At 71.8% G+C, this 57671-nt stretch carries 47 protein-coding genes (2 of these 47 running past the window's edge); 21 read left to right on the top strand and 26 right to left on the bottom strand.

Annotated elements, in window-relative coordinates; translation table 11 throughout:
• The 4 genes from ACFQ46_RS05205 to ACFQ46_RS05190 form a co-directional block, all read right to left on the bottom strand.
• Positions 1-860, bottom strand: partial view of a phosphotransferase gene (locus tag ACFQ46_RS05205; RefSeq protein ID WP_380257848.1) — the 5' portion only. It extends 181 nt beyond the left edge of the window; 860 of the gene's 1041 nt are visible here — the first part of the coding sequence; the start codon lies at positions 858-860; its stop codon lies off the left edge, out of view.
• On the bottom strand, positions 857-2083 hold the full coding sequence (locus tag ACFQ46_RS05200) for a glycosyltransferase family 4 protein (RefSeq protein ID WP_380257846.1): 1227 nt from the start codon (positions 2081-2083) through the stop codon (positions 857-859). The genes ACFQ46_RS05205 and ACFQ46_RS05200 overlap by 4 nt, the downstream gene beginning before the upstream one ends.
• A 55-nt stretch (positions 2084-2138) precedes the next feature.
• A complete protein-coding gene (locus ACFQ46_RS05195) occupies positions 2139-3068 on the bottom strand; it encodes an ROK family protein (RefSeq protein ID WP_380257844.1) in 930 nt (309 codons plus the stop codon).
• Between the two features lie 275 nt (positions 3069-3343).
• On the bottom strand, positions 3344-4345 hold the full coding sequence (locus ACFQ46_RS05190; protein ID WP_380257842.1) for an ADP-ribosylglycohydrolase family protein: 1002 nt from the start codon (positions 4343-4345) through the stop codon (positions 3344-3346).
• Between the two features lie 116 nt (positions 4346-4461).
• Here ACFQ46_RS05190 and ACFQ46_RS05185 point away from each other — a divergent pair, with 116 nt between their 5' ends.
• A complete protein-coding gene (locus ACFQ46_RS05185; RefSeq protein ID WP_380257840.1) occupies positions 4462-5085 on the top strand; it encodes a DUF4241 domain-containing protein in 624 nt (207 codons plus the stop codon).
• Here the strand turns inward: ACFQ46_RS05185 and ACFQ46_RS05180 are convergent.
• Positions 5067-5672, bottom strand: coding sequence for a TetR/AcrR family transcriptional regulator (locus ACFQ46_RS05180; protein WP_380257838.1), 606 nt, complete (start codon positions 5670-5672; stop codon positions 5067-5069). The two genes, ACFQ46_RS05185 and ACFQ46_RS05180, sit on opposite strands and share 19 nt — an antisense overlap.
• A 64-nt stretch (positions 5673-5736) precedes the next feature.
• On the opposite strand from ACFQ46_RS05180, the gene ACFQ46_RS05175 reads away from it, so the two are divergent.
• Positions 5737-6126 carry a DUF1304 domain-containing protein gene (locus ACFQ46_RS05175; protein WP_380257836.1) on the top strand — a complete coding sequence of 130 codons (390 nt, stop codon included), beginning with the start codon at positions 5737-5739 and terminating at the stop codon, positions 6124-6126.
• A gap of 14 nt (positions 6127-6140) precedes the next feature.
• A complete protein-coding gene (locus ACFQ46_RS05170) occupies positions 6141-7145 on the top strand; it encodes an NADP-dependent oxidoreductase (protein WP_380257834.1) in 1005 nt (334 codons plus the stop codon).
• A gap of 62 nt (positions 7146-7207) precedes the next feature.
• Here ACFQ46_RS05170 and ACFQ46_RS05165 read toward each other — a convergent pair whose 3' ends face one another.
• The 5 genes from ACFQ46_RS05165 to ACFQ46_RS05145 form a co-directional block, all read right to left on the bottom strand.
• A complete protein-coding gene (locus ACFQ46_RS05165) occupies positions 7208-7906 on the bottom strand; it encodes a fasciclin domain-containing protein (protein ID WP_380258439.1) in 699 nt (232 codons plus the stop codon).
• A gap of 182 nt (positions 7907-8088) precedes the next feature.
• On the bottom strand, positions 8089-8787 hold the full coding sequence (locus ACFQ46_RS05160; protein ID WP_380257832.1) for a fasciclin domain-containing protein: 699 nt from the start codon (positions 8785-8787) through the stop codon (positions 8089-8091).
• Positions 8788-8982: 195 nt separating this feature from the next.
• Positions 8983-10473, bottom strand: a complete 1491-nt coding sequence (locus ACFQ46_RS05155; RefSeq protein WP_380258437.1) for a molybdopterin-dependent oxidoreductase — start codon at positions 10471-10473, stop codon at positions 8983-8985.
• A gap of 153 nt (positions 10474-10626) precedes the next feature.
• A complete protein-coding gene (locus tag ACFQ46_RS05150; protein ID WP_380257830.1) occupies positions 10627-11511 on the bottom strand; it encodes a CPBP family intramembrane glutamic endopeptidase in 885 nt (294 codons plus the stop codon).
• Positions 11508-11696, bottom strand: coding sequence for a hypothetical protein (locus ACFQ46_RS05145; RefSeq protein WP_380257828.1), 189 nt, complete (start codon positions 11694-11696; stop codon positions 11508-11510). The genes ACFQ46_RS05150 and ACFQ46_RS05145 overlap by 4 nt, the downstream gene beginning before the upstream one ends.
• A gap of 178 nt (positions 11697-11874) precedes the next feature.
• Here ACFQ46_RS05145 and ACFQ46_RS05140 point away from each other — a divergent pair, with 178 nt between their 5' ends.
• The 3 genes from ACFQ46_RS05140 (at position 11875) to ACFQ46_RS05130 (ending at position 14736) form a co-directional block, all read left to right on the top strand.
• The gene (locus ACFQ46_RS05140) at positions 11875-13140 is read left to right on the top strand and encodes a sensor histidine kinase (protein WP_380257826.1); all 1266 of its coding nucleotides are present in this window, start codon (positions 11875-11877) and stop codon (positions 13138-13140) included.
• A complete protein-coding gene (locus ACFQ46_RS05135) occupies positions 13128-13784 on the top strand; it encodes a response regulator (RefSeq protein WP_380257824.1) in 657 nt (218 codons plus the stop codon). The genes ACFQ46_RS05140 and ACFQ46_RS05135 overlap by 13 nt, the downstream gene beginning before the upstream one ends.
• Positions 13785-13854: 70 nt before the next feature.
• Positions 13855-14736, top strand: a complete 882-nt coding sequence (locus tag ACFQ46_RS05130; RefSeq protein ID WP_380257822.1) for a CPBP family intramembrane glutamic endopeptidase — start codon at positions 13855-13857, stop codon at positions 14734-14736.
• Between the two features lie 15 nt (positions 14737-14751).
• On the opposite strand, the gene ACFQ46_RS05125 is transcribed toward ACFQ46_RS05130, so the two are convergent.
• Complete coding sequence (locus ACFQ46_RS05125) at positions 14752-17358, bottom strand: cell wall-binding repeat-containing protein (protein ID WP_380257820.1); 2607 nt, start codon at positions 17356-17358, stop codon at positions 14752-14754.
• Positions 17359-17559: 201 nt separating this feature from the next.
• Here ACFQ46_RS05125 and ACFQ46_RS05120 point away from each other — a divergent pair, with 201 nt between their 5' ends.
• A complete protein-coding gene (locus tag ACFQ46_RS05120) occupies positions 17560-19197 on the top strand; it encodes a methyl-accepting chemotaxis protein (RefSeq protein WP_380257818.1) in 1638 nt (545 codons plus the stop codon).
• A gap of 25 nt (positions 19198-19222) precedes the next feature.
• Positions 19223-20323, top strand: a complete 1101-nt coding sequence (locus ACFQ46_RS05115) for a substrate-binding domain-containing protein (protein ID WP_380257816.1) — start codon at positions 19223-19225, stop codon at positions 20321-20323.
• Between the two features lie 76 nt (positions 20324-20399).
• On the opposite strand, the gene ACFQ46_RS05110 is transcribed toward ACFQ46_RS05115, so the two are convergent.
• Entirely contained in the window at positions 20400-20705 is a 306-nt protein-coding gene (locus ACFQ46_RS05110) for a hypothetical protein (protein ID WP_328294315.1), read from the bottom strand.
• 136 nt (positions 20706-20841) lie between these two features.
• Here ACFQ46_RS05110 and ACFQ46_RS05105 point away from each other — a divergent pair, with 136 nt between their 5' ends.
• Complete coding sequence (locus ACFQ46_RS05105; RefSeq protein WP_380257814.1) at positions 20842-22638, top strand: putative bifunctional diguanylate cyclase/phosphodiesterase; 1797 nt, start codon at positions 20842-20844, stop codon at positions 22636-22638.
• Between the two features lie 182 nt (positions 22639-22820).
• On the top strand, positions 22821-23798 hold the full coding sequence (locus ACFQ46_RS05100; RefSeq protein ID WP_380257812.1) for a ferritin-like domain-containing protein: 978 nt from the start codon (positions 22821-22823) through the stop codon (positions 23796-23798).
• A 64-nt stretch (positions 23799-23862) separates the two neighbouring features.
• Here ACFQ46_RS05100 and ACFQ46_RS05095 read toward each other — a convergent pair whose 3' ends face one another.
• Positions 23863-24507 (bottom strand): TetR/AcrR family transcriptional regulator, encoded by a 645-nt coding sequence (locus tag ACFQ46_RS05095; protein WP_380257810.1) that lies wholly within the window; start codon positions 24505-24507, stop codon positions 23863-23865.
• Between the two features lie 90 nt (positions 24508-24597).
• On the opposite strand from ACFQ46_RS05095, the gene ACFQ46_RS05090 reads away from it, so the two are divergent.
• From ACFQ46_RS05090 to ACFQ46_RS05075, 4 genes are all read left to right on the top strand, one after another.
• On the top strand, positions 24598-26067 hold the full coding sequence (locus ACFQ46_RS05090) for a flavin-containing monooxygenase (protein WP_380257808.1): 1470 nt from the start codon (positions 24598-24600) through the stop codon (positions 26065-26067).
• The gene (locus tag ACFQ46_RS05085; protein WP_380257805.1) at positions 26064-26936 is read left to right on the top strand and encodes an alpha/beta fold hydrolase; all 873 of its coding nucleotides are present in this window, start codon (positions 26064-26066) and stop codon (positions 26934-26936) included. The genes ACFQ46_RS05090 and ACFQ46_RS05085 overlap by 4 nt, the downstream gene beginning before the upstream one ends.
• 5 nt (positions 26937-26941) lie before the next feature.
• A complete protein-coding gene (locus ACFQ46_RS05080) occupies positions 26942-27991 on the top strand; it encodes a zinc-binding dehydrogenase (RefSeq protein ID WP_380258435.1) in 1050 nt (349 codons plus the stop codon).
• 84 nt (positions 27992-28075) lie between these two features.
• Positions 28076-28315 carry a DUF6458 family protein gene (locus tag ACFQ46_RS05075; RefSeq protein ID WP_380257803.1) on the top strand — a complete coding sequence of 80 codons (240 nt, stop codon included), beginning with the start codon at positions 28076-28078 and terminating at the stop codon, positions 28313-28315.
• 9 nt (positions 28316-28324) lie between these two features.
• Here ACFQ46_RS05075 and ACFQ46_RS05070 read toward each other — a convergent pair whose 3' ends face one another.
• Positions 28325-29365: a glutathione S-transferase family protein gene (locus ACFQ46_RS05070; protein WP_380257801.1), complete on the bottom strand. Its 1041-nt coding sequence runs from the start codon at positions 29363-29365 to the stop codon at positions 28325-28327.
• A 164-nt stretch (positions 29366-29529) separates the two neighbouring features.
• Here ACFQ46_RS05070 and ACFQ46_RS05065 point away from each other — a divergent pair, with 164 nt between their 5' ends.
• Together ACFQ46_RS05065 and ACFQ46_RS05060 are read left to right on the top strand one after the other, a co-directional pair.
• Positions 29530-30615: a CDP-glycerol glycerophosphotransferase family protein gene (locus tag ACFQ46_RS05065; protein ID WP_380257799.1), complete on the top strand. Its 1086-nt coding sequence runs from the start codon at positions 29530-29532 to the stop codon at positions 30613-30615.
• Positions 30612-31349: a phosphocholine cytidylyltransferase family protein gene (locus ACFQ46_RS05060; RefSeq protein WP_328294305.1), complete on the top strand. Its 738-nt coding sequence runs from the start codon at positions 30612-30614 to the stop codon at positions 31347-31349. The genes ACFQ46_RS05065 and ACFQ46_RS05060 overlap by 4 nt, the downstream gene beginning before the upstream one ends.
• 69 nt (positions 31350-31418) lie before the next feature.
• On the opposite strand, the gene ACFQ46_RS05055 is transcribed toward ACFQ46_RS05060, so the two are convergent.
• The 5 genes from ACFQ46_RS05055 to ACFQ46_RS05035 all read right to left on the bottom strand — a co-directional run bounded on the left by ACFQ46_RS05055 (position 31419) and on the right by ACFQ46_RS05035 (position 36874).
• Positions 31419-33230 (bottom strand): EAL domain-containing protein, encoded by a 1812-nt coding sequence (locus tag ACFQ46_RS05055; RefSeq protein WP_380257797.1) that lies wholly within the window; start codon positions 33228-33230, stop codon positions 31419-31421.
• Positions 33227-33772 (bottom strand): heme NO-binding domain-containing protein, encoded by a 546-nt coding sequence (locus tag ACFQ46_RS05050; RefSeq protein ID WP_380257795.1) that lies wholly within the window; start codon positions 33770-33772, stop codon positions 33227-33229. The genes ACFQ46_RS05055 and ACFQ46_RS05050 overlap by 4 nt, the downstream gene beginning before the upstream one ends.
• Before the next feature lie 110 nt (positions 33773-33882).
• A complete protein-coding gene (locus ACFQ46_RS05045) occupies positions 33883-35553 on the bottom strand; it encodes a methyl-accepting chemotaxis protein (RefSeq protein WP_380257793.1) in 1671 nt (556 codons plus the stop codon).
• A gap of 437 nt (positions 35554-35990) precedes the next feature.
• Positions 35991-36215 (bottom strand): hypothetical protein, encoded by a 225-nt coding sequence (locus ACFQ46_RS05040; RefSeq protein WP_380257791.1) that lies wholly within the window; start codon positions 36213-36215, stop codon positions 35991-35993.
• Entirely contained in the window at positions 36212-36874 is a 663-nt protein-coding gene (locus tag ACFQ46_RS05035; RefSeq protein WP_380257789.1) for a type IV toxin-antitoxin system AbiEi family antitoxin, read from the bottom strand. Before ACFQ46_RS05035 ends, ACFQ46_RS05040 begins: the two co-directional genes overlap by 4 nt.
• Positions 36875-37323: 449 nt before the next feature.
• On the opposite strand from ACFQ46_RS05035, the gene ACFQ46_RS05030 reads away from it, so the two are divergent.
• Positions 37324-40926, top strand: a complete 3603-nt coding sequence (locus ACFQ46_RS05030) for a cell wall-binding repeat-containing protein (RefSeq protein ID WP_380257787.1) — start codon at positions 37324-37326, stop codon at positions 40924-40926.
• A gap of 46 nt (positions 40927-40972) precedes the next feature.
• On the opposite strand, the gene ACFQ46_RS05025 is transcribed toward ACFQ46_RS05030, so the two are convergent.
• From ACFQ46_RS05025 to ACFQ46_RS05000, 6 genes are all read right to left on the bottom strand, one after another.
• Entirely contained in the window at positions 40973-42277 is a 1305-nt protein-coding gene (locus tag ACFQ46_RS05025; protein ID WP_380257785.1) for a hypothetical protein, read from the bottom strand.
• On the bottom strand, positions 42274-43281 hold the full coding sequence (locus tag ACFQ46_RS05020) for a glycosyltransferase (RefSeq protein WP_380257783.1): 1008 nt from the start codon (positions 43279-43281) through the stop codon (positions 42274-42276). Before ACFQ46_RS05020 ends, ACFQ46_RS05025 begins: the two co-directional genes overlap by 4 nt.
• Before the next feature lie 165 nt (positions 43282-43446).
• Complete coding sequence (locus tag ACFQ46_RS05015; protein WP_380257781.1) at positions 43447-43869, bottom strand: hypothetical protein; 423 nt, start codon at positions 43867-43869, stop codon at positions 43447-43449.
• A 30-nt stretch (positions 43870-43899) separates the two neighbouring features.
• Positions 43900-44400, bottom strand: coding sequence for a hypothetical protein (locus tag ACFQ46_RS05010; protein WP_380257779.1), 501 nt, complete (start codon positions 44398-44400; stop codon positions 43900-43902).
• 729 nt (positions 44401-45129) lie between these two features.
• Positions 45130-47817 (bottom strand): cell wall-binding repeat-containing protein, encoded by a 2688-nt coding sequence (locus tag ACFQ46_RS05005; RefSeq protein WP_380257777.1) that lies wholly within the window; start codon positions 47815-47817, stop codon positions 45130-45132.
• Between the two features lie 123 nt (positions 47818-47940).
• On the bottom strand, positions 47941-50607 hold the full coding sequence (locus ACFQ46_RS05000; protein ID WP_380257774.1) for a beta strand repeat-containing protein: 2667 nt from the start codon (positions 50605-50607) through the stop codon (positions 47941-47943).
• A 597-nt stretch (positions 50608-51204) separates the two neighbouring features.
• Between ACFQ46_RS05000 and ACFQ46_RS04995 the strand changes: the two genes are divergently transcribed.
• On the top strand, positions 51205-53433 hold the full coding sequence (locus ACFQ46_RS04995) for an EAL domain-containing protein (RefSeq protein WP_380257772.1): 2229 nt from the start codon (positions 51205-51207) through the stop codon (positions 53431-53433).
• A 194-nt stretch (positions 53434-53627) separates the two neighbouring features.
• Here the strand turns inward: ACFQ46_RS04995 and ACFQ46_RS04990 are convergent, their stop codons facing one another.
• Positions 53628-54065, bottom strand: coding sequence for a cold shock domain-containing protein (locus tag ACFQ46_RS04990; protein WP_328294293.1), 438 nt, complete (start codon positions 54063-54065; stop codon positions 53628-53630).
• A 173-nt stretch (positions 54066-54238) separates the two neighbouring features.
• On the opposite strand from ACFQ46_RS04990, the gene ACFQ46_RS04985 reads away from it, so the two are divergent.
• The 3 genes from ACFQ46_RS04985 to ACFQ46_RS04975 form a co-directional block, all read left to right on the top strand.
• Complete coding sequence (locus ACFQ46_RS04985; protein WP_380257770.1) at positions 54239-55273, top strand: response regulator transcription factor; 1035 nt, start codon at positions 54239-54241, stop codon at positions 55271-55273.
• A 171-nt stretch (positions 55274-55444) separates the two neighbouring features.
• A complete protein-coding gene (locus ACFQ46_RS04980) occupies positions 55445-55834 on the top strand; it encodes a peptidase inhibitor family I36 protein (RefSeq protein WP_380257768.1) in 390 nt (129 codons plus the stop codon).
• A gap of 162 nt (positions 55835-55996) precedes the next feature.
• Positions 55997-57671, top strand: the 5' portion of a protein-coding gene (locus ACFQ46_RS04975) for a putative bifunctional diguanylate cyclase/phosphodiesterase (protein ID WP_380257766.1). The gene runs 605 nt beyond the window's last position; only the first 1675 of its 2280 coding nucleotides appear in the window; its start codon is at positions 55997-55999; its stop codon lies off the right edge, out of view.

The following is a 57671-nucleotide window of genomic DNA, read 5'->3' as shown; positions in this document are numbered from 1 at the left end:
TAGTGCTCGTGGAACCGCATCTCCAGGAACGCGTGCTCCCACTCCACGTCGGCCCACATCAAGCCCTCCAGGTCGATGAGCACCGGCCGGCCCGTGGCGTCGACGAGGACGTGGTCCGGGCCGAGCTCGCCGTGGACGAGGCTGTGGGTGGACCCCTCACGGGGCCCGACGGCCGCGGCGCGTCGGTGCAGCGAGTCCTCGACCCGCTCGGCTGCTGCGGCCAGGCGCGGCTCACGGACAGCGGCGGCCACCAGGTGGCGCAGTGCCCGCTGCAGCACCACCTCGTGGAACGGGACGGTCCCAGCACCAGCCACCGGCTCTCCACCGCGCCCGTCGGCGACCTTGCCGTAGTGGCTGCTCGTGGTGGCGGCCATGCGCAGCAGGAAGCCTCTGAGTTCGCCCAGGACCGGAGTCGCCGAGGCTGAATCGTTGTCGAGCACCTTCTCCAGGGAGTGACCGGTGACGTCCTCGACGACGGCGCAGTCCGCGGGCAGGTCCGTGCCGCGGTGCTCGGCGTGCAGCACTGCAGGAACACGCACGTCGATGGCGGTCAGGTGCTCGTAGGCGCTGGTCAACAGGGTCACCCCGTTCGCCGGGGTGAACGGCTCGACGTCGGCCGCCGGGTCCGTCGAGGTGCTCCACCAGTCCTCGTCCTCGTGCCAGACGTAGAGCACGACCGAGGTCCCGGTGGTCGTGGTGACCCGGAAGACGCCCTTCTTGGTGCCACCACGGAGGCGCTCCACGTTCCCCACGTGCACCGCTCGCCCCAGGGCGGCGGCGCACAGGCGTTCCACGGTCGAACGGTCCAGCAGCTCCTGGTCCACCGGCCGCTGCCCACCGGTCGCCCTCGACCGGATCACCTCCGGCGACCCCGCCGGGCCGGCCCGGTTCCTGCGGAGCGCGCGACGCTCTCGAGCGCCGCCTCCACGAGTTCCCCGACGGCAGCGGGCGAGTAGTTCCGTTCGACGTGCGCCCGCGCCCGCGGGGCGAGTTCCGCCCGGAGTTCCAGACCCCGCAGCACCGCCGCGGCGAGGTCCACGGGTCCGGTGGACGCGGCGATCGTGCGGGGGTCCAGCGAACCCGCGACCTCCGGGTTCGCCCCGACGGGGGTCGCCACGACGGGGACCCCGCTGGCGAAGGCCTCGACGGTGACGATGCCGAAACCCTCCATCTCCAGGGTGGGCAGCACGAAGAGGTCCGCGGCCCGGTACAGCTCGGGCAGGTCCGCGTCGGCCACGAAACCGGGGAACACCACGTGGTCGGCGATCCCGAGTTCGCGGGCCCGGCGACGGAGTTCCTCGGCGAGGTACCCGGTTCCGCCGACGACGAGCTGCACCCCGGGGTGTTCGGCCCGCAACGCCGGCACGGCGGCCAGCAGGTTCTCCAGCCCCATCCGCCGGACGAGGCGACGCACGGTCAGCAGCACCGGTGAACCCGTCAACCCGAAACGGGCCCTCGCCGCGGCCGCGGAACCCGGCGCGAACCGGGGCAGGTCGACGGCGAGCGGGACGACGTCGACGCGGGCCCGGACCCCCGGGTGCACCTGCTGCAACAACCGCCGCACGTACCAGCTCGTCGCCAGCGTCCGGGCGGAACCCTCGATCGCGACGCGTTCGGCCCGGCGCGTGAGGTCGGCGACCGCTCCGGACGCGACCCGGGCGAAGGGGTACTTCCCGCCGGCCGCGTCGAGTCGGACCTCGAGCGAGGACGGCGCGTGGAAGCGGAGCACGGTGCGCTCGCCGAGTCCCGCACGGACGGCGGCCGCGGCGTGGAACGTCGAATGGACGTAGACCGCGTCGAAACCCTCGCGGGCGTCGAGCGACCGCAACCACCCCGGGACCTGCAGCGTCGTCGTCAGCGGGTGCGCGTAGTAGCCGCGGCTCCCCCGCGCGGGGGCCGGGTGGCGCAGCAGCCGGTAGTGCCCCCGGTCCTCGACGAGGGGCTGGGCCGGGTCGTGCCGGCGGACGAGGAGCGTGACCTCGTGGCCGCGGCGGGCCAGTTCGTCGACCTCGACCAGGACCGAGGACGCCACCCCGCCACGGTGCTCGGGCGGAACTCCGTCGGTGATCACGAGCAGGCGCACAGGAGCAGCCTGCCAGACCTGCGGAACCTGCCGCCGCGAGCCGGGCGCGGGAACCTCAGGGAGCGGGGAAGCGCGGCAGGAGACCGGCCCGCTCGAAGCCGATCAGGGCGGCGCCGACCCTCCCGGCGTCGGTCCCCCACCGGGCCGTCGCGAGCGGCGGCGGCGCGCGCCAGACGAAGAGTTCCGCCAGCGCCGCGGCCAGCGGCTCCAGCAGCGCCGGGCCGGCCCCGGAGACCCCACCACCCAGCACCACCTCGGCGGGGTCGAAGAGCATCGTCAGCCCGTGCAGGGCCAGCGCCAGGGCCTCGACGGCGTCGCGCCACACGGCGTCCGCGTCGGCGTCGCGCCCCAGCAACCCCACGACGTCGGCGGTGCTCACCGCGTCCCGCCCGCCGCGGGCCAGGTAGCGCCGGACGACGGCCGCCCCGGCCGCGTAGGCCTCGAGGCAGCCCCGCTGACCGCACGGGCAGAGTTCCCCGCCGGCGTGGACGACGACGTGGCCGAACTCCCCGGCCGAACCCGAGGAGCCCTCGACGACGCGGCCGCCGACGACGAGCGCCGCGGCGATCCCGGTCCCGATGGGCACGAACGCGAAACTCCCGCTCGCGCCGGAGGCGAGGTGCTCCGCCCGCCCCGCCGTCCGCGCGTCGTGCCCGACGGCGACGGGCAACCCGGTGAACTCCTCCAGCGTCGCCCGCAGCGGGTAGGAGTTCCAGCCGAGGTTCGAGGCGTAGACGATCGTGCCGCTCGACTCGTCGACCGTCCCGGGGGTCACGACCCCGACGGCCACGGGTTCCGCCCCGGCGGCCCGGGCGTCCTCGGCCAGCACCCCGAGCAGCGCGCGCAGGTTGTCCTCGGGGGCCCGCCCCGGCGAGACGGTGGGGCTGTGCCGCAAGGAGACCGTCGATCCGTGGAGGTCCACGACCGAACCCTTCAGGCCGGTTCCGCCCACGTCGACCGCCAGCACGGTCGGACCGATGTCCACCCGGCGACCCTAGCCCACCACCCCCCACCCGGCCCGCCCGCTCACCCTCGACGGCGATCGTGCAGGGACTCCCAGCGAGATCGCGGTGGGACGTCGGCGACCGCACGGGACGACGGGGGATCAGAGGGAGGAGCTGCCTGGTTCGCCGACCTGGAACTCTCCGGCGGCATCGTGCTCGACCAGGTGGTCCACGACCCCGACGCCGTGCGTTCGGGCGTCCAGCCGCAACCGGGCATCGGGGTCGGGATGCGGACGACCCGGATCGTGCCGGTGGCTCAGGAGTCCGCGCGGAGCGGGCGCAGCGTCGCCTGCTGAGTCAGCCGTTCCAGGTCGGCGAGGCGGGAACCGGGCCACCCGTGGAGGAGTTCGCGCCAGGCGGGGGGAACGGCCCCGGCACCCCAGCGGGCCCCGAGCAGCCCGCCGGCGATCGCGGCCACGGTGTCGGTGTCGTTCCCGCCGCGCACCGCGTCCTCGAGAGCGAGGCGGAAGTGCGACGCGGGGTCGGCCGTCGGGACGGGGGTCGTCACGATCGCCGACCACGCCGCCTGCAGCGCCTGGACCACCCAGCCGTTCTGCGGGAAGTCACGAGGTCGGGAGACCTCGGCGACGTCGATGCGCCCCGCCCACAGGTCCTGACGTCGCGCCGGCAGGAGGGCGAGACCACCGCGGAGGTCGAACTCCCCCGCCAGGACCGCGTGCCGCACCGCCGCGCACCACAGGACGCAGGCGTCACCGGCCTCCGGGTCGGCGTGGGTCAGGTCGCTCACGGCCCGGGCGCTCACGGCCAGCTCCTCGGGGGAACTGCTGCCGTCGAGGTGGGCGAGGACGACCGGCGCGGTCCGCATCAGCGACCCGTTCCCGGCCGTGCGTCCCGTCTCCGCGTGCAGCGCAGCGGCGGCGGTGCGGCAGTCGGCGGCGAGGCCGTCGGCGGTGCCGGACGGGGCCCGCAGCCGCCCGAGGACGGCCCGGGTCTGCGCACCCACGTCCTGGGCGTCACGCGCCCACCCGACCCAGGCGGCCACGATCCCGTCGAGGGTCGCGTCGTCGGTGAGGGGGCGACCGGCCGCGACGGCCTGCAGGACCGGCACCGCCATCGAGGTGTCGTCGGTCCACTCCCCGGGGGCCCAGTCGAACACCCCGCCACCCACCATCGCCACGGGCGTCCCGTCCGCGAGGGGCGGACCGAACTCGTACCCCGCGCCCAGCGCGTCCCCGCAGGCCGTTCCCGCGACGATCCCGGCGGCTCTCGACCCGTCCACGTCCACCTCGGAGTCCACGGGGTCATCCTCCCCCGCACGGACGAACGGTGCCGGGTGGGCCGTGCGGGTGACGTGCGGGGAGGGTTCGGGGAGGGTTCGGGGGTCGTCCCGCAGGAACGTGCTGTGATCCACCGGTGCGTCGTGTCGTCCCGCTCCTGGTGCTCCTGCTCGCCGCCTGCGGGAGTTCCCCGGCGGGTGCGCCCGCCCCCTCGTCCTCCCCGGCTCCCTCCGCCGGGACGGTCGTGGGGTTCCGGGCCTGCGAGGAGACCCCGGCGGCGCCGGGGACGACGCACCTGCAGGCCTTCGACCACGTGGAACTGCCGCCCTACTCCCCCGATCTGCCGGGCCTGTCCGGACCGGTCCTGGTGCGGCACGTGATGACCCTGCACCTGCCCACCGGATCGGTGCTCGTCACCGACGGCGGCAGCGGCGGGTTCTGGTCGCCGACCGCCGCGGCGGTGGAACCGTCCGAGGATCCGAGCGACCTCGGGCCGGCCTTCGAGGCCTGCACGGCCGCGGCCTTCCCCGAGGGCGGGCCGAGCCCGTTGTGCGTGATCCGCTCGAGCGACGGGGTCGAGGACGGGATCGTGTTCAGCACCGGGATCGGTGACGGCGGGTACCCGACCTACGCCGGCCGCGACGCGGACGGGAACGTGGTGGCGTTGCTCAACGACGGGGGCATGCCCTGGGCGACGGCGGGGGTTCCGGGGACCCCGCCGCCGGACTACGTGGAACCGGACTACGCGGAACCAGCCTGAGGGGAACGAGCGTCCTGGACCAGCCCGACCGCGGCGTCCATGGTCCGCGCGGCCTCGTCGGTGTCGACCCGGGCGAGGACCATGGCGCTGACGACGAGGGCGGCGCAGACCCGCGCCAGCCGGTCCTGGTCCTCGGCCGACGACGACGGCGCGTGCGCGGCGACCCCGCGCGCCATGGCCGCGTGCAGTTCCCGGCGGTAGCCGAGCACCACGTCGGCGATCTCGGGCTCACGTCCGATCGGGGCCGTCGCGGCGTTGAGCAGCAGGCAGCCGCTCTGCAGGGCCGGGACGCGTCCGTCGGCGAAGACCGCGCGCAGGCCGTGGAGGTAGTCGAGCAGTGCCCCGGGCTGCACACCGGGCCCGGCGAGCGGCCGCAACCGCGGCCGGATGACCTCGTCGAGGTAGCTCTGCACCGCGGCGTCGAACAGCCCGCGCTTGCTGCCGAACGCGTGGTAGAGGCTCGAACGGCGCAGTCCGGTGGCGATCTCGATCTCCGGGACCGAGACGTCCTCGAACCCCCGGTCCCAGAACAACGCGCGCACCGCGCGCACCACCTCGTCGGTGTCGAACGTCTGGACTCTTCCCACGTGGCGCCCCCTCTCGGGAGCAGTCTATAGTGGAATGACCGTTCCAAAGACTTGAGGAGTCCTCGTGCTGATCGCCGCCCTGACCGTGACCGGCATCGCGGCTCTCGTGCACGTGTACGTCTTCGTCCTGGAATCGCTGCTCTGGACCACACCGCGGGCGCGGACGATCTTCGGCCTCGACGAGCAGACGGCCCGCACGACGGCTCCGATGGCGTTCAACCAGGGTTTCTACAACCTGTTCCTCGCCCTCGAGATCGTCGCGGGGATCGTCGTGCACGCCACCGGCCGGCACACCGTCGGCGCCGTCCTCGTGCTCGTGGGGACGCTGTCCATGGTGGGAGCGGGGATCGTCCTGCTCGCCTCCGACCGCTCCAAGGTCCGCCCCGCACTGATCCAGATCCTCCCCGCGCTCATCGGCAGTCTGCTGCTGATCGCATCCCTCACCACCGACTGAAGGAGTCAGTTCCTGTGACGTCCAGCACCCAGGTCCAGCTCGTGAACCGCCCCCAGGGGTGGCCGACCGCGGACGACTTCCGCACGGTCACGATCGAGCTCCCCGACCTCGGCCCCGGCCAGGTGCGGGTCCGCAACGAGTTCGTCTCCGTCGACCCCTACATGCGCGGCCGGATGAACGACGCCCGCAGCTACGTCCCGCCGTACGCCCTGGGCGAGACGATGACCGGCGGCGCCATCGGCCACGTCGAGGAGTCCACCAGCGACGACCTCCCCGTCGGTTCGCTGGTCGTCCACGGGTTCGGCTGGCGCGACGTCGCCCAGGGCGACGCGTCGGGTTTCCGCAGGGTCGACGCGATCCCCGGCGCCCCGAACTCCCTGCACCTCGGTGTCTTCGGCATGATCGGCATGACGGCGTACGCGGGCCTCACCGCGGTCGCCGGTCTGCGCGAGGGGGACACCGTCTTCGTCTCCGGTGCCGCCGGCGCCGTCGGGACGGCCGTCGGCCAGATCGCCCGCCTGCTCGGCGCGAAGACCGTCATCGGTTCGGCGGGCACGGCCGAGAAGGTCGCCCTGCTGCAGGAGAAGTACGGCTACGACCGGGCCGTGAACTACAAGGAGGGCGCGATCCGCGAACTCCTCGCCGACGCCGCCCCCGACGGCATCGACGTGTTCTTCGACAACGTCGGCGGCGACCACCTCGAGGCCGCGCTCGACGCGTTCAACGACCACGGCCGGGCCGCGTTGTGCGGGTCGATCTCGCGCTACAACGCCACCGGACCCGCCGCCGGTCCGGACAACCTCTCGAACCTCGTCACCCGCAAGCTGACCCTGCGCGGGTTCATCGTGGGTGAGCACCAGGACCTCGCCGGGGAGTTCGGCACCCGCATGGCCGGCTGGTTCGCCGAGGGGAAGATCGCCTACGACGAGACCGTCGTCGACGGGATCGAGAACTCCGTCGAGGCGTTCCTGTCGATGATGCGTGGCGCCAACACCGGGAAGATGCTCGTCCGCGTCTGATCGCCCCCGAACGCAGGAGAGCGCCGGTGACCGTGAGGTCACCGGCGCTCTTCAGTTCACCATCACATCGGGGGCATGAGCACCGAGTCGACGAGGTAGACGGTCGCGTTCGAGGTCTGCACGTTGCCGCAGATCACGTTCGTGGAACCGTCGATGGTCAGCTTGTCCGGCGTGCCGGCGACCTTCACGGAACCACCCTGCACGGTCGGAACCGTTCCGGCGTCGAGCAGCTGCTGCGGGTCCATCTTCCCGGCCACCACGTGGTAGGTCAGGACGCTGGTCAGCGTCTTCGCACCCTCGGGCGTCTTCAGGGACGCGACGGTGTCGGCGGGCAGCTTCGCGAACGCGGAGTCGATCGGGGCGAAGACGGTGAACTCACCGCTGTTCAGGGTGTCGACCAGGTTCACGTCGGGGTTCAGCTTGCCGGAGACGGCGGCGACGAGCTGGGTCAGCAGCGGGTTGTTCGACGCGGCGGTCGTCACGTTGGCGGCAGCCATGCCGCCGACGGAACCGGCACCGCTGGGAACCTGGGCGGCGTAGTCGGCGCAGCCGGGGCCGATCGGGTCGGTCGAACCGGCCATCGCGGCGCTGGAGGTCATCGACTCGCTCGGGGAAGCCATCGCCGAGCTGCTGCTGGAGGTGGTGCTGGAACTCGTGGTCGAACCGGCGGTGTCGTCGGAACCGCCACAGGCCGAGAGGCCAAGACCCAGCGCCCCGGCCAGAGCCAGGACCGAGAACGTGCGCTTGCGAGTCGTGGTCATCATCAGTGGAACTCTCCTCTGTGGTTCGTGTCCCACCGCGTCGCGGTGGGTTCTCGCTTCCACCCTGCATTCGTCGCCGCAGGCCCGGGGGTTTGGTGCAGTTCGCCACGGATCCTGACGGGAGTGGTGGACGCAGAAGAGCGCCGGCGACCCTGGGGTCACCGGCGCTCTTCAGTTCGTCATCACATCGGGGGCATGAGCACCGAGTCGACGAGGTACACGGTCGCGTTCGAGGTCTGCACGTTGCCGCAGATCACGTTCGTGGAACCGTCGATGGTCAGCTTGTCCGGCGTGCCGGCGACCTTCACCGAACCACCCTGCACGGTCGGAACCGTGCCGGCGTCGAGCAGCTGCTGCGGGTCCATCTTCCCGGCCACCACGTGGTAGGTCAGAACGCTGGTCAGCGTCTTCGCACCCTCGGGCGTCTTCAGGGTGGCCACGGTGTCGGCGGGCAGCTTCGCGAACGCGGAGTCGATCGGGGCGAACACGGTGAACTCACCGCTGTTCAGGGTGTCGACCAGGTTCACGTCGGGGTTCAGCTTGCCGGAGACGGCGGCGACGAGCTGGGTCAGCAGCGGGTTGTTCGACGCGGCGGTCGTCACGTTGGCAGCGGCCATGCCGCCGACGGAACCGGCACCGCTGGGAACCTGGGCGGCGTAGTCGGCGCAGCCGGGTCCGATCGGGTCGGTCGAACCGGCCATCGCGGCGCTCGAGGTCATCGACTCGCTCGGGGACGCCATCGACGAAGAACTGCTGGAGGTGGTGCTGGAACTCGTGGTCGAACCGGCGGTGTCGTCGGAACCGCCACAGGCCGAGAGGCCAAGACCCATCGCCCCGGCCAGAGCCAGGACCGAGAACGTGCGCTTGCGAGTCGTGGTCATCATCAGGTCGTAGCTCCTCAAGGGTGCTTCCCCCGTCAGGACCGACGGCGGATCGTGCGTACACGTTCAGTTCGGCGCCGACCCACCAGAGGATTGGTTCCCTCCCACCGTCGGCCAGCACCCGGTCCACCGCGCGCCCAGAACCCGTGAAATGACAATCCGTTACATGATCGTCACCAAGAGTGGCGTCGTCGGTCAGACGACGGTGAAGAACTTGCTGGGCTGTCCCGACGAACCGTCCGGGATCGGCTGCACGACGTCCTCGGTCTGCACCTGCCCCGCGCCGTCCGTCGAGCGGACCCGCACCGTGTGACTGCCCTTCTCGGCGTTGTCGTAGGCGTAGGTCCACTGGACCCAGGTGTTCGCGTTCACCGACGGGACCAACGTGGCCTCGGCCCAGTCGCCGTTGTCGAGGGACACCTCGACCTTGCTGATCCCCCGCGTCTGCGCCCAGGCGACCCCGGCGATCGGCACCGTCTGCCCCGAGGCGACCTTGGCGAAGGAGGCGGGGACGTCGATGCGGGTGGCCGTCTTGATGGGTGCCTTCTGCGCCCAGCCGCGATCCGTCCAGTAGGCGGTCTTCGCGTCGAACCGGGTGACCTCGATGTCGGTGATCCACTTGCAGGCCGAGACGAAGCCGTAGAGGCCGGGAACGATCATCCGGGCCGGGAACCCGTGGACGTCGGTCAGCGGCTCACCGTTCATGGCGACGGCGATCATCGAGTCGCGGCCGTCGGTGGCGTCCGCCACCGGGGTCGAGATGGTGAAACCGTCGACGGAGGTGGAGAACAGCATGTCCGCGTCGGCCTTGATCCCGGCCCGGTCCAGCAGGGTGGTCAGGGGCACGCCGAGCCAGCGGGCGTTGCCGACGAGGTTGCCGCCCACCTCGTTCGACACGCAGGTCATGGTCATCCACCGTTCGACGAGGTCCTCCTTCAGGAGGTCGTCGAAGGTCACCGTGACCTCGCGGTCGACCATGCCGTGGATGCGCAACGTCCACGAGGAGATGTCGACCTGCGGCACGGAGAGGGCGGTGTCGACGCGGTAGAAGTCCTTCGCGCTCGTCACGTACGGCGTGATCCCGTCGATCGAGTCCAGCCCCGGAGGCAGCGAGGGCGCCGCCGAGACGGGTTTGGGCAGCACGATGTCCGCGCGCGAGGCGGCCACGGACTTCGAGCGGTTCACCAGGACGCCACCCCCGGCGGTGACGGCCGCCGCGCCGGCGACGGCACCGAACAGCACCGACCGGCGCGACAGCGGTCCCCGCGCGGCCGGGGCGCGGCCGGTCAGGGCGCGGATCAGCAGCACCAGGGCGGCGGCCCCGGCCAGGGTCCCGACGGCGGACGGCATCCAGCTCAGCGAGGTCGCGTCCGGGCGGTGCACGCTGGCGCCGACGGCCGCGAGACCCAGGAGGACGACGAGACCGAGGCCGACCCGCAACCAGCGCAGCGCGACGAGGCCGATGACGGCGAAGAGGATCACCAGGGTGGCGTAGAGGCTGCCCAGCAGGACCGCCTTGTCGGACTGCCCGAACTGCCGGATCGCCCACTCCTTCAGCCACTCCGGCGTCCGCGCGATGAACTCCTGCCCCACCCCGTAGACGGGGTCAGCCGAACGGGTGACGAGCGTCGCGAGCAGCGCGCCGACCCCCAGGGTGGTGGCGCCCGACAGGAGACCGGCCAGCACCGCCAGCAACCGTCGACCGTGTCGCCCCTGTCGTCCCGGAGCCTTCGGTCCTCGTTCGCGTCGCTTCAGCACGCCGTTCTCCCCTCCGTGCCGCAGCGAGCTGCCGGGGCACCACTCCTCTGTTCGGAGCGGGGAGTCCTCTGGATCCTCGCGTCACCCTGCGGGTGCGTCCTGCGGGTGCGTGTCGCGTCGGGCCGAGGCGTCGACGAGGACGGGACCGTCGAGCGGGGTGCCGCGGCGCCGGTGGACCACGGCGATGGCCAGGGCGAGCACGACCCACCCGGGCCAGGCCAGGACGGTCGCCTCGGAACCCTGCTGGGCCGGGACCAGGAACGCCGCGAGCAGCAACGAGGTGGACGCGTTCATCGCCCCGTGGGCCAGGGCGCCGGCCCAGACCGTCCCGGTGCTCTCCCTGACCCACGCGAGCAGGGTTCCGATCAGCACCGTGCTGAGCACCATCAGGGGGATGCTCACCGGGCTCGTCGTGCCGTAGTTGTAGCCCAGCAGCAGCAACGGGGCGTGCCACAGACCCCACAGCGCGCCGTTCAGCAGGTTCGCCCGCACCGGCCCCAGCGGACGCAGGGCGTGGAACAGGAAACCCCGCCAGCCGATCTCCTCCCCCACCGCGGTGACGCCGATGACCACGGTCGTCAGCGGGATCGCCAGCAGCGAGGACGACGCGTCGGGGTTCACCCGGAGGTCGACCAGCCCCGCCGCGCCGGCCACGAGCATCGCCGCCGCGGCCAGCACGATCCCGCCACCGGCCGCGGCGAGCGCCCGCAGCGCGGTGCGCCGCCAGGACAGCGGTCCGACGAGTCCCAGCACCTCCCGCGGGTTCGCGGGGCGCAGGACGCCGAACACCGTCATGAGGGCGGCCAGGGTGGGGGTCGTCATCACGACGGCCCCGACGACGAAGAAGTGCGGGTTCTGCAGACCACCGCCGAGGTGGAGCGGGAGGCTCGCCAGCCAGGCCCCGCCCAGGGCCAGGACGGCGAACAGACCCACCGCCCGCCAGGGGACCGTGCGCTCGGCGGTCACCGGCGACGCACCCGGGCCACGACGAGGGCGGTGGCGCAGCCCAACGTCACGAGGCCGCAGACGATGCCCACGGCGAGCGGCAGGACGCCGGCGGACGCCAGCACGTTGAGCAGGACCGCGACGGTGAGCACGGCCCACAGCAGGGGGACGGCGGGACCGCGGTGCAGGTTCGTCGGTTCGGACACGGGGAGCTCCTCGGGTGGGGGGCGTTCGGTACCCCTCGACCCTGCTGCGGCGCACGGGGGCCGGACGATCCCCCGCGCTACCCGGGCGAGGTGCAGCAGGCTGTACTCCTCACCCGTCCCGGGCTGCACCAGCGGAGACCGACGGACACCGACGCCGTCGACCTCGTACCGTCACGGCGTGCCCGTGGAAACCCCCGAGAACCCCAGCGCCCTGTCCGCGCTCCGCCGAGGCACCGCCACGACGAGAACGGCGGTCGCCCGTCTCGGGGGCGGCCTCGGAACCTCCTTCCTCGCAGGTCTCCTGCTGGTCTGGGTCGTCGTCGTCGGCGTCCTGTGCGTGGTCGGGATCGGTCTCCTCCTGGTCCCCGGCGCCCTGCGGACCCTGCGTCGCCTGGGTGACCGGGAGCGTGAACGGCTGCGGCGCAACCGTTCCACGATGCTGCCGGCCGGGCCCGTCCCGCCCGGGTCGCGTGCGGCGGTGCGGGACCCGGCGGTGCGGCGGGAACTGCTGTGGCTCCCGGTGCACGCCACCTGGGGCCTCCTGCTCGGCCTCGTCGGGGTCCTGCTGCCCCTCTACGCGCTGCGCGACCTGTCGTTCCCGTTGTGGTGGAGAGTGGTTCCCGCGGACGTGGACGCCTCTCCGTGGTGGTGGACGGTGGACGGCTGGCCCTCCGCCGCGGCGGTCGCCCTGCTGGGTCTCGGGTGGGCGGCGCTCACCGTGGGGGCCTCCCCGCGCTTGGCGCGGTGGCAGGCCGCACCGGGGCTGACGTTGCTGGCGCCGCCGCCCGGCACCGACCTGTCCCTGCGGGTGGCGGAGCTGAGCGCGACCCGCGCCGCCGCCCTCGACGCCCACGTCGCGGAACTGCGCCGCATCGAACGGTCGCTGCACGACGGTGCGCAGAACCGGCTCGTCGGGGTCACGGTGATGCTCGGTGCGGCCCGCCGTTCCCTGCACCGTCCCGGTGCCGATCCCGCCACGACCGACGAACTGCTGGAACGGGCCCAGAGCGCCGCCGAACAGGCGCTGGCGGAACTGCGCAGCGTCGTCCGGGGGATCCTGCCGCCGGTCCTGGAGGACCGGGGTCTGGCGGGGGCGGTCACCGGTCTCGCCGCGGCCTGCCCGGTGCCGTGCCACGTCGAGGTCGACGTCCCGGGCCGGTGCCCGGCCTCGGTCGAGGCGACGGCCTACTTCGTGGTGGCCGAGGCGCTGACGAACGTGGCCCGGCACAGCGGGGCCCGTTCCGCCACGCTCACCGTGCGACGCCGGGGGGCGGAACTGCTGGTGCGGGTCACCGACGACGGCCGGGGCGGGGCCGACGCGGCCGCGGGGTCGGGGTTGTCGGGGATGCTGCACCGCGTCCGCGCCCACGATGGCAGGCTGGACCTGACCAGCCCACCCGGTGGTCCGACCGAGGTGGAGGTGTGGTTGCCGTGCGCATCGTGATCGGCGAGGACGACGCGCTGCTGCGCGAGGGTCTGGCCCTGCTGCTGCGGGCCGAGGGCCTGGACGTCGTCGCGACGGCGGCCGACGCCGAGGAGCTCCTCGCGGCCGTCGAGGAACACCTGCCCGACGTCGCGATCGTCGACGTCCGGATGCCTCCCACCCACACCGACGAGGGGATCCGGGCCGCCGTCGAGGCCCGTCGCCGGCACCCGGAGCTCGCGGTGCTGGTGCTGTCCGCCTACGTCGAGCAGGCGTTCGCGACGGAACTCCTCGCGGGGGGCGCACGCCGGCTCGGGTACCTGCTGAAGGAACGGGTCGGCCGCGTGGAGGAGTTCCTCGACGCCCTGCACCGGGTCGCCGAGGGCGGGACCGCGGTCGATCCGGAGGTCGTCGGGCAGCTGCTCACCCGGACCCGCCCGGACGCCGGGCTGGACCGGTTGTCGGCGCGCGAACGCGAGGTGCTGGAACTCATGGCCGAGGGTCTGGGGAACTCCGCCATCGCGTCGCGGTTGTTCGTCACCGACGGCGCCGTGCACAAGCACATCCGCAGCATCTTCGCGAAGCTCGACCTCTCCCCCACCGACGAGGTGGACCGCCGGGTGGCCGCGGTCCTGCGGTTCCTGCGCACCGCGGAACAGAGGTAGTGCAGGCACCACCCCGACCCGGTCGCCTGCGGGACTGACCCGCGCGCCGGGTTCCGGTGGACTGCTCGACATGACCACCACTGCCCTGCGGGTCCGCCCGCCCGGGGTCGTCTCCCGGCACCCCCTCGTCGCGTTCTTCACCCTCGCGTTCGGCCTCAGCTGGCTGGCGTGGATCCCGTACGTGCTGTCCGGCAACGGACTCGGGATCCTGCCCTTCTCGTTCCCGGCCCTCCTGGGAACCTCGCAACTCCTGGGCGTCCTCCCCGGCGCCTACCTCGGCCCGGTGACCGCGGCCTTCGTGGTGACGGCCCTCGTGGAGGGACGCCCGGGTCTGCGTTCCTGGCGCGGCCGGCTGCTGCGCTTCGGCGTCGGCTGGCGGTGGTACCTCGGGGTCGGCGTTGGCGTGCCGGTCTCGATCCTCGCCGCGACGTTCGTGCTCCCGCAGGCGTGGGAGGCGGTGCGCCCGGTCGGCGTCCTGCTGCTGGTGAGCTACCTGCCGATGCTCGCGCTCCAGGTCGTCACGACCGCGCTCGCGGAGGAACCCGGGTGGCGCGACTTCGCCCTGCCCCGCCTGCAGACGCGTTTCGGTGCGGTCCCCGGGACGGTTCTCCTCGGCCTGCTCTGGGGCGCGTGGCACCTGCCGCTGTTCCTCACCGAGTGGGGCGGCTGGCCCGACGTCTCCTGGACGCACCCGGCGCTGTTCATCGCGTCCTGCGTGCCGCTGAGCCTCGTGATGACCTGGGTCTTCAACCGGAGCGGGCAGAGCGTCCCGCTGGTGATGCTGCTGCACGCGGGGATCAACAGCACCTACACGCTGTTGTGGCCCGCGATCTTCCCCGCGCTCGACGGGGACCAGGACACGCTGGTGGTGCAGTTGTTCGCCACCACCGTCGCGACGCTGGTGCTGATCGTCGCCACCCGGGGCCGGCTGGGGGCACCCACCCGGCCCTGAGCGCGACGACGCCGGTCAGTCCTGCGCGACGTAGGACCCGAACCTCGTCGCCGCCGCCGCGGGCACCGAGGGTTCACCACCGAAGACGACCCCGGTGGTGAGGGGTTTCGCGGCGTCCAGCGCGGTGAGCGCGGCCGCGGCCGAGGTCGACAGGTCGGAACCGCTGGTGAGCAGCAACGGCCCACCGAGCAGACCCATCGCCGCGGAACCCACGAGCGCGTCGGGCCAGTTGTCACCCGTCGCGACCCCCGCGGCCTTGGTCGCGGTGCCCGTCGTGAACTTGCGGGCGACCAGGTTCGCGGTGTCGAACCGGTCGACCCCGACGATGGCCCGCGCGGAACTCCCGCCCGAGGCGGGGAGGGTCTTCGCCGCCTGGGCCGCGACCCCGCCGACGGGGACGACCCGCGAACCCGTCGCGTCGTGCGCGGCGAGGTAGGCGGCGGTGGCGGCGGGCATGACGGGGCCGTCGGTGAGCAGGACGATCCCGCCGGTGCGGGCGGCCAGCGCCGACACCGCGAGGCCGTCGGGGAAGTTCACCCCGCTGGCGAGGTAGATCGGCGCGGTGTCGGTCCCCGGAGCCCGGGCCGTGACCTCGTCGGCGATGCGGGTGGCCGTCTCGAACCGGTCGTCACCCGAGAGCCGCACGACGCTGAAGTTCGGCGACAACGCCGCGAGGGAGGTCGCGACGCCGGTGGAGACGGTTCCGCTGCCGCCGAGGACGTAGATCGTCCCGCCGGGCGCGAGGACGCGCGAGATCTCGGTCCCCACGGCCGGGGTGAGCTTGTCGGACTCGGTCAGCAGCAGCGGCGCCGACGTCGCCGAGGCCAGGCGGGCCCCGGCGAGCGCGTCCGCGTACTTGTACCCGGCCGAGACCACGACGGCACCCGCGGAACCCGTCGTCGGGAACAACGCCTTCGAGGAGTTCACGGCCGTCTCGAGACGGTCCTTGCCGGAGAGCCGGCTGACCGGGACGTCCAGGACGGGTTTCTTCACGGTCGCGTACGGCGTCACCGCGGTGGACGCCGCCGACGCGGTCCCCGTGCCGAAGGAGTTCGTCGCGGCGACGGTGAACGTGTACTTCGACCCGTTGGTCAGCCCGGTGAGGACCTGGGTCGTGGCCTGGGTGGCGGAGAACGCGACGGCGGTCTGGGCGACGCCGTCCTTGTAGGGAGTGACCTTGTACCCGGTCAGCGCGGGGGTCGTCGCGGGGGTCGTCGTGGACGCCGCTGCGGCGACCCAGGTGACGACCGCACGCCCGTCGCCCGCGACGGCCGTCGGCACGGCCGGGGCGGCGGGGAGGGCGCCGACGGTGAGGGTGATGACCTGGTCGTCGTGGCCCGCGCTGCTCGCCGCGCGAACCGTGAACGTGGAAGTCCCTGCGGCCGTCGGGGTTCCAGAGAGGACACCCGTTCCCGCGCCGAGGGCGAGCCAGGTCGGCGGGGTCTGGTCGACGAAGGACCACGTCGGCGTCGGGGTCCCGGACGCGGTGAGCCGGAAGGTGAACGGCGCGGCGACCGCGGCGGTCGTCGGGGCGGCCGAGGTGACCTTGGGCAGGCCTACGGGAGCCTGGGAGCGGAGCTGCGCGAGGCTCGTGGCGTCGGCGACCCACAGGTTCCCGCTGAGGTTCGTGGTGACGGCGACGGGGGTGCCGAACGCCGACGCGAGGGGGTCGATCGGGACGGGTGACACCACGCCGGAGGCCATCTTCTCAAGACCGGCGACCGAATCGGTCAGGAAGAACGTCCCGGCGAGGTCGACCGCGAGCGAGGTCACCGTCCCGGTTCCGGTCGACCCGACGAGCGAGAGGGTTCCGTTCGCGGTGGTCGGGACGACCTTCACCAGGGCGCGGTTCCCGGCGTCGGCGATGAACACGGACCCGTTGGCGTCCACGGTGACCGCCGACGGAGCGGTGAGGTTGGAGCTGAGCGCCGGGCCGGCCGCTGCCGTCCCGGGCGAACCGGTCCCGGCGAAGACCGCGAGGGCACCGGCCGCGGTGACCCTCTCGACCTGGTTGTTGCCGGAGTCGGCGATGAACAGGTTCCCCGCGGCGTCGACGGCCAGACCCTTCGGGTCCCTGAGCTGAGAGTCCTTGGCCAGGGCGACGTTCGTCGGTGCCCCCGGAAGACCCACCTTCCCGGCGAGCACGGACAACGCGGCCGCCGGCACGGGCGTCGCCGGGGGCGTGGCCGGCGTGACCGGCAGGACCACCTTCGCGTCGACCTTGACGACGACGTCGTTGCCCTCGTCGGCGACGTAGAGGGTCTTCCCGTCGGGCGACAGCGCGAGGCCCGACGGGGTGTCGAGCTTGCCGGCGGAGGGAAGCCCGGCGGCCCCGTCCACTCCGGCCACGACCTCGGGCGTCGTCGCGCCGGGCGTGATCCTGCGCACGACGTGGTTCCCCGCGTCGGCGACGAAGACGACGCCGTTCGCGTCGACCGCCACCGCGCGCGGCGAGGACAGACCCGGGGTCGGAACCCCCACGACCGCGTAGCCGGGGTCGGTCGCGGCCTGCGCGCTCACCCCAGCGGCCACGGCCGCCGCGGGCAACGACATCGCGAGCAGCCAGGTGGCGGTCCGGCGCAGTCGACGCGGGACGGGGGTGCGCGTGGAGGCAGGGGTCACGCCGGTCCATCGGCAGCGGCCGGGCAGACGTGAAGCGCAGCACCCAGGACCGCCGCTGCGAAACTTCTAGATACTTCAACTCTCACAAATTCGCGCGGCCCCGGAACTCAGCATCGACAGTACCGACGCCGAAGGTGCAACCAGAAGGCAGCAACGCGGTCGTCCAACCCTGGTCGACCGATCCGTTCGAAGGGGATTGCGGTGTCGCGAGGACTCGAGCACGAGAGCGGTGCGGGGAAGCCCGGCCGGCGTTCGTGGTTCGCCGACCGGTCCGTCGGCACGAAGATCACTGCGGTGGTCGTGCTGGGCACGGTCGTCTCCGGGACGGTGCTGGGGGTCGGGCTGACGGGACTGCACAGCGTCAGCGACCGCGCGAGCGCCACCTACGAGCGGTCGACCGTTCCCAACGCCGAGCTGGCCGGCGTTCGCGCCGCGAGCCTGCAGACCCAGCGCGACCTCGCGAACCTGGCGCTCGCCTCGGACGACATCGCCTACGCCGACCTGAAGACCCGCATCGGCGAGGACGACACGCAGCTCGACGCCCGCGTGAAGAGCTTCGAGGGACGTTCCCTCACCACCGCGCAGCGGCAGGCGCTGAAGCGCTTCGACGTCTGGTGGAGCGCGTACCGCAACACCCGCGACGACTTCCTGCTGCCCTTCGCCGAGTCCGGTGACCGGGAGAGCTTCCAGACGCTCTACCTGGGGAACCTGTCCGTGCTGGCCGCGAACGCGTCGTCGGAACTCTCGACCCTGGAGTCGCTCGGCGCGAAGACCGGTGAGGCGTCGTCGGCCGCGGCGCAGGACACCTACCGCCAGGCGCGGCTCGCGATGATCCTCACGATGGTGGTCGGGCTCGTGCTCACCGCCGTGCTCGCCCGGATCATCGTCCGCCGCATCGTCGGACCGCTGCGCAAGGTCAGCGAGGTCCTGGAGCGGGTCGCCAACGGCGACCTCACCGCCACCGCGGAGATCGACCAGCGGGACGAGGTCGGCACCATGGCGAGCGCCCTCACCTCCGCGACGAGCAGCATGCGCCGCACCGTCGCCGCCCTCAGCACGGAGGCCTCGGCCCTCGCGTCGTCCGCCGACCGCCTCACGGCGACCAGCCAGGGGATCGCCGACGGCGTCGGCAGCGTCTCCCAGCGGGCCGCCGAGGTCGCCGGTACCGCGGGTGCGGTCAGTGCCCACATCGCCGGTGCCGCAGCGGGTACCGAGGAGATGGGGGTCTCGATCCGGGAGATCTCCTCGAACGCCTCGAACGCCTCCGCGGTGGCCGAACGGGCCGTGGAACTCGCCGAGACCACCCGGGCGACGATGGACGCGCTGGGAACCTCTTCCGGTGAGATCGGCACGGTCGTCAAGACGATCACCGCGATCGCGGAACAGACGAACCTGCTCGCCCTGAACGCGACGATCGAGGCCGCCCGTGCCGGGGAACTCGGCAAGGGTTTCGCCGTCGTCGCCGGCGAGGTCAAGGAACTCGCCCAGCAGACCGCCCGGGCGACGGAGGACATCTCCCACCGCGTCGAGGCGATCCAGTCCGACGTCACCTCCGCGATGGGCGCGATCGGCTCGATCGGTTCGGTGATCGCGGAGATCAGCGACTACCAGGCGACCATCGCGGCCGCCGTCGAGGAACAGGCCGCGACCACCCAGGAACTCAGCCGCAGCGTCGCCGACGCCGCCCACGGCGCGGAGGACATCGCGGGGAACATCGGTTCCGTCGCCGGTGCCGCGACGACCGCCGGGAACGGGGCGCTGGAGTCCGACCGCGCCGTCCGCGAACTCGCCGAGATGGCCACCCGCATGTCCGCCGCCGTCAGCCGCTTCCAGTTCTGACGCGCCCCGAGATCAGGAGGAACTCATGATCAAGGTTCTCGGCCGACGCCGCACGCGCACCCTCACCACCCTCGTCCTCCTCGCGGCCACCGGCACGCTGACGGCCTGTTCGGACGGCCCGGCGACGGCCTCGACCGCCGGCTCCGCGTCGACGGCGTCGCCCCACATCGCGTTCCTCGCGGAGAAGACCTCCTTGCGCTACGAGGCGTCCGACGTCCCGAACTTCCAGATCGACGTGGCGAAGTCGTGCCCCGGCTGCACGGTCGACGTCTACTTCGCCTCGACCCAGGACGAGCAGAACCAGCAGGCGTCGAAGGCGCTGAGCGACGGCGCGACCGTCCTCGTCGTCGCACCCAAGGACTCCGAGGGTGCAGCGGCCATCGCCCAGCAGGCGACGTCCGGCGGGGCCAAGGTGATCTCCTACGACAGCCTCATCAAGGGGTCGGCGATCGACGCGTTCGTCACCTTCGACAGCGGCAAGGTCGGCGCGATCGGCGCCCAGGCCGTCCTCGACGCCGAGCCCGCCCCGGGGGCGGTCGTCGTCGAGCTCGACGGCGACGCCGGCAACAGCAACGCGGCCTGGGTGGCCTCGGGGGCGAAGTCGGTCCTCGACGGCAAGATCACCACGGGCTTCCAGGCCTGGGTCCCGGAGTGGTCCGCGGACAACGCCGAGATCGCGATGGAGCAGGCCATCCAGCAGCTGCACGGCACGCCGATCGCGGGTGTGGTGGGGGCCAACGACAGCATCGCCAAGGGAGCCGCGAAGGCCCTGCGCGAGGCCGGCTGGACGGGAACCCTGCCACCCATCAGCGGCCAGGACGCCGACGTCGCGGCCATGCAGCGCCTCCTGACCGGCGAGCAGGCCGTCACGGCCTACAAGCCGATGCCGCAGCTCGCCGCGGCCGCGGCCGACATGGCCCTGGCGTTGGGACGCGGGGAGGCCGTCACCACCACGACGACCACCGACAACGGCGCCGGCGCGGTGCCGACGACGCTGCTGCAGCCCACCGCCGTGACCGCGTCGAACCTGGCCACGACCGTCATCGCGGACGAGTTCACGACCGTCGAGGCGCTCTGCGCGGGGTCGGCGAGCCAGGCGTGCGTGGCCGCGGGACTGCGGTCCTGAGACGGAACTCCGCGGACGTGCGACGTCCGGCGGCTCACCGGTCACCCGGGAACCGCCGGACGTCGCGCGTGGGGGCCTAGGCGTCCTCGAAGGTCGCGTCGTCCTCGAGCAGCTCCACCGCGGCGTGCGCCCGGTTGAAGAAGTCGACGGACACCAGCACCGCCGCCTCAGCTCCCTGCCGGGTGATCACGACGGGCTTCTGCACGATGCCGTCGATCGCCGCGGTCAGCTCGACGTCGGAGACGTCGGCGTGCGGGTAGATCGCGGCGGCGGGGTCTTCGAGCGCGTCCCGGCGGAAGTCGTCCGCCCGCTCTCGAGCCTCTGAGTAAGCGCTTCCTTCCAGTGAACGCTTCTCCTGGTCAGCCTGGAGCTCCAGATCCATGCAGACACGATAGTCGGGTCCCGCCCGTCGTGACCTGTCAGCTGCTCACCTGCTCCGCCGGACGGAGCACGGACCCGCCGGGCGGCCGCGGCCGGGTGAGGTCAAGTCGGAACCGGGGCCTTCCGATGCTCGATCGGTGAGCACATCGTCCGGGACCGTGCCCGAGGTCGCGACCCCCCGGCTCATGGCGTTCACCACGGGCGCCTTCTACGTCACCGGCGGCCTCGCGGCCGTCCTCACCACGGTCGGCAGCTGGCCGGACCTGGGGCCCCGGGGACTGGCGATCCTCGGCCTGGCCGCGATCGCGGTGGGCCTCGGATGGCTGCTGCTGGCCCGGGGACGCCTCTTCCCCCGGTGGTGCTTCCACGTCGCCCTGGCCCTGGCCTCCGCGATGCTCGCGGCGGGCGTGGTGCTCAGCGCCGACGACACCGCCGCGCTCGGGGTCTCCGGCTTGTTCGTGTTCTGCGCCATCGACAACCTGTACTTCTTCTCCCGCCGGCACGCCCTCGCCCACACCACGCTGCTGCTCGTCGCGGTCGCCGGCAGCCTGCTCTGGCGCGGGATCGACCCGGGCGTGGCGGCGGCTCTGGTGCTCGTCCAGCTGGTGGTCGTCGTCGTCATCGGACGTCTGGTGCAGCGGGCCTCCCACGTCACCCGGGACAGCCTCACCGGGCTCCTCAACCGCCGCGGTTTCGACGAGCGGTTCGAGGAGGTCGTCGCGAGCGCCGACCGGAACGGGACCGCCGTGGCGCTCGCCGTCGTCGACGTCGACCACTTCAAGGAGGTCAACGACTCGGGTGGGCACGCGGCCGGCGACGCCCTGCTGGTCTCCCTCGCTGCCGTGCTCGAGAAGGCCGTCGCGGAGCACGGGCCACGGGGTGCCGTGCTCGCGCGGCACGGCGGGGACGAGTTCGCGCTGGTCCTCCCCGGGTGCGACCAGGAGGCCGCGGCGGCGGTGGCCGAGTCGCTGCGACGCGCCGCGCTCCCCGCCGGGCTCTCGGTCGGCGTCGCCCAGCGACGGCCCCGGGAGGACGCCGGCAGCCTGATGCGCCGTGCCGACGCGGCCCTCTACGACGCCAAGGCGGCGGGACGGGGCCGCGTGGCCGTGCCCGCCAGCGGCGACGACGGTCTCGTGGAGGACCTCCGGGCCGCCCTCCTGTCCGGTGGGGTGTCGGTCGCCCTGCAACCCGTCGTCGTCCCCGGGACGGGCGAGGTGGTCGGGGTCGAAGCCCTGGCCCGGTGGAACCACCCGACCCGCGGTCCGGTCCCACCGACGCAGTTCATCCCGCTCGCCGAGGCGAACGGGCTGGTGAAGGAGCTGGACCTGGCGGTGACGGCCCTCGCCTGTGCGGACGCCGTCCGGATGCGGGAAGCCATCGGCCGGGACCTGCTGCTGACGGTGAACGCCTCCGGGCAGCACCTGGTGGACCCGGACTTCGTCGCGGAACTGCTGCGGATCCTCGCCGAGACGGGCTGGTCCGCGCACGACCTCGTCGTCGAGGTGACCGAGAGCACGGTCGAGGCCGCGTCCGTGGCGACCCGGGAGACCCTGGAGGAACTGCGCGCCATCGGCGTGCGGACCGCCATCGACGACTTCGGCACGGGCTACTCCGCGTTCAGCCAGCTCGACGCCCTGCCGGCGGACTTCCTCAAGCTCGACCGGGACTTCACCTCCCAGATCACCGTCAGCCCCCGACGCCGGGCCGTGCTCGGCGGGCTGATGCGCATGTCGCACGAACTGGGTCTGCTGGTCATCGCCGAGGGTGTGGAGACCGCGGAGCAGGAGGCGGAACTCGTCGCGCTGGGCTGCCCGCTGGCCCAGGGGTACCTGTTCCACCGGCCCCTCCCGGTCGAGGAGCTGCTGCAGACCCTGCTCCGGGACGCGACGCCCGTCCCCGCCCCCCACGTGCTGACGCCCATCCGTGACATCTGAACACGGAGAGTATTGTTTTCCGCTCTGACGCATGAACTTCCACCGGGGAGCAATCCGTTCGGCCCAGTGCACCGAAGGACGGGTGACCGGCGCACGAGGCCGGCCGACACGACGGTCCGGTGCTGCCACGACGCGACACCGTGACCGAGCTCGCGCGACCCACCCGATTCACCGGAGGAACCGTGTTCGGAAACAAGCTCGTCAAGACCATGATCGACCGCAGTGCCGAGACCGGCGCAGACCGACGCAACTTCCTGCGCACCGCAGGTCTGGCCGGGCTGGGCGTCGCCGGTGCGGCTGCGGTGGGCACCGGTGGGGCCTCGGCGGCCTTCGCCGACAGCAACCCGCCCAGTTCCGCGCAGCCCAACGGTCAGACGGCCAACGGTGAACTCATCTCCGACGCCACCATCCTGAACTTCGCCCTGAACCTGGAGTACCTCGAGGCGGAGTTCTACTCCTACGCCGCGTTCGGCCACGGCCTGTCGAACAGCGACATCGACGGCAACTACACCACCGGTGCCGTCACCGGTGGCTCGAAGGTCCCCTTCAAGTCGTCCTCCGTCCGCAAGATCGCGGAGGACATCGCCCACGACGAGGTCGCCCACGTCAAGTTCCTGCGTGCGGCGCTGGGCACCGTCAAGGTCGCCCGTCCCACCATCGACCTCGTCGGCTCCTTCACCGCCGCCGCCCAGGCCGCCGGGCTGATCAAGGCCGGTCAGAGCTTCAACCCGTTCGCCGACGAGGGCAGCTTCCTGCTCGGCGCGTTCCTGTTCGAGGACGTCGGCGTCACCGCCTACAAGGGTGCCGCCCCGCTCATCACGAACAAGACCTACCTCGACGCCGCCGCCGGGATCCTGGCCTACGAGGCCTACCACGCCGCGACCATCAGGACGACCCTCGTCGCGCGGGGCCAGGGCGCCGCGGCCGACGCGATCTCGAACGCCCGCGACTCCCTCGACGGGCCCACCGACCTCGACCAGGGCGTCACCGGCCCCAACGGTGCGACCATCGTCGCGCCCGGCGACAAGAACGGCGTCGCGTACTCGCGCACCTTCGGCCAGGTGCTCAACGTCGTCTTCCTGAACCCGGGCAAGACGAACAAGGGCGGGTTCTTCCCGCAGGGCGTGAACGGCGACATCCGCTCCTCCGACGCGCACTGACCCCAGCCCGTCCGACCGGCCCGGTACCCCTCAGGGGTGCCGGGTCGTTCTTCGTGCGGTGGAACTACTCCGGGTCGCTGCGGCCGTAGATGGTGCGCAACCACACCGTCAGGAGCACCTCGACGGCGTCCCCGGGTTCCAGCGCCGGCTGCTGGGCGGTGAACGAGGAGTGCAGGACCCGCTCGTTCATCCAGTTCAGGGCGATGGCGAGGTCGCGGGCGGGTGGACCCGCCGGCGCGGCACCGCGGGCGCGTTCGGCCTCGATCTCCGCCGCGGTCTCCGCCACGAAGCGTTCCATCACGCCGCTCCAGACGTCGCGGACCGCGCCGCTGGTGGCCCGGGCCTCCGCGGCGGCGAGGGTGACCGCGCGGTGGGTGCGGAACGGGTCCTGGATCGCGTGGATGATCTGGCGCCAGCGGTCGGCGGTGCCCGTCGCGGGAACGCGCAGCGCCTCGTCGCGACGGGCCCGGGCCTCCGCGACGACCCCGTCGAGCAGCGCGAGCAGCACCGCCTCCTTGGAGGGGAAGTAGAAGTAGAACGTCGGCCGGGACAACCCGGCCCCCCGCGCGAGGTCGTCGACGGAGACGGTGGCGTAGGGACGTTCGCCGAACAGCCGTTCCGCCGTGTCGAGGATCGCGGTCTCCCGGTCCTCGCTGCGCGGACGGGGGGCGCGACGTCCCCGCGCGACGGCGGTCGGTGGTGTGCTCACGGGCTCGACCCTAACCCGCGACGGCCGTCCCCGGACGTCGTCGTCGACACCCTGTTGACAGAGTCGACAGGGTGTTGAAAGGTGGTTGCCGTGGACAACGGCGAACCGCTCGAACACCTCGACGTCCTCGTCGTGGGGGCCGGCCTCTCCGGGATCGGCGCGGCCTGCCGGCTGCGGCAGAAACTGCCCCGCAGCACCTTCGCCGTCCTCGAGTCCCGCGGCGCGATCGGCGGGACCTGGGACCTCTTCCGCTACCCCGGCGTCCGGTCGGACTCCGACATGTACACCCTCGGGTACTCCTTCCGCCCCTGGCGGGGCGGCAAGGCCATCGCGCAGGGCGCCGACATCCGCGAGTACGTGACCGAGACCGCGCGGGAGTTCGGCGTCGAGGAACGCGTCCGCTTCCACCACCGCGTGCTGGCCGCCGACTTCTCCAGCACGACCGCGCGCTGGACCGTCGTCGTGGAGCGGCCCCGCGCCGGCGGAGGTTCCGAGACCGTGCGCCTGACGTGCAGCTTCCTGCTCAGCTGCACCGGCTACTACCGCTACGACGAGGGGTACACCCCCGAGTTCCCGGGAGCCGGAGAGTTCGGCGGACGGATCGTCCACCCGCAGCACTGGCCGACCGACCTGGACACGACGGGCCGGCGCGTCGTCGTCATCGGCAGCGGCGCCACGGCCGTCACCCTGGTCCCGAACCTCGCCCGGGACGCCGAACACGTGACCATGCTGCAGCGTTCCCCGAGCTGGGTCCTGGCCCTGTCCTCCCGCGACCACCTCGCGGACCGGTTGCGCGGTCGGGTTCCGGAGGGTCTGGCCTACGCCCTCGTGCGGACGAAGCACATCGCCCTGGCCACCGCCACCTACCAGTTCACCCGGCGGTGGCCGCGCCGGGCCCGCGAAGTGCTGCGCGAACGGGTCGCGGCCCGCCTCCCCGAGGGTTTCGACGTGGAGCGCCACTTCACCCCCGACTACGACCCGTGGGACCAGCGCGTCTGCTTCGTCCCCGACGGGGACCTGTTCCGGGCGCTGCGGTCGGGGCGGGCGTCGGTGGTGACCGACGGGATCGAGACCTTCACCCCCACGGGGATCCGCCTGACCTCCGGTGCGGAACTCCCCGCCGACGTCGTCGTGACCGCCACCGGCCTCAACCTGCTGTTCCTCGGCGGGATGGCGCTGTCGGTCGACGGTGGTCCCGTCGACCCGGCCGACCGCGTCACCTACAAGGGGATGATGCTGTCGGGGGTGCCGAACCTGGCCTTCGCCCTGGGCTACACGAACGCGTCGTGGACCCTGAAGATCGACCTCGTCACCGAGCACGTGTGCCGGTTGCTGGACCTGATGCAGCGGCGTTCGCACCGAATCGTCGTCCCCCGGGAACCGGCGGCGGGACAGCGGGAACCGCTCATCGACCTCGATTCCGGCTACGTGCGCCGGGCTGCCGGCCTCCTCCCCTCCCAGGGCGGGGCGACGCCGTGGCGGCTGCACCAGAACTACCCGCTCGACGTCGTCGGGCTGCGCCACCGCCGCGTCGACGACCCCGCCCTGGAGTTCTCGTGAGCACGCCGGGTCTCGAACCCGCGCGTCACGCCACCCTGGCCCACGGGATCCGCGCGCGCTACCGCGTGCAGGGCAGCGGGGCGCCCGTCCTGCTGCTGCACGGGATCGGGTGCAGCCTGGAGGACTTCGACGAGCAGGTGGCGTTGCTCAGCCCGCGGTACCGCTGCTGGGCGGTGGACCTCGCGGGTTTCGGCGGCAGCGACCCGTTGCCCGTCCCGGGATCGGTACCGCGGTTGGCGGCGTTCGTCGCCGCGTTCTGCGACGCGGTCGGTCTGCGGGAACCCCTCCACGTCGTCGGGAACTCCCTCGGCGGGGGCGTCGCCCTGCAGTTCGCGGCGGACGCCCCGGACCGGGTGCGCAGCCTCGTCCTGGCCGACCCCGCGGGTTTCGGCCGGGGGGTCACCGCGGCGCTGCGGGTCATCACGGTGCCGTGGCTCGGCCCGCGGCTGCTGGCGCCCCGCCCCGGCGCCTCCCGCCGCACCCTGCGCGGCGTCTTCCACGACCCGGCGCTCGTCACCGCCGACCGGGTGGAGCGCGCCGACGCGCTGAGCCGGCGTCCGCACGGGGTGCGGGTCATGCACGAGACCGCCCGGTCCCTCGGGACGGTCCTCGGGGTGCGGTCCCGGTGGCGCCGGGACCTGCTGCGCGACGCCGCCCGCCACCCCGTCCCGACGCTCGTCGTCTGGGGCGGAGAGGACCGGGTCCTGCCGGTGGAACAGCTCGACGCCGCCCGCACCGCACTCCCCCACGCCCGGACCCACGTGTTCCCCGGCACCGGGCACATGCCGCAGATCGAACGGGCCGAGGAGTTCGCGGCGCTGCTCGCGGAGTTCTGGCCGGAACCGAACCCCCTCGGAGGACGACGATGAGCGAACTGCCCACCACCATGCGCGCCCAGCGCCTGCACGTCCCGACCCGCACGATGTCGGTCGAGGACGTCCCGGTGCCGCGACCGGGTCCGGGCCAGGTGCTGATCGAGGTCGCGTTCTGCGGCATCTGCCACTCCGACGTCAGCCTCCTCGAGGGCACGTTCGCCGATCCCCGCGGGCCCGAGACCATCACCCAGGGCCACGAGGCCTCCGGCACCGTCGCCGCCCTCGGCGAGGGCGTCACCGGGTGGGAGGTCGGTGACCGCGTGGTGCCGGCCGCCGGGCGGCCGTGTCGCCGGTGCGACCGCTGCCGCCGCGGGGACCTCGTGAACTGCGACCAGCTGCTGCTGATGGCGTTCGCCTACGACGGCGCCTGGGCGCAGTACACCCTCGCCGAGGCGGGCGGCCTGACCCGCGTTCCCGACGGGGTCCCCCTCGACCAGGCCGCGCTGCTCGCCGACGCGGTCTCCACGCCGTTCGGCGCCGTCGTGCACACCGCGGACGTCCGTCCCGGGGAAGCCGTCGGCGTCTGGGGCGTCGGTGGGGTGGGGACCCACCTGGTGCAGCTCGCACGACTCGTCGGCGCGGTGCCCGTCGTCGCCGTCGACCTCGACCCCGAGGTGCGGGAACGCGCCCTGACCGTCGGCGCCGACGTCGCCCTGGACCCGAACGACCCGGACCTGCGCGAGCGCATCGCCGAGGCCACCGGCGGGCACCTGCTGGACGTCGCCTTCGACGCCGTGGGCCTCGCCTCCACCTTCGAGCAGGGGCTGGCGATGCTGGCGCCGCGCGGGCGGGTCGTGGGGGTGGGACTCAGCGGGCAGCCCCTGTCGCTGGGCACGTCGATGGAGTTCAACCTGTCCCGCAAGAAGGCCCTGGGGCACCTGGGTTACCGGAACTCCGACATCGGGACCCTCGTCCGGTTGCTCGCCGGGGGGCGCCTCGACCTCTCGCGCTCGGTCAGCGCCGTCGTCCCCCTCGAGGACGTCGCCGACGGGATCCGCCGGCTGCGCGAGCGGGAGGGGAACCCGGTCCGGATCCTGGTGCAACCCTGACCCGCGACCGTGGCGTTGCGCCGTCCGCGTGACCCGAGGGGTCTCGACGACGCAGTGGAGGAGGAACGGCGGGACGCTGGTCCCATGCGCCTCGGAACCAGCATCTTCCTCATCGCCCTCGGAGCGGTCCTCACCTTCGCGGTGACGTTCTCCGTCTCGGGCCTCGACCTGTCCACGGTCGGGGTGATCCTCATGGTCGTCGGCGTCCTCGGCGTCGTCCTCGAGTTCGCCCTGTTCCGGCCCCGCACCCTGCGCTCGACCAGCGTGACCAGCACCGACCCGGCCGCGGGCGTCACGACCTCCCGGACGACCCGCGACCTCTGAACCCTCGCCTCAGCGGGGTTGCGGTGCGTGGTCGCGGGGGACGACCTCGGACTCCACCGGCGGCGGGGGCGGGGTCCCGTCCCCGAACGGGCGACCGCCCAGCGCCTCACGACCGTGGGGTTCCCACCACCCCGACAGGTCGGGGCCGGCGGGCACGACGCCGGTCGGGTTGATGTCGCGGTGGACGCGGTAGTAGTGGGCCTTGATGTGGGTCACGTCGGTCGTGTCCCCGAACCCGGGCGTCTGGTACAGGTCGCGGAAGTAGGCCGAGAGCACCGGCATCTCGGACAGCTTCGAGCGGTTGCACTTGAAGTGCCCGTGGTAGACGGGGTCGAAGCGCGCCAGCGTCGTGAACAACCGGACGTCGGCCTCGGTGATGGTGTCGCCGACGAGGTAGCGCTGGGTCTCCAGACGCTCGGACAGCGCGTCCAGACGGGTGAAGAGCCTGTCGTGGGCGCGGTCGTAGGCGTCCTGGGTGCCCGCGAAACCCGCCCGGTACACGCCGTTGTTGACGTCGCGGAACACGTCCTTGTTCACCGCGTCGATCTCGTCGCGCAGGTGTTCCGGGTACAGCTGCGGGGCGCCCTCGCGGTGGAACTCGCTCCACTCCAGGGACAGGTCGATCGTCATCTGCGGGAAGTCGTTGGTGACGACCTGCCCCGTGGTCACGTCGACGATCGCGGGGACGGTGATCCCCCGGTCGTAGCCGGGGATGCGCGCGAAGAACGCCTCCTGGAGGCGCTCGATGCCCAGCACCGGGTCGCGCCCGCCGGGGTCGAGGTCGAACGTCCAGCTGCGCTCGTCGTGCGTGGGTCCCGCGATGCCCATCGAGAGGGCACCCTCGAGGCCCAGCAGGCGCCGCACGATGATCGCCCGGTTCGCCCACGGGCAGGCCCGGCTCACGATGAGCCGGTAGCGGCCCGCCTCGACCGGGTAGCCGTCACGGCCGTCGGCGGTGATGCGGGTCTCGATGTAGCGCTGGTCGCGGCGGAAGTCGCCGGTGGGGTTCACGTAGCCGGTGTTGCCGTCGTCGGTGCTGGTCGAGCTCACGTCGGTCCTCCGCTGGTCAGGTAGTAGAAGATTCAACCAGATCCACGGCCGTCCCGCACCTCGGACCCCCGGAACGCGGAGTGTCGTCCTCGCGCCGTACAGGCCGCACACTGCAGAGGGGACGCAGGGATGCGCCCACCTGACCCGTCGACAGAGAGAAGAACGTGAAGATCGTCTACTACAGCTTCGGAGGGCGCTACTCCGACAACCCGCGAGCCCTGCACCAGCGCGCACTGACCCGGGACGAGCTCGACGTCGAGCACGTCTGGCTGGCCCACGCCCGCCACGCGGACTCGTTCCCCGCCGGCACCAGCACCGTCCCCGTGGGGACCCCCGAGGCCGTGGCCGCGCTGGAGTCCGCCGACGTCGTGTTCGCCGACAACCACCTCCCGCGGTGGCGCAAGGGCCCGGGCACCACGTACGTGCAGACCTGGCACGGGACGCCGCTCAAGCGCATCCACCGCGACGCGCTCCTCCAGACCGACGACACGGCCCTGATGGACCTGCTCGACGAGGACGTGACCCGCTGGGACGTCCTCGTCGGTCCGAGCGAGGCCGGCGCCGTCGCGCTGCGTGCCGCGTTCGGCCACACGGGTGCCGTGCCGGTCACCGGCTACCCGCGCAACGACGCGCTGCTCGCCCCGGACGCGACCGCCCGCCGCGCCGCCGTGCGCGCCGAACTGGGCCTGCCCGAGGGACGCACCGCCGTCCTCTACGCGCCCACCTGGCGCGACGACGACCGTCTCGAGGGCGCCGAGGCCTACCGCCTCCCCCTGGACCCCGACCGCTTCACGCAGCGCCTGGGCGCCGACCAGACGCTGCTGCTGCGCCTGCACCACCTGGTGCCGGAGGCGCTGCGCGGTGGGGAGGTGCCCGGGGTGGTGGACGTCTCCACCCACCCCGACATCAACGACCTCTACCTGGCCGCCGACGTGCTGGTGACGGACTACTCCTCCGCCGTGTTCGACTTCGCCCTGACCGGCAAGCCGATCCTGCTCTTCGCCTACGACCTGGAGCACTACCGCGACGTGCTGCGGGGGTTCTACTTCGACCTGACCGGGATCGCTCCCGGTCCGGTCCTGCGGTCCTCGGAGGAGGTCCTCGACGCGCTCGAGGACCTCGACGCCGTGAGCACCGCCTCGAAGGAGCGCTACGAGGCGTTCCAGGAGATGTTCAGCCACGCGGAGGACGGCCACGCCGCCGACCGCGTCCTCGATCTCGTGTACCGACGCAAGGAGGTGGGTGCGTGAGCCGCTCCCAGAACGTGCAGGCCGTCGTCCTCGCCGCGGGTCTCGGAACCCGCCTGGGCCGGCCCCTGCCGAAGTCGCAGACCGTGCTCCGCGACGGGCGCACGATCATGCAGCAGCAGCTGGACAACGTCCGGACCGCGCTCGGCGACGGTGCGCGCGTCGCCGTCGTCGTCGGGTTCAAGGCCAACGTGATCATGGAGGCGCACCCGGAACTGCGGTTCGCCTACAACGAGCTCTTCGACTCCACCAACACCTCGAAGAGCCTGCTCCGCGCGCTGGAGACCTCCCACCCGGGCGGCGTCCTGTGGATGAACGGCGACGTCGTGTTCGACCCGCGCGTCCTGCGCCACGTGCAGCCGTGGCTGGACCGCGACGAGACCTTCGTCTGCGTCAACACGGAAGCCGTGGGCGAGGAGGAGGTCAAGTACACCGTCGACCCCGAGGGTTTCGTGCGGGAGCTGTCCAAGACCGTCACGGGCGGGCTCGGCGAAGCGGTCGGCATCAACTACGTCAGCGCCGCCGACAAGGCCGTCCTCGTCGAGGAGCTCCGCGCCTGCGCCGACACCGACTACTTCGAGCGGGGGCTGGAGACGGCCATCGCCCGCCGGGGCCTGCACGTCGTCCCCGTCGACGTGTCGCGCTACGACATCGTCGAGGTCGACTTCGAGGACGACCTGCGCCGCGCGGACCGCATCGAGGCCGAACACCTGTGGCTGGAACCGTTCGTCGGCTGAGGCTGCGGTAGCGGGGACCGGTCGGGGGGACCCTCCGACCGGTCCCGGTCCGCCGCGGCGCGTTCCCGGCTACGGCGCGGGACGTCGCGCGGTCCAGGCGGTCAGCCAACGCTCCAGCGCCGCGGGCGGTAGGGGCCGCGCGAGGTGGAACCCCTGCGCCGTGGTGCAGCCGAGCGCGGCGAGGGCCTCGAGGGTGGCGGCGTCCTCGACGCCCTCACCCACCGAGGTGAGCCCCAGGCGCGTGGCCAGCTCGACCCCGGTCTGCACGATGACCGCGTTCCTGGGTTCGCTCAGCATGGTGGTGACGAAGGACCGGTCGATCTTCAGCTCCTGCACCGGCAGCTGCCGCAGGTGGGCGAGGGAGGTGTACCCGGTGCCGAAGTCGTCGACCGACAGGCCGACGCCGAGGTCGCGCAGCCGGGCGAGCACGTCCTGCGCGCGCACCGGGTCGGCGATCACCGCGCTCTCGGTGATCTCGAGCTTGAGCAGGTGGGCCGGCAGTCCCGCCACCGCCAGGTTCTCGGCCACCGACTCCGGCAGCGTCGCGTCCACCAGCGAACGGGCCGAGACGTTCACGGACACGACGAGCGGGCGCCCCGCGGCGAGCCACGCGCTCGCCTGCGCGCAGGCCTGACTCAGCACGCGGGCGGTCATGACCTGCACCAGGCCGCTGCTCTCGGCCAGCGGCACGAAGTCCGAGGGCAGCAGCAGACCCTCCTGCGGGTGCTGCCACCTCACGAGCGCCTCGACGCCCCGGACCTCGCGCGAGGGCAGGTGGAGCAGGGGCTGGTAGTGCAGGACGAGCTCGCCGGTGTCCGCGGCGGTCCGCAGCTGCGACAGCAGGGTGAGCCGGCGGGGTTCGTGGGCGTCCAGGCCGGAGGAGTACGCGGCCAGGTCCAGGTGCTGGGCCTTGGCGAGGTACATCGCGACGTCGGCGTGCTGCAGGAGCAGTTCCCCGGTGCTGCCGTGCTCGGGGGACATGGCGATCCCGGCGCTGGCGGCGACGAGCAGCGTCAGCTCCCCGACGACGAACGGCTCGCGCAGGGCGTCCAGGACGCGTTCCGCGACGGAGCGGTGGTCGGCCAGCGCCGCCGCTCCCCGGTGCGGGGAGGTGATGAGCAGGGCGAACTCGTCGCCGCCGAGGCGGGCGATGAACTCGCCGGCCCGCAGGACGCCCTGGACGCGCGGTCCGACCTGCTGCAGCAGCAGGTCGCCGCAGCGGTGCCCGAGGGTGTCGTTGATCTCCTTGAAGCGGTCCAGGTCCAGGAGCACGACCGCGGCGCTGCCCCCGCCGGCCTGCACGACCCGCAGCTCCTCGTCCAGGCGGGCGGCGAAGGAGGTGCGGTTGGGCAGTCCCGTCAGGCTGTCGTGGCTGGCGCGGTGGGCGTGGGCGGCGGCGATGTCCTGCAGCTGGGTCGCGAGCAGCTGCGCGTCGGACAGCGCGCTGGCCTGCGCTCCCAGCAGCAGCAGGAAGTCGGTCACCGGGTCGGCCGGCGCGAAGTCGTCGAGGCGCAGCCCCAGGTGGAGGAGGTCGCTCATGCTCGTGACCCAGGGGGTCCCGACGAACAGGGTTCCCTCCCCGGTGGGCAGCACCTGACCGCGCAGGACCTGACCCCGGCCCGTCTCGACGAGGACCAGACCGCGCGGGAGCTCGTCGCCGCAGCGTTCCCACGTCAGGTCCCGCGGGGTGGTGATGCGCAGCGTCGCCGCCACCGGGTCACCGACGTCCAGGTCCGGGCAGACCTTCGCCAGCGAGGGCCCCACCCGGGTCGCGCGGCCCCCGTGGTCGACGAGCAGGTAGAACGGGCACAGCCGTTCCAGCAGGTCCGGGAGCGAGTCCTCGGACAGCACCGGTGCTCCCGGCCGCGGGTCCAGGCTCACCCCACGACCCCGGCGTGGGTGACGGCGAAGGAGTCGTGGTCGTGGCCGTCAGCGGCAGCCAGCACGTGCGTCGCCGACGCGGTGGTGCCCAGCAGTTCGGCCAGGCCCTCGACGAGCCCGACGACCATCGGGGCCAGGCCGGGACGGTCCGACCAGTAGTCCAGGCGCAGCGTGGTCGGGGTGAATTCGACGCAGCGGAACGACGGTGGCCGCAGGGCGGGCATCATCAGCCGGACCCGGGCGTGCAGGGCGTCCAGGCCGCCGAGGACCGCGGGCAACGACCCACCGGCCGACTGCAGCAGCGGTCCCCAGCCCTGCTGCGAGGTGTAGCGGACCCAGTGCCGGCCGAAGGCGGTCAGGACCTGCTGCGGGGTCAGCCCGAGGACGGCGCTGGCGCCGTCGACGAGGCGGTACGTCACCTCGTCGGGGTAGGCGGTCATGCCGATGAAGGCCGTGGGCGGGATCCGGGCGTGGGTGCAGACCGCCTGCCAGGCGTCCTCGCCCCCGGCAGCGCGCGCCATCTCGGCGATCGCCGTGTTCACCAAGCCGTACACCCCTGCGTGCCGCCCTCCGTCGATCGATCAACTCTCCTGGATGACCCGGCGCGCGGCAAGATGGTCGGGACCGGTCCTGCCGGTGCTCCCGTCCCGGGTCAGCGCGGGAGGGTGAAGGTCCCGACCAGGTCGTTCAGCTCGGCCGCGGCGCGCGAGACCTCACCGGCGGTGGTGGCGGTGTGGGTGGCCCCGGCCGTGGTCTGGTCGGAGGAGGCGGCGATCCCGGAGATGTTCACCGCGATCTCCTGGGACCCGGAGGAGACCTCGGTGACGTTGCGGACCATCTCCGACGTCGTCGCCGATTGCTCCTCCACCGCCGCCGCGATCGTGGACTGCAACCCGTCGATGCGGGCGATGACCTCGGTGATCTCGCTGATCGCGGCCGCCGCCGCGGCCGCGTCCGACTGGGTGGAACCCACCTTGGCCACGATCTCCTCCGTGGCCCGGGCCGTCTGCTGGGCCAGTTCCTTGACCTCACCGGCGACGACGGCGAACCCCTTGCCCATCTCCCCCGCCCGGGCGGCCTCGATCGTCGCGTTCAGCGCCAGCAGGTTCGTCTGCTCCGCGATGGAGGTGATGAGCTTCACGACCTCCCCGATCTCGCGGGAGGAGGCGGAGAGGCGATCCAGGGTGTCCCCGGCCGCACCCGCCGCCGCGACGGCACCGGCCGCGGTCATGGACGCCTCGGCGGTCGAGGTCGCGATCTCACGGATGGCCGCCGACATCTCGTCCCCGGCCGCGGCGACCGTGCCGATGTTGGCGGAGATCTCCTCGGTGGCGGCGGAGACGACCTGGGCCTGCGCGGCGGCCTTCTCGGCGCCGGAGGAGAGTTCGGTGGCGACGATCGTGAGTTCCTCGCTGGACCCCGCGAGGGTGCCGGCGTTCGCCGAGATGCGGCGCACGGTGTCGGTGAGGCGGTCCATGGTGGCGTCGAGGGCGACGGCGAGGCGGGCCACCTCGTCCTGCCCGGTCAGGGCGACGCGCTGGTCGAGACGACCGGCGGCGAGACCCTGGACGACCGCGAGGGTGCGGGCCAGGGGGCGCGTGATGGAACGCGCCACGAGGGGCGCGGTGACCGCGGCCAGCGCGAGGGCCAGGACCGTCGCCGTGAGCAGGACGACCTTGAGCCGCGTCTCGCGGGTAGCGGCCGCCGCCTGGGCGTCCTCGGCGCGGGCGTCGACGCTCTCCGCGAGCGCCTGGGTGCTCTTGAGCAGCGCCTCCCACGACGTGTTGAGGGGCCCGTTGAGGGTGGCGTAGGCGGTGGCCATCGACTCCGGCGTGCCCTGGGCCACCTGGCTGACGAAGGTGTCCTGGACCGCGAAGAAGTCCTTCCACTCCGTCCGCGCCTGGTCCAGCACGGTGCGCTCCGACGCCGTCAGCGCCTCCTCGTCGAAACCGTCGAGCAGCGCGGTCCCCGCCTCGCGGTCGGCCTTCAGGCCCATGACGTTGGCGCCCGCCGGGTCGACGGCCGCAGCAGGGCTCTCGGCCTCCGCCTGCGCGTACAGCCAGCCCTGCCAGCCGCTGACGTCGGCGTCGTAGTAGCGCAGCTGCTGCACCTGGCGGGAGACCGCGTCGAGACGCTGCAGGTCGTCGGTGGTGTTCCCCTGCTGGTCCAGCGCCCAGGTCCCCAGACCCCCGGCGACCGCCACGCACGCGGCGACGGCCCCGAAGCCCAGGGCGAGGCGACGGCCGACCGAGGCCGAGAGGGGGTTTCCGCTGCGGGCGGTGCCGGGCTGGGCGGGACGGGTGGGGATGACGGGGAAGCTCACCGTCTTCCATCGGTAGCCGGGGCCCGGAATCCAGCTCGTCGGGAGGGGCGCGTCAGCCAGGGGGTCTTCCGGTGGGACGCAGAAGAATCCGGCCCCTCGACGGACTTCACGTCCGCAGGCCGGTACGCCCTCGGCCTCCAGGTCCTTCAGGACCCGTTGCAGGTTGGTCAGGCCGCCGCGCCGGCCAGAACGCAAGCTGCCCGGTCGTTCTCGGTGTTCCCGGGAAGGATCGTGCGTCCAGCACGCCTGCCCACCTCTGAACACGCCGCACGTCGTCGCGATGGGGTTCGGGTCCGGGCCGGAGGAAAGTGTCACGGTGCTGCCCTGACGCAGGCCGCCATACTTTCTCGCCGGAAGAAGTGTGGTTCCAGCCTGCGACGCGGCCGCCGTGACACTTTTGGTCGTTCTCAACGAGGTCCGTGCCACGGCCGGCCGGCTCAACCGGGCTGCGCTGCACCGACGTCGTACCGGTCCGCCGACTGACGCTGGTCGAGGTGGGTCTTGGGCAGGGTGGTCCCGCCGTAGAAGACCAGTTCGTCGGCGAGGGGCGAAGCACTGAGGACGGCCAGGAGGTGGGTGATGAGGTGATCCCGCCTCACCTGCAGTTCCGACACCCCGAACTGTTCGGCGACCCGCCGCAGGTCGTCGTCCGACAGCGTCACCGGTCGACCTCCCGGAGGAGGGTCTCGACCCGACGGAGGGCTGCCGCCCGCCGCTGTGCCGTCGCCAACTCCCGGGCCACCGTCCAGTCGAGGCGAGGGGCGAGCGCCGAGACGGCCTCCCGTTCCGCCGAGGACTCCGGGGCGTGCAACGGGCCGTGGCCCAGGTCGAGAACGGTCTGCTCGACCGTGCCGACGAGCAGCGGCCCGATCTCGGTGGGAACGGCTTCCGCGTCGAGGAGGTCGGTGCGGCGCATCAGGAAGCGAACCGTTCGCCCACCCTCGACGACCACGGCACGGTGCTGGCGGGGCACCGCGACGAAGGCTTCACCGAGCGCGCGTGGGACGGCGCCGTGCAGGCGGGCCGCGCTCATCCCGACGATCACGGCCTGGTCCGCGCCGAAGACCGCCGCGCCGATCCCGCCGGCGAGCACTTCGAGATCCGGTGTCCACCCGCTCGCCTCACGCCCCGACGGCGGCACCGCGTACACGCCGTTCGTCAGCCGCAGCAGCAGTCCGGCGTCGGTGAGGCGCTTCGGCTGGGGCCGGGGCGCGCTGTAGACGGCGGCAGCGTCCCGCGTGGTCAGGACGCGGGGCGAGCGGCGGGCGATGGCGATCGGCAGGCCCACCGCGCGGTTGCGCTCGGATTCTGTGCTGCTCAACACATGCACGACGTACCTCGCAGGAACGCGATCTGCATGATCACGCGGAGAACGCGTCACGGGAGCCGCAGTCATCCGACTCCTGCGCTGAACCATCGCCGCGTTCCGCAACGCCCCATCGCGATCCGCGGGGGATCTCGGAGCGGTCGAGACACCGGTTCAGGACGTCGGAGCCGTCGTGTTGGAACCCAGCGGCCTCGGTCCCAGGCTTCCGACCGTGCTCCTCGGCACCAGGTGGTGGTTCGTCCACTCCGCGAGGCGCTGATCCTCTCAGCGCCGAGCGTTCGACACCCCTCTGGGGCCGCCCTCAGGAACGGGGTTCCAGAGGCCCCGACAGGTGAGACCGGACGGGTGACTTCCACTGCTCCATTCCGGGAACTCGTTCAAGGAGGCCGTCGCAGGGCGCGATCCCTGTCACAGCAGACGCTTCTGACGGAAGAGGTAACCCGGTGCGCCGCACGACCCGTTCGCTGGCTTGGTTGATCGCCCTCGCGCCCGGCCTCACCCTGATCCCGGTCGGTTCGGCCCACGCCGACACCGGCGACGTCATCACGGGTCAGATCGTGCAGGTGGCGACCGAAGGTGGTCCGGGGCACGACACCGAGCACGGAGCCGCCGCCGAGGCCGCGGACGCGCACGACGGTGACCACGTCGAGACCTTCGTCCACGTCGACGGCGACTACCTGCGGGTCACCGACCCGCGCGTCACCCGGCTTCCGGCCGAGACGAACGTCACGCTGCGGGTGGCGGACGCCGACGCCGAGAACCTCACGGTGCTCGGCGTGCAGCGGGCCCAGGTCGCCGCCGCGGCACCGGTCGCGGCCGCCGCGACCCCTCAGACCGTCGACATCGTCATGGCCGTCCCGTACGGCGCCACCCAGGACACGACACCGTTCACCACGACCCAGGCCCAGACCGCGTTGCAGCAGGCCTCGGACTACTGGAGTTCTCAGACCGACGGGAAGGTCTCCTTCACCCTCGGGCAGACGCAGAACTGGTACCAGAGCACCAAGACCTGCGCCGACTACGACGCACTGTGGACGGACGCCGCGAGCAAGATCGGGTGGACACCGTCCTCCGGACGCCACCTGGTCGTCCTGGTGCCCCGAAACACTGAAGCGAACGGGATCTGCGGCTACGGACTCGGCACCATCGGGGCGAACGTGACCTCGGGCGGCAAGGCGTACGTCGCGGACATCGAGTCCTCGGTGTGGGCGCACGAACTCGGCCACAACCTCTCGTTGGGTCACGCGAACGCTCTGTTCCACCCGACCCTGAGCGACGTCACGTACGCGAACGGGTACGCCGGGGCGAATGCTGCGGAGTACGGGAACGTCTGGGACGTCATGTCCAAGTCCGGTTCGACCATCGGCCACGGCAACGTCAACATCCCGGAGCAGGACGTCCTCGGGGTGCTCCCCCGCGGGATCCAGACGGTCTCCACCACCGGCACCTACGAGATCAAGGCCCTCCCGAACACCTCCGACGGTCAGGTCCACGGCCTGAAGGTCGTCGACCCGGCGACGAGCACCAAGTACTACGTCGAACTCCGCGGCAACAGCGCCGGGGACGACCTCGCCGCCGCGTACTGGCAGGGCCCCGACAAGGGTGTGCTGGTGACGAAGGCCGACGCGTCTGCCTACAACGCCTCGATCGTCCTGGACGGAACTCCCACCGGCAACGCCACGAGCGACGTCGACTTCAACGTTCCGACCACCCAGCCGCTGACGTCGGCGAGTTCGCAGCTCAACTTCGCGGTGCAGTCCTACGACGGGACGACCGCCCGCATCAAGGTCTCCGTCGCGAACACCGCACCCACGCCGGGGTCGGTCGGCGCGCCCACCGGGGTCAGTGCGACCGTCGGAACCGCCGACGGCACGGCGACGGTCGACTGGACCTCGGCGAACCCCAACGGTGGGACGATCAGCGAGTACGTCGTGACGCCGTACCTCAACGGGGTGGCGCAGACGTCGCTGAAGAAGACCGTCGCCGGCAGCACCGTCTCGACGGTGGTCACGGGCCTGACGCCCGGTGAGACCTACACGTTCACGGTGACGGCGAAGAACGAGGTCGACGCCGCGGACTCCGTCGCGTCGAACTCGATCGTCGCCGTCGGCAAGCCGGCCGTCGTCACCAACCTCGTCGGTGTGCTCGAGGGAACGGCGGCGAAGCTCACCTGGACGGCGGGTTCCGCCGGTGGTTCGCCCATCACCGGCTACGTCGTGACACCCAGCCGCGGTGGGATCGCGCAGACTCCGGTGACCGTGACCGCCACCACCGCGACCCTCCCGTTGGTCCCCGACGTCGACTACACCTTCGCCGTGGCGGCGCAGAACGCCCGCGGCACCGGAACCACGGCGACCAGTGGCACCGTCCGCTACGCCACCCCGGGAGTTCCTGCCCAAGTGACGGGGGTGACCGCGACCGCCGGCGGAACGTCGGGCGCCCCGACGGCCGTCCTGGCATGGACGGCGCCGAACGCGAACAACAACCCGATCACGGAGTACGTCGTGACGGCCGTCAAGGACGGTCAGCCGCAGCCGACGGTCAGCGCGGGGAACGTTCTGACGTACCAGTACCCCTTGGCCGCCGACCACACGTACACGTTCACCGTGGCCGCGAAGAACTCCCTCGGACAGGGAACCCCGAGTTCCGCGACGCGGCTCTTCGACCTCACCGCAGTACCGGACGCCCCCGTCGTGACCGCCACGCTCACCGGTTCGTCGGTCACGGTGACGTGGACGGCCCCGGCCGCGCACGGCAACGCCATCACGTCCTACACCGTGACGCCGTCGATCCCCGGGGCCATCCCGGCGACCGTGGCCGCCGGAGCCACGCTGTCGAAGACCTACACGCTGACCACCGACGGCACCTACTCCTTCGCGGTCACGGCCACGAACGGCAAGGGCTCGAGCATCCCCGGGGTCAGCAGCACGGTCACCTACCACGCTCCCGTCGTGGTCCCGCCGGTGGTGAACCCGCCGGTGGTCGTGAGCCCGCCCGTCGTGGTCGCTCCCCCCGTCACGACTCCCGTGGTGGCGACCCCCGTGACGCCGTCCCCGACGCCGACCCCGGTGAAGACGACGTTCGACCCCTCGAGCGCCGATTCCCGGGTGGGCGGCCAGAACCGCTACGACACCGCCTCGCAGATCGCCCGGCGGGAGTGGAAGTCCGCCGACACCGTCATCGTCGCCAACGGCGAGCAGAACGGGATCGACGCCCTCTCCGCGTCCTACCTGGCCGGGGTGAAGGACGCGCCGATCCTCCTCACCAGCCGGGACGCGTCGCCCGCCGAGACCCTGGCCACGATCGACGCGCTGAACGCGAAGCACGTGATCGTCGTGGGCGGTCTGAACTCCGTCTCGCGGTCGACCTACGACGCGCTGACCGCCGGGCGCTCCGGGCAGCGGATCGCCGGTACCGACCGCTACGACACGGCCGCCCTGCTGCTCGCCGCCGGTCTCGAGGCCGCGGTGGAGAAGCCCACAGCCGCGTTCCTCGTCCGCGGTGACGTCTACGGCAGCACGGTCGCGGCCGACGCCCTGGCTGTCTCCCCCGTCGCGTTCCGCGCCGGGATGCCGGTCCTGCTCACCGGTCGTGACGAACTCCCCGCCGCCACCCTCGCTGCCCTGAAGAACGCCGGAGTGACGTCGGTCCAGGTGGCCGGGAGCTCCAGTGCCGTGTCGGACGCGGTGACCAACCAGGTCCGCGCGAACTCGTCCGTGACCACCGTCGCGCGGCTCCAGGGGACCGATCGGACCGAGACCGCCGCCGCCATCGCGCGGTTCGCCCTCGCCGCCGACGTCGGCTTCAGCGGCACCGCCGTGGGCATCGCCAACGGCTACCGGATCGACGCCCTCGCGGCCGGCCCCGCGGCCGGGAAGGCCGGCTACCCGCTGCTGCTGACGGAGTCCGCCGACTCCCTCGGCGGTGGGACCTCCGGGTTCCTGAGCGAGCACAAGGCGACGCTGTCGGGGGCGACCGTGTTCGGCGACCAGTCCGCGGTGTCGTCGAAAGCGACGAACGCGGCGGGTGCCGCCGGTCAGGCCTGAGGGGTTCGACGGCCCGCCGCCCGAGCGGCGGGCCGTCGGCTCGGGCTCAGCGACTCTCGACGAGACCGTTCGCCGGTACCTGCTCGGACGCCGGGGAGCCGGCTCGTCGCGCGGACACGACAGCGGCGAGCAGCACCACCCCCACCGCGGCGGGGAGGCTGCGGTAGACGAAGAACGCATGGATCTGGGAGTGGTTGCTCAGCACGCAGTACCAGGCGGGGACGACGAGGGCGGGCAGCGCCACCGCGGCGAACACGGACAGACCACCCACCCCGTGGCGGACGACCGTCAGCACGAGCAGGACGAGCACCACGACGGCCGCGGCGACGGCCACCGGCACCGCCGTCACCGAGTGCTCCGTCCAGTAGTTCCAGTTCGCGAGGACCCCGGCCCCGAAGGCGTGGGACACGTCGCCCCCGTCGAGGCGGAACTGGCTGACCTCCTGCACCCGGGAGAACACCGACAGCCCCTGTCCGAGGGCCCCGATGAACCAGCGGAACACCCAGGTGAACCCGAAGGCCACGGGCCAGGCGGCGCCGACGGCGAGGACGGTGCGCCACGTCTCGCGCGCGTCGCGCGTCCGCACCTGGGTGACGGCGGCGGCGACCCCCGCGCACAGCGCCCAGCTCATCGGCGGGACGGTGAGCAGGTCCGTGTAGCAGAACAGGGCCGCGGAGAACCCCGCCCCGAGGACCGCCGCACGCCACCCGCGGGAGGCCGCGACCGCGGTGATCGCGACCCCGGCCGCGACGCTCGCCAGCGCGATGCCGTGGGTGAAGGCCCGGTCGGGCATCGCGAGGGCGTTCGTCGTCGCGGCGATCGGCAGGAGCAGCGCGAAACCCGCTGCTGCCCCGACCCTCCGGGTGACGGCCAGGAACGCGGCGAGGACGGCGGCGGCGAACACCCCGGTGACGACGAGGCGCAGTCCGGGGACGTCGGTGAGCGCGAGCACCGGGCGGGTGAGGATCGAGTACCCGCTCCAGTAGCGGAAGTAGGTGGCCGGCGTCTGGAAGTCGTCACCGGCGGCGAGCTGCTGGATCTCGCCCTTGCCGTCGTCGCAGGAGGACAACCGCGGCCCGCCGGTGGTGAGGTTCCACAGGCTGCGGGGGTCGTTCGGGGTCGTGACCCCGTACCCGAGTTCCGCGCACTCGGTGAACCGGTCGGCGGTTCCCCCGACGCCGTCGGGGCCGTAGGGGTCGCCGTAGTCGCCGGTCTGGATGGCCTGGGCGAGGTGGTCGATGATCGGCTGGTTCGGCACGGCCTGCGCACCCACCAGCAGGACGAAGAACACGACCTGCAGGGCCACGAGCCCCGCGAAGGCCTTCGCCACGAACCGGACGACGCCGCTCACCGCTGGGCCACGTTGTCGCGACGCACGTCGACGGAGGGCTCCACGGGTGCTCGTTCGTCGAGCAAGCCGTGTGGGCTCGGGTACTGGAGGTAGATCAGCCGGGAGGCCTCGTCCGAGGCATGCCGGACGGCTTCGAGGATGACGCCGACCGCGGTGACGACGACGGCGATCATCATGAGGGCCGATGCGAGGATGGCCGTCGGGAACTTGGGGACGAGCCCGATCCGGAAGAACTCGATGACCACCGGAATGCCGAGGATCAGCGCGACGACGGCGATGAGACCGCCGAGCGTGGAGTGCACCAGCGTCGGCCGCTCGTAGCGGGCGAGGCGGACGATCCAGCGGAGGATGGCCCACCCGTCGCGGTAGGTGCGGAGCTTGCTCGCCGACCCCTCCGCCCGGTCCTTGAACCCGACGGGCACCTCGGCCTGCGGGACCCGCAGGTTCACCGCGTGCACCGTCAGCTCCGTCTCGACCTCGAACCCGCGCGAGATGGCCGGGAAGGACTTCACGAAGCGCCGAGACATGACCCGGTACCCGCTGAGCATGTCCGTGACGGGCTCCCCGAAGACGGTGGACACAACGCGGTTCAGGGCCCGGTTGCCGGCGGCGTGACCCGGGCGGTAGGCGGTGAGGCTGCTGGCCCGCCGCGTCCCGACGACGTGGTCCAGACCCTCGGTGATCAGCTTCTCGACGAGCTCCCCCGCCACCGACGCGTCATAGGTGTCGTCCCCGTCGAGCATCACGTACACGTCGGCCTCGACGTCGGCGAAGGCCCGACGGATGACGTTCCCCTTGCCGGGGCGGGGTTCGTAACGCACCTGGGCGCCGTGGGCGCGCGCCACGGCCGCGGTGTCATCGGTGCTGCGGTTGTCGTAGACGTAGACCGTCGCCTCGGGCAGCGCCACCCGGACCTCGTCGATGACGTGACCCACCGCCGTGGCCTCGTTCAGGCAGGGAAGGATCACGGCGACGTTCGGGACGGAGGTCGGCGGCCAGGGCATGGGTCGAGCCTAGGGGTGCTGGTGATGTCGTCCTTGGACCGCGCGCTGCGTGCCGCGGAGGCGGGTCATCGATCCCGGACGACGAAGAGGTCCCCGGCGATGCGCCGGGGACCTCTTGGTGTGCTTTCGTCCGTCAGGACGGAGTACCCGTCAGGGTAGTTCCGATCAGCTGATCGAGCGGTCCCCGGAAGCGAGGCTGAGGTTGTTCCCCGCCACGTCGGTCGTGCCGGACTGGTCGGCGATGGTCGCCGGGTACTGCAGCCCCGCGACGGACCCGGCGTTGACCGCGCTGGGCACGGCGGCGAGCGTGATCGTCAGGACGGTCCCCGCGGGGTAGGACGTGCCGGCGACCGTCTCAGCGGCGGTGTTGAGCGCGAAGGTCGCGTTCCCCGGGCTGCTGGTTCCGTTGACGACCTCGGCCGTCGTCCCGTCGGCGTCGGTCAGGCGGAGGGAGTCCCCCGCGGCCACCGCGGCCAGGGATTCAGAAGCCACGAGCTTCAGCACGTCCCTGGCGTCGGCCGTACCGCCGAGACCGGCGGCCGTGGACTGCAGCGAGTTCACCAGGGTCGGAGCGGTGGTGTCCGCCACGACCGGGGCGGTGACGGTGACGTCGACCGTCTACGCCGCACCCGGGTCACCGTCGTTGACCGGGGTGAAGCGGTAGGTGTAGCTGCCGGTGGCGAGGTCGTTGTCGACGTAGCTCAGGCCCGTGGCCGAGGGCACGGGCGTCACCGTCGTGACGGCCGCGAACCCGGTGGTCGCCGAGGCGCCGGAGGCGCGCTCGATGGTCACGGAGTCGAGGCTCCCTGCCGCGAAGCTGGCAGCGAGGGTGACGTCGTTGCTGCCGGCTCCCGTACCGGCGGTCGCGGTGCCGGTCAGGACCGGGTTGGCGTCGGTGAAGGCGAAGGTGCTGACCCCGCCGGCGTCGGTGGTGTAGTTCCCCGTCACCGTGTCCCCACCGCTGAGCGCGGCGCGGAAGGTGTCGATGCCGACGGAAATACCGCCGACGGTGAAGGTGTCGTTGCCGTCGAAGGCGAAGGTGCGGGCGGACACCGTCGCCGCACCGGCCGCCGGAATGGTGTCCACGTTCTCGACGAACGTGCCGGCGGTCTTGTTCACGAGGACCGAGGCGGCGGGGGTTACGGCGTCGGCGCCGACAAGGCCGCTGGCTGCGCGGGGCGCGACGTAGAAGGGCGTGCTGTCGACACCAAACTTCTCCGTCGACGCGACGTACGTCCCGCCGGTGGCGTTGGTCTCTCCAGCCGGGGGCTGACCCCGCCGGTGCTGGAGGCCCCGCCAGCCACGCCGTGAATGTAGACAACCGGCGTGGTCGTTCCCGGTGCGGGTGATGTGCTGCCAGCAGGAGGTCGGACAGAGTCATCGTCGGACACGCCCAGGATGGCAGCGTCGAGGACGAGGCAATTTGGAACAGCCAACTCATTCAAAGAGCTGTGGCAGAAGCTCGTCTTGAGCAACGTGCGGTTGCCTGCCGCCTGGTTGCAACGTCCGCGTCTGGGAGATCTGAGTGGTACGAGTCATCAAGGGACTCAGATGGTTCCGTCTCTCGGGTACAAGTTCGCAACATTGCCCCGCCGGCCATGATCACCAAGTACCTGACCTTAAGTTGCGAAGTGATAGCGCCAACGCAGGTGGAAGACGCCCGTCATGGAATCTTGTGGCCAGCCCATGTCACGGCCCTCCTGAAGCACCACTGATTGCATGACAATCAACAGCATCTCTCGGTCGAGTGACGCCCGTCTCGGAGGACCGCTCAGGTCAGGAATCTCTACGCTGACTGGCGGGTCAGTACAGAGATTCCTGACCTGATTAGACAGGTCGAGCAGTCGGTTAGAAGCTTCCGATGACGCTGCTGTCAGCGGCAACACCGGGAACCGCGCCATTCTGACCCCGAAGCGAAGAGTCGGGCACGGGGGAGGACCCGCCCGAGAGGTTGAAGCCCCCGCTACTCATTGCCGTGGCCGTCAGCGTTGTTCCGTCGGCAGAGAGAGCAACGTCGAAAGTTCCTCCGCTGCCGCTAAAGCCCCCATCGATCGCGGCGTCGACCACGTCGAACGCCGCCAGGCCAGTCAATGCCGGGCCGTTCGCCGTAATGCCGGACAAGACGCCCCCGAATGTTGACGGATCCACCGCCGTAGAGTAGACCCACACGACGGTGTCGTTGACAGCAATGCTGCTGTCCGGGGTGCTAGTGATGGTCATGGCGACGTTTAGGGGCGCAACCACCACGGCCGACGAACCTGCCGCCGGGCCGGCTGTCCCCTGTGCATTCACGACCGAACCCGCAGCGACGACGATCGTATCGCCAGCAGCGAGCGGGCCATTGTTGACACCGATGTTCCAGACGGCCGAGCGGCCATTGGCATCGGGACTAACTGCGGTGGGCACCAAACCGAGCGCGGTATTACTGCTGGTGACCTCGCCAACATTCAAGCCTGAAACGGGTTGATTAAACGTCAACTGAACACTGGTGGAGCCCACCACCATCCCGCTTCGGCTCGACACGGCGGGAACGGGTGCTACCGCGGCTGAGGTATAAGCGCCAGACGGTCCAGTAGCGCCCTGCGCATTGCTGACAGCACCCGTGCCGACAGAGATTGTATCCCCAGCCGCGAGCGATCCACTGGTGATGGCCACTGTCCACGTCGCCGACCGCCCGTTCGCGTCGGGGCTGTTCGGGCTCGGGGTCAAGACCAGTGCGCCGTGGCTGCTGGTCACGTCACCCACGTCCAGCCCACCCACCGACTGGTTGAACGTCAACTGAACACTCGTGGAGCCCACCGACATCCCCGTCGGCTGGCCAACGACTGCAGGTACTGCGGCGATGGCCTGGCTGGTGTACGCAATGGCTGGGCCGGTGGTTCCGCTGGCGCTCGCGACCGAACCGGCCGCGACGGTGATCGTGTTGCCTGCGGCGAGCGTGCCTCCGGAGACTGCGAGGGTCCAGGTAGCAGACCGGCCGTCGACCGGGGTGACCGCCGTTGGGGTGAAGCTGAGCGCGCCGTTGTTTGACGTGACCTCACCGAGCGCCAGACCGGACACCGGCTGGTCGAAAGTCAGAGTCACCGAGTTCGATCCAGGGGTGAGACCGATGGGCTGGCCCGAGACCGCAGGAGCACCCTGGAGGGTCACCGGCGCCTGGGTCACGACGATGGCCGTCTGGGAACCGCTCGTGGCGGTGATCCTGTACACCCAGGAGCCGGCCGGGGCGTCGTAGTCGATGAAGGAACCGGAGGAGACGTCCTGACCGGTGAGGTTCAGCGTGCTGGACACGTTGGGGTCGCTGCTGGACACCCGCTGGACGGAGAAGCTCGTAAGAGTCGCGGCCCCGACGCCGAAACTGACCCTGACGTCGGGCTGGTCGCCCTGGTTGTCCAGGTTCGCCGGTGCGCCGGCCACGGGCCCGCTCACCGGGGGCGTCGATCCCGTCGGCGCCACCCCTCCGCCGGAGGTCGTAGCCGCATCGGTCACGGTGGACGAGACGGCCGTCGCGTCTCCGAACACCTGAGCGCTGATGAGGTTGCCGGAGTTCGCCCGAAGGTACGCCTCAGTGGCCGCGCCCAACGAGTTCGCCGATTCGGTGAGCAGCAGCGGATAGCCAGCTTTGCCTGCGGCCGGGCCGGCCACCAGGGCATCAACGCGGTACCCGTTGGCGAGGCCGACCGTGGCCTTCCCGATGCCCACCGAGGCAGCCAGCGGCGAAGTCGCGATCACTGCCGCGGTTCCGCTCCGGTCGGTCCCTTCGAGCCGCGACGTGGCGGTGAGACCGGCAGCCGTCGCCGCTGAGGCGGCGACCGCCGCGCTGACCGACTGCGTCGAACCAAGAGCGGTGAGCGCGGTCGGTTTGAGGCTCTGCAGGACGGCGGCCGAACTGCTCGGCAGCGAACCCTGCGCAGTCAGGATGATCGGAACACCGCGATACCCCAGGGGGGAGGCAGCGAGCGCGTCGGCGGCGATGTCGCTTCCGTAGACGTCACCACGGGCCAGGAAGGCGGTGGGGGCGGGTGCGTTGGCGGGCAGCGCCGCCCGTGCCTCAGCGATGATCTTCGAGGCCGTGTCGAAACGGTCCACACCGGCGATGCGCTTCGTCGTAGTGCGTCCCGCGGTCAACGCGGCGAAAGTCTGGGCCGACACGGACGGTTCCCCACCGATGACGATGACCTCAGAGGGGTTGAGCACCTTGATGGCGTCCGCCGTAGCGCTCGGGACCCCATTCGCGGTGGTCAGCAAGATGGGCGCACCCTTGACACCAGCCAGGTAGGAGGCGGTGAGCGCGTCGATACCGTTGGTCTCGCCGTTGGCGACGATCACAGTCCGCGCCGATGTCCAGTATTTCTGGGCGACGACGGCGGCCGTGGCGTACCGGTCGACGCCACCCAGGCGAGCGTCGCTCGCCCCGGGGTTGAAACCAGTGGCGGCCTGGGCCGGGGCTGACACGACACCGCCGAGGCCGACCAGCAGAGCGACGCCGGCGCCCACACCGGCTACACGACGCCTGGTCTTGGTTTGCTTGTCCATTGCGATTCCTCATCCGAGCTGGAGTGTGATGTCTGGCGCCGTGACTGCAGCACCTCGGGGTGAGACGGAGAAGGGGGCCCAGCCGAGTGAACTCGACTGGGCCCCCTTCCTAGATCAATCAGGTCACTCGTTGTCGATCGTGGCGTCCGCGCTGCCAGAGATGTTCCAGGCATTGCCGTTGACGTCCGTGACACCGGACTGTGCAGTGATCCCCGTCGGGAGGCTGAGCCCGGCGGCCGTACCCGGAGTCAGCTGCGTGGGAGTGCCCACCGTGAATGTGAGCACGGTGTTGATCGCGTAGCTGGTACCACCGATGGTCGTCGCGGTGGCGTTACGGGTAACGGTGGTCGCCGGCCCAGCAGCACCCACGACGTAGTCGATGACCGTGCCATCGGCATCGCTCAGGCGGATCGTGGCGCCCGAAGCGGGCAGGTTGACCGGCTCACTGAACGCGACAGTGAACGTGGCCCCGCTGTTCAGCGTGAGTGCGCTGCCTGCACCGTTGGTGCCGACGCGAGTGTCGAGAGCGGTCGGCGCCGTGCTGTCGGTGCTGGGAGCCGTCGACGTCGTGTCGACGGTTGCCGCCGTGTAGTCGCCCTGATCGCCGTCGTTGACGACGGCCGCACGGTATCGGTAGGTACCCGCGGCCAAGTCGTTGTCCATGTACTGGAACCCATTAGCGACCAAGTCGGCGTCCGTGGTGGGCGAGGCGATCGTGGCGTAGGTGCCCACAGTGCCGCCCGTAACCGGTGCGCGCTGGATGACGACGGAGTCGTAGTTCGCGTCCGCCGGCGTCACCGTGACGGTGATGTCGTTCAGGGTGGAGTTGGTGGCCCCGGCCACGGCAGCGACCGTGGTCGGCGCCAGCGGGTTGACATCCGTGAGCGCGAAGGTGCTGACCCCGCCCGCGTCAGTCGCGTACGACCCCTGGACAGAGTCACCCGCGCTCAGTGCGGCCTTGAAAGTGTCAAGGCCGACCGAAGCGCCACCGACGGTGAATGTGTCGTTGGCGTCAAAGGCGAAGGAACGAGCGCCGGGGGTGTTCGTAGCCCCGGAATCGGTGTCGACGGTCGCGGTGAACGTGTTCCCCGTCTTGTCAACCGCCGTGATGGTCGCGCTACCGCCGATCGCCGTCGGACCGGACGTCACGTTCGTACCGAAGGCACCGTTTGCAGCGCGGGTCGCTACGTACGCGACCGCACCACCGAGACCGTAGCTTTCCGTCGCCGCCGCGTAGGCCCCGCCAACCGTCGCGCTTGTCTCGAGACGCGTGCTGGTACCACCATTGCTGGCAGTTTGTCCCGCAGCGCCGTTGACGTAAACGACCGGAACAACGCTACCCGGGTCGGTGCCGTCGACAGTGAAGGTGATGCTGCCGTTGACCGGCTGCACCGTCACAGTACGAGACGCGATGTTCTCAGCCGGAGCACCACCAGTGGTGACAGTGGTGAAGGGCGGGGCGGCATTGTTTACCGACGTGATGTTCGCGATGTCCGCACCCGGGTCGACCGAGAAGCCGCTCGGGGACGCCGCGTCAGCACTGCTGAGGAACGTCACGCTGCCGTCGGCCGCGGTACGGATGCTGTCAGCGTTGACCAATGTCATGCGGTACGTGGTACCCGCCGTAAGGCCAGTGACCGTGTAGGTACGGTCATCCGACGCTGCGGTGGCGGGGACGCCCTCGTCGGCCAGGGTGAAGCTGGTCGCCGCGGTCGGAGCAACCGCCACCGTCTGCAGGCTGGTGACGTTCCCACCGGCTGCGGTCTTCGCAGCCGCCGTGAGCGTTGCCGGAACACTGTTCGTGTCACCGAAAGCAACACCCGTGGTCAGCGTCGATGCGTTCGCCGTCAGGTAGTTGGTGGTACCAGTCCCGAGGGAGTTGGTGCCCAGCGTCAGCAGGATCGGCGCGCTGTTCTTGGCGGCCCAGGGGCCGGCCGCGAGGGCATCGATCTTGTCGCCGTTGGCGATGGTCGCCGTGGTCTTCAGGAACTTGCCCTGCGCGATGCCGTAGTCCGCGATCTTCTGCGCGGTCAGCGAGCGGTCGTCACCGGCGATGGTGGTGACGGTCGCGCCGAGGGCGGTAATGGCGGTCTTCACCGAGTCGGTGATCGCGTTGCCGAGGACGACGACGTTCTTCACGCCGCCGTTCTTGATGGCGTCAGCGGTCGCCTGCGGCAGCGAACCAGCGTTCGTCAGCAGCACCGGGGTGCCGTCGTAGGACAGCGGGGAAGCCGCGAGCGCGTCCGGAGAAACCTGACCGGCGAGGAGGTCCGCACGGGCCAAGAAGACCGTCGAGGCCTTGGTGGTGCCGAGGTTGTAGATCGCGGCGGCGGTGGCGAACCGGTCGGTACCCGAGACGACCTGGACCGTGAGGCCGGCGGCGGTCATCTGGGCGAGGGCCGTGGCGTCGACGGAGTTCGAGTCACCGAGGACGATGGCCTTGGTGGCGCCGAGCTTCTTGATGGCGTCCACGGTGTAGGTCGGGACGTTGCTCTTCTGCGTCAGCAGGATCGGCGCGTTGTTCAGACCAGCGACGTACGCGCCGGCCTGAGCGTCGATGGCGCGGTCGCCGTTGGCGACGACGACGGTGGTGGCCGTCGTGAACGCCTTCGTGGCGATCTGCGCGGCGGTGTCAAAGCGGTCAACGCCAGAAACCTGGGTAGCGGCGGGGTTGAAACCAGCTGCGGCCTGAGCGGGCATGGCGGCGAAGCCAAGGCCGGACAGTCCAACGAGAGCCGCGACGCCGGCCCCGATACCACGCCGGCGCAACCGGGAGGTTGCTGCGGTCACGATTGCCTCCAAGGCATGTGAAAGTGAGTTCCCCCCCGTGAGGGGCCGGCCCAGTTCGGGCCTCGCCACCCCGCCCTCCCCGCTACTCAGCGGAGTGACTCGGTGACAGAACCGAACGTACACGAGAGTCACACCAGCAACACGAGGAGTAATGAAAGATCCGGAGCCGCCACGGCGTGTCGTGGCCTGCATACTGCCTGTGACCTGCGGGTTTGTGTCCGGCAAGTAAAAGTTACAGTTCGGTAACGGGCAGCATCATCCGTACCACTGGTCCCAGTAACCCATCTGGAGTAGTCACATCGGGTGGAGTCACCAGCCACGCACGGGTGATCACTCGCAGTGGCTCAAGTGGGTGACCCCTTCCGGGCCATCCCCTCCTGGTTCATCGGGACCGCCGTCGCAGAGTGTGACGGGAAGGATCACGCTGCGGATCCCTCCCATAGGTAATGCGCTGGAGAGCCCACGACGTGCGGTGACTGAGGGTCGCCGGCAGACGGACCTCTCCGGAGACGACGGGCGCACTCCAGGCTCCGTCCGGGCCCGGCGTCACGCACTCGGCCCATCCAGCCGTCGGTCCGCCGCGCCGAACCTCTCGCCATGACGTTCCCACGGCTCGCCTGGCGGGCGGCGCTCTCGACCGCCGTCCTGGCCGTCTTCGTGCCGTTGGCCTACGTCGGCGAGCGCCGGTGGGACGAGGCGGTGCAGCTCAAGCTCCTGCTGGGGCTCGCCTGCCTGGCCGTCTGCGTCGCCCTCCCCCTCGTCGTCCGGGGTGGCACCCGGTCGAGCACCTCCCGGTGGGTGCTCGCGGCGTCGGTGTTCTCGGTGGGGACGATCGTCGCGGGGGCCTACCCGGCGCTGCTGATCGGACCGTTCCCCGCGCCGCACCTGCTGCACGCGGTGTCCCTGCTGGGGATGCTGAGCCTCACCGTCCAGCAGTTGCGGGTCGCCCGGGTGGTGCGGGACGACGAGTCGCTGCTCGTGGAGGCCCTGCTGTTCGGGGCGATCACCGCGTCCGTCTCCTGGGACGTGTTCGCCCGGTGCGGGTACCGGGGCGACGGGTGGTGGAACACGAGCGCCGCGCTCGTCATCGCGGTCGGCGCGTTCGTCGCGGCGGCGACCGCGGTCCTGGCGGTCGAGCACCCGCGGTTGCGCCTGGCGCACCTGGGCATCGCCATCGGTGCGGCCGGCACCGTCCTCACCGCGGTCACCTCCACCCGCGACCCCGCGGCCGGCAACATCGGCGCGGTCATGGGGGTCGTCGCCGCGGCCATGCTCGTCGCGTTCCAGCCGCGCGGCGGGATGGTCCGCCACGGGGGGACCGCCGCGACGCAGGCCGTGCGCCGGATGCGGCTCGCGAGCCTGCCCGTGGTGGCTCTGCTGGTGGCCGACACCGTCGCGTTCGCAGTCTCCCCCCGCGCCGACGGGGTGCAGTTCGTCTTCATCGCCGTCGTCATCGTGGTGGCGGCCGTCCGTCAGGCCGCGAGCGCCCGGGCCATCGACCGCACCCACGCGCGGCTGTCGTTCCAGGCGCTGCACGACTCCCTCACCGGCCTCGGCAACCGTGCCGCCCTGGCGGAGGCGCTCACGGCCCCCGACTCCGCGCAGTCGCTGGTGATCCTCGAGCTCGGCGGGCTCGACGACGTCACCGACGTCCTGGGGGTGGCCGTGGGCGAGGAGGTCCTGCGGGCCGCGGGGGCGAACCTGCGCGAGCACGTCACCGCCCACGGCGGCACCACGTTCCGCGTCCGCCACGACGAGTTCGCCGTGCTGCTGCCCGGCCGCCCCGAGGAGGTCGTCACCCACCTGCCCGCCGCGCTCGCCGCGATCAGCGCCGCGCCGTTGCAGGTCACCGGCGCGGGACGCTTCCCCGTCGAGGCCGTCGCCGGGGTCGCGTGCGTCGAAGCCGGCCTGCGCGGCCAGGAAGCCGGCGCGATGGTCCCCCTCGTCCACGCCGACCTGGCCCTGCGCGCTGCCCGCGCCACGGGCGGCCCCGGGTGGTCGGTCTACTCCGGTGAGGTCGCCAGCGCCCACGCCCGTCGCCTGCTGCTGCGCGAACGCCTCGCGCTGGCCGTCGCCGAGGGCGGGGTCGACGTCCACTACCAGCCGATCGTGAACTTCACGACGGGTCGCGTCGAGAAGTTCGAGGCCCTCGCCCGCTGGGACGACGTGCAGCTCGGACGCATCTCGCCCGTCGAGTTCATCGCCGTCGCGGAGGAGTCCAACCTCGTCGTGGCCCTCGGCGAGCACGTCCTGCGCCGGGCCGTCGCCAGCGCGCACGCCGCGGGGGTGTTCGCCTCCGGTGCGCGGCTGGCGGTCAACGTGTCCGTCGTGCAGCTGCAGTCACCCGGCTTCGCGGACGTCGTGCGCGAGATCCTCGGGCACTACCGGATCCCGCCGCACCTGCTGACGCTGGAGCTCACCGAGTCCGTGTTCCTGGACTCCGACTCCCCCGCCGAACGCGTCGTCACCGAGCTCGCGGCGCTCGGCTGCCAGATCGCCATCGACGACTTCGGCACCGGCTACTCCGCGTTCGGCTACCTCGACCGGCTGCCCGTCCACGTCCTGAAGGTCGACCGGTCGTTGACGCAGTCGATGACCGGCGCCGGCAACGGCCTGTCCGTCGTGACCGCCGTCGTCGACCTCGCCAACCGCCTCGGGCTGACCGTCGTCGTCGAAGGCGTCGAGACCGACGAGGAGGCCGCGATCTGCCGGCAGATCTCCGCCGGGCTCGGGCAGGGCTGGCTGTACTCCGCAGCGGTCACCGCGGACAGGATCTCCGCGGAGCTGGGTCGGGAGTACCCCGTGTCGGCGGAGCCGGTGCGCTGAGGTCGTCGACTGGAGCGTTCAGCGGCTCGGCGAGCACCGGGAGACGCGGAACGCTCCACTCGACCCGCACCGCCGGGGAGTGGAACGTTCAGCGGCCCACCGGGGCTCGGAGAGACGCGGAACGCTCCACTCCGGACCTCCCCGGGGGGACGGGGCTGCGGCACCGGCCGCAGCACCCTCCCGACGCCCGAAGGTCAGCGACCTTCGGAGACGAACCCGCGGTCGATGCCGTAGTCGGTCAGCACGTCGCGCAGCGCGACGATCTGACGGCCCTCGAGGTCGTCGACGGCGCTGAGCAGGATCTCGGTGATCTCGCGGCGGTACTGGTCCATCGGCAGCACCCCGCCACTGCGGGGGGCGGAGGTCCGGGGACGCTCGGAGGAGGCGGCCGGCGCGCGACCGGTGCTCGCACCGGCGGTGCGCGACGGGGACTGCAGGCGCACCTGGGTCGCCTTCAGGCCGCGGTCGCCCTCGGTGAGGGTGAAGTCCACCCAGACGCCCTCGGACAGGTCCTCGTTCTCGGCGCCCGCGACGTCCTTGATGTGGAAGAACACGTCGTCGGGAGCGTCCGAGCTCTTGATGAAGCCGAACCCCCGCTCGTCGTCGAACGACCGGATCTTGCCCTTGGCCACAGAACCCACCACTCCCACTGCATCGACTCACCCGCCCACGTCCGTGCTGCGGGCCGCCATCCATCTTCCCCGAGATCCAGGGGCCAGGACACCAGCACTCGTTCAGCGCAGTGAGGTGACGCCACGAAACTTTGAATGCGCACTGAGTAGCGGGACGTGTTAAGACGTCGCCCATGCTCACGGCGACGCGGTGGCGGCTCGTGCACGACCTGGGCATGGCCCTCCTGGAGGAGCCGGACCCGGGGACCCAACTCCTGGTGGGTCTCCAGTCGCTCCTGCGGCTGGTGCCGGGAGACGTCGCCGCCGACGTCGACCTCGGGCCGGCGAACACCTCCCGGATCACCGAGATCCCGGAGCTGCTGCGGCCCTCGGTGCCCGCGCACGCCCGGGCCATCCTCGAGAGCAACCCCGCGCTCGTCCACCTGATCACCCACGGCGACCTGCGCGCCAGCCGGGTGGAAGACCTCTGCTCACCCGAGACCTGGGCGAAGAACCCGATGCGCCGCCACCTGCTGGAACCCAACCGCGTCCCGTACGCCCTGCTCACGGCCCACGTCACCGAGAACGGACGCACCCACGGCTGGGGCGTCAACCGGAGCCGCCCCTTCGACGACGACGACGTCGAGGTCCTGGCCGCGTTCGAAGGTTTCCTGCGCCGGGCCGCCCACGACCGTGACCGCAGCTCGCTGGTGCTGGACCTCGACCAGGCCGTCAGTGGAGGAGCGGGTCTGGTCCTGGCACGCGGAGGCGTCGTCACCCACCTCAACGAGGTGGCGGCGGAGCTGCTCGACCGGCACCAGGTGCCGGTCTCGACCCTGGTCGGACTGAGCCGGTCCACGCTCAGCCCCACCCGCGCGGTCGGGACCCTGCCCACGCGACACGGCGCACTGCGCCTGCGGTGGCGGCCAGCACTCCCAGGCTCGTCGGCAGTGGTGGTGGACGAGGCAGGCACGGCGCACGACGGCACGGCCCTGACCACCCGTCAGCACGCGATCCTGTGCCACCTCTCGGGCGGACTCACCGCCGCGGCGATGGGACGGCAGATGGGGATCAGCGAGCGCACGGTCCACAAGCACCTCGAGAACCTCTACCGAGCCCTCTCGGTCACCGACCGGCTGCAGGCCGTCCTGCGGGGACACGAACTGGGGTTGCTGCCGGTCCTGGGGGGTTGCGGGCGGCTCGACGGGACAGTCCCGATCGGGGCCTAGCCGGTGGAAGCAGCCACCGGGCCCGGATACGCAGAGCTGCGTAACCCACACGGTGCAACTCTCCCGCCCGCCTGCGCAGTGGAGCCGAGGCGTTGTCGCCTCACCCCGGGAGGCCCACCGAAGCTGAACAGGCCGCCGGCCTCACCCACCCCCTCACTCCAGGCGATCGTCATGGCCGTCAAACCCCTCCGCGTGCTCGCCGTCACCCTGACCGCCGCCGCTCTCACGGTGTCGATGACCAGCACGACGTCCGCGGCGACCAACAGGTCCATCTGCAGCGGGGACGGTGACACCCTGCGCGCCCGCTCCTACTCCGGCGCGAACTTCACGGGCAACGTCCTCTCCTACTACGGCAGCAGCCCCTGCACGTCGACGACGACGGACGCGGACTTCAGCTTCTCCGACCTCACGACGATCGGCTGGAACGACGCCATCAGCTCCGTGCGCGACTACAACGGCTGCGACGTGAAGCTGTACATCAACACCGGGTTCCGCGGCCAGGCGATCGGTACACCAACTACGGCAGCGGGAAGAACGTCCCCGAAGGCTGGAACGACGTGACCTCGTCCTTCCGGGTGTCCTGAGCTCCAGAAGGGGAACGTCCGGCGTCCCGAGAGCACCTCGACCGGCGCCGGACGTTCCGCTGTGCGTCCCCGTGCACTGTGACCACCCGCGGCAACCTCTCGCGTCAAGTCCCAAGATCAACTGTCCGAGACCACAACCATGGCCGCCGCCCCGTTCGCCCCGACGCGTCCCACCGCGGGCCGCGTCGTCGGTGGCGTCGCGTTGCTGGCGCTCGCCGCGGTCCTCGCCCACCTGGCGACCGTGGTCCCCGGGACACCGCGCACAGCGGTCGTCGTCGTCGGGGTCGCGTCCATCGTCGTGACGGCGGTCTCGCTGATGGTGCTGCACCGCGGGCACAACTCCGCCAAGTACCTCGCGGCCGGGGTCCTGTGGGGGCTGGGCGCGGTCGTCGCCGGGCTCCTCCCGGACCTCGACCTCGGCCCGTTCCCGTTGTCCCACGTCGTGTTCGCCCTCGGTGAGCTCGGCGCGCTGGCCGTCCTCCTGCAGCTCCTCGTCCGGGCCCGCGCGGGCAGCGACGACCCGCCCCTCGTCGTCGACGCGCTGATGCTCGGCAGCGCCCTGATCACCCTCGGCTGGGACGCGTTCGCCCGCACCGGGCACAGCGGGACGGGCGGCGAGAACGCCGCGACGCTGCTGGTCGTCGTCGCGGCCTCCCTCGTCGCGGGCTCCGCCGTCGCGCTCGGCGTCGAACAGCCCCGCCTGCGGGTCTCGGCCACCGGCCTCACCGTCAACGGGGTCGCCACCGCGGTGGTCGCCGTCTGCCTCCCGCACGACGTCGCGATCGCCGGCGTCGCCGCCGCCCTCGCGATGGCCGGCGGGATCGTCGGGCTGCTGACGCTGCCGCGCGACGGGGTCGTCCGTCACGGCGGGGCCGACGCCGAACGCGCCGCCCGCCGCCTCGAGGTCGCCTCGCTGATCCCCGGCCCGGTCCTGCTCGTCGACATCCTGCTGCTCGTCGTGTTCCCACGCGCCGACCCCGTGCTGTTCGCGACGTTCATCACCGTGCTCGTCACGTTCACCATCCGGCACGCCGCGACGGCGCGCTCGATCGACCGCACCACCGCGCACCTGAAGTTCCTGGCCCTGCACGACGCCCTCACCGGCCTCGGCAACCGCACCCTGCTCGAACGCGCCCTCACCGGACCCGACCACGACCAGTCGCTCGTGCTGCTGGAACTCGTCGGGCTCGACGACGTCAACGACGTCCTCGGCGTCAGCGCCGGCGACGCCCTCATCCGGGCCGCCGCCGAGGAGGTCCTGCTCGTCGTCGGAGATCTGGACGGCAGCGCCTACCGCACCGGCGGCGACCAGATCGCCGTCGTCCTGCGCGGGGACCCCGCGCACTGCCTGCGCCACGCCGAGAGCCTCATCGCCGCGATCACCACCGCACCGGCGAAGGTCGCCGGGGCCGGACGCTTCCCGCTGACCGCCGTCGCCGGCGTCGCCGGCCGCGCGCCCGACGGCACCGACCCCGACGCGGTCGGCGACGTGATGGCGCCCTTCGTGCAGGCCGACATCGCCCTGCGCGACGCCAAGCACCTCGGCGGCGGCGCCGTGTCGGTGTACTCCGGGACGGTCGCGGTCGAGCACGCCCGCCGCGGCCTCATGCGCGAACGCCTCGCCCTGGCCGTCGCCGAGGGCGGCGTCGACGTCCACTACCAACCGGTGGTGTCGTTCACGACCGGGCGCGTCGACAAGTTCGAGGCCCTCGCCCGCTGGGAGGACCCGGTGCTGGGGCGGATCTCCCCCGTGGAGTTCATCGCGATCGCCGAGGAGTCGAACCTCGTCGTCGCGCTCGGTGAGCACGTCCTGC

The organism is Kineococcus sp. GCM10028916 (assembly GCF_042674865.1).
Classification (GTDB): Bacteria; Actinomycetota; Actinomycetes; order Actinomycetales; family Kineococcaceae; genus Kineococcus.
The sequence above is the reverse complement of the archived record's forward strand: the minus strand, read 5'-3'. Positions and strand labels throughout refer to the sequence as shown.

Bases quoted from the DNA above. Each gene is read 5' to 3' on its own strand.
- ACFQ46_RS04980 (WP_380257768.1), top strand. From the start codon at position 55,445: ATGGCCGTCAAACCCCTCCGCGTGCTCGCCGTCACCCTGACCGCCGCC.
- ACFQ46_RS04985 (WP_380257770.1), top strand. From the start codon at position 54,239: ATGCTCACGGCGACGCGGTGGCGGCTCGTGCACGACCTGGGCATGGCC.
- ACFQ46_RS05005 (WP_380257777.1), bottom strand. From the start codon at position 47,817: ATGGACAAGCAAACCAAGACCAGGCGTCGTGTAGCCGGTGTGGGCGCC.
- ACFQ46_RS04995 (WP_380257772.1), top strand. From the start codon at position 51,205: ATGACGTTCCCACGGCTCGCCTGGCGGGCGGCGCTCTCGACCGCCGTC.
- ACFQ46_RS05130 (WP_380257822.1), top strand. From the start codon at position 13,855: ATGACCACCACTGCCCTGCGGGTCCGCCCGCCCGGGGTCGTCTCCCGG.
- ACFQ46_RS05020 (WP_380257783.1), bottom strand. From the start codon at position 43,281: ATGCCCTGGCCGCCGACCTCCGTCCCGAACGTCGCCGTGATCCTTCCC.
- ACFQ46_RS05110 (WP_328294315.1), bottom strand. From the start codon at position 20,705: ATGGATCTGGAGCTCCAGGCTGACCAGGAGAAGCGTTCACTGGAAGGA.
- ACFQ46_RS05160 (WP_380257832.1), bottom strand. From the start codon at position 8,787: ATGACCACGACTCGCAAGCGCACGTTCTCGGTCCTGGCTCTGGCCGGG.
- ACFQ46_RS05165 (WP_380258439.1), bottom strand. From the start codon at position 7,906: ATGACCACGACTCGCAAGCGCACGTTCTCGGTCCTGGCTCTGGCCGGG.
- ACFQ46_RS05075 (WP_380257803.1), top strand. From the start codon at position 28,076: ATGCGCCTCGGAACCAGCATCTTCCTCATCGCCCTCGGAGCGGTCCTC.
- ACFQ46_RS05115 (WP_380257816.1), top strand. From the start codon at position 19,223: ATGATCAAGGTTCTCGGCCGACGCCGCACGCGCACCCTCACCACCCTC.